This window comes from Nocardia sp. NPDC004718, from assembly GCF_053601535.1.
On the sequence record NZ_JBSGCA010000002.1, the window covers coordinates 225,701 to 282,636 of the forward strand.

Annotated in this window: 51 protein-coding genes (2 of these 51 running past the window's edge); 16 read left to right on the forward strand and 35 right to left on the reverse strand. The window is 68.6% G+C overall.

Annotated elements, in window-relative coordinates; translation table 11 throughout:
• From ACWEH3_RS03175 to ACWEH3_RS03205, 7 genes are all read right to left on the reverse strand, one after another.
• A protein-coding gene (locus ACWEH3_RS03175; RefSeq protein ID WP_450015028.1) for a non-ribosomal peptide synthetase crosses the window boundary here: on the reverse strand, positions 1-887 show its 5' portion. Its footprint begins 2,614 nt before the window's first position; the window shows 887 of its 3,501 coding nt (coding positions 1-887); its start codon is at positions 885-887; the stop codon falls past the left edge of the window.
• 82 nt (positions 888-969) lie between these two features.
• Positions 970-2,046, reverse strand: coding sequence for an MAB_1171c family putative transporter (locus ACWEH3_RS03180; RefSeq protein ID WP_450015027.1), 1,077 nt, complete (start codon positions 2,044-2,046; stop codon positions 970-972).
• 93 nt (positions 2,047-2,139) lie between these two features.
• Positions 2,140-7,149, reverse strand: a complete 5,010-nt coding sequence (locus ACWEH3_RS03185; protein ID WP_450015026.1) for an amino acid adenylation domain-containing protein — start codon at positions 7,147-7,149, stop codon at positions 2,140-2,142.
• Between the two features lie 51 nt (positions 7,150-7,200).
• Positions 7,201-11,727, reverse strand: coding sequence for an amino acid adenylation domain-containing protein (locus ACWEH3_RS03190; protein WP_450015025.1), 4,527 nt, complete (start codon positions 11,725-11,727; stop codon positions 7,201-7,203).
• A 35-nt stretch (positions 11,728-11,762) separates the two neighbouring features.
• Entirely contained in the window at positions 11,763-14,786 is a 3,024-nt protein-coding gene (gene nbtC, locus ACWEH3_RS03195; protein ID WP_450015024.1) for a nocobactin polyketide synthase NbtC, read from the reverse strand.
• Positions 14,779-16,107: a beta-ketoacyl [acyl carrier protein] synthase domain-containing protein gene (locus ACWEH3_RS03200; RefSeq protein ID WP_450015023.1), complete on the reverse strand. Its 1,329-nt coding sequence runs from the start codon at positions 16,105-16,107 to the stop codon at positions 14,779-14,781. Before ACWEH3_RS03200 ends, nbtC begins: the two co-directional genes overlap by 8 nt.
• Before the next feature lie 7 nt (positions 16,108-16,114).
• On the reverse strand, positions 16,115-16,888 hold the full coding sequence (locus tag ACWEH3_RS03205; RefSeq protein WP_450015122.1) for a thioesterase II family protein: 774 nt from the start codon (positions 16,886-16,888) through the stop codon (positions 16,115-16,117).
• A gap of 185 nt (positions 16,889-17,073) precedes the next feature.
• Here ACWEH3_RS03205 and ACWEH3_RS03210 point away from each other — a divergent pair, with 185 nt between their 5' ends.
• Complete coding sequence (locus ACWEH3_RS03210) at positions 17,074-17,739, forward strand: GNAT family N-acetyltransferase (RefSeq protein ID WP_450015022.1); 666 nt, start codon at positions 17,074-17,076, stop codon at positions 17,737-17,739.
• A 38-nt stretch (positions 17,740-17,777) separates the two neighbouring features.
• On the opposite strand, the gene ACWEH3_RS03215 is transcribed toward ACWEH3_RS03210, so the two are convergent.
• Complete coding sequence (locus ACWEH3_RS03215; RefSeq protein ID WP_450015021.1) at positions 17,778-19,064, reverse strand: SidA/IucD/PvdA family monooxygenase; 1,287 nt, start codon at positions 19,062-19,064, stop codon at positions 17,778-17,780.
• Between the two features lie 172 nt (positions 19,065-19,236).
• On the opposite strand from ACWEH3_RS03215, the gene ACWEH3_RS03220 reads away from it, so the two are divergent.
• Both ACWEH3_RS03220 and ACWEH3_RS03225 read left to right on the forward strand, forming a co-directional pair.
• Entirely contained in the window at positions 19,237-19,707 is a 471-nt protein-coding gene (locus ACWEH3_RS03220; RefSeq protein WP_450015020.1) for a hypothetical protein, read from the forward strand.
• A gap of 108 nt (positions 19,708-19,815) precedes the next feature.
• Positions 19,816-20,523 (forward strand): siderophore-interacting protein, encoded by a 708-nt coding sequence (locus tag ACWEH3_RS03225; RefSeq protein ID WP_450015019.1) that lies wholly within the window; start codon positions 19,816-19,818, stop codon positions 20,521-20,523.
• Between the two features lie 220 nt (positions 20,524-20,743).
• Here the strand turns inward: ACWEH3_RS03225 and ACWEH3_RS03230 are convergent, their stop codons facing one another.
• The gene (locus ACWEH3_RS03230) at positions 20,744-22,480 is read right to left on the reverse strand and encodes an ABC transporter ATP-binding protein (protein WP_450015018.1); all 1,737 of its coding nucleotides are present in this window, start codon (positions 22,478-22,480) and stop codon (positions 20,744-20,746) included.
• A complete protein-coding gene (locus ACWEH3_RS03235; RefSeq protein WP_450015017.1) occupies positions 22,477-24,336 on the reverse strand; it encodes an ABC transporter ATP-binding protein in 1,860 nt (619 codons plus the stop codon). Before ACWEH3_RS03235 ends, ACWEH3_RS03230 begins: the two co-directional genes overlap by 4 nt.
• A gap of 395 nt (positions 24,337-24,731) precedes the next feature.
• Here ACWEH3_RS03235 and ACWEH3_RS03240 point away from each other — a divergent pair, with 395 nt between their 5' ends.
• From ACWEH3_RS03240 to ACWEH3_RS03260, 5 genes are all read left to right on the forward strand, one after another.
• Positions 24,732-24,911: a hypothetical protein gene (locus ACWEH3_RS03240; RefSeq protein WP_450015016.1), complete on the forward strand. Its 180-nt coding sequence runs from the start codon at positions 24,732-24,734 to the stop codon at positions 24,909-24,911.
• Positions 24,912-25,017: 106 nt separating this feature from the next.
• Positions 25,018-25,470 carry a TIGR03667 family PPOX class F420-dependent oxidoreductase gene (locus tag ACWEH3_RS03245; RefSeq protein WP_450015015.1) on the forward strand — a complete coding sequence of 151 codons (453 nt, stop codon included), beginning with the start codon at positions 25,018-25,020 and terminating at the stop codon, positions 25,468-25,470.
• 5 nt (positions 25,471-25,475) lie between these two features.
• Positions 25,476-26,057 (forward strand): putative glycolipid-binding domain-containing protein, encoded by a 582-nt coding sequence (locus ACWEH3_RS03250; protein WP_450015014.1) that lies wholly within the window; start codon positions 25,476-25,478, stop codon positions 26,055-26,057.
• A gap of 182 nt (positions 26,058-26,239) precedes the next feature.
• Positions 26,240-27,169: an RluA family pseudouridine synthase gene (locus tag ACWEH3_RS03255; protein ID WP_450015013.1), complete on the forward strand. Its 930-nt coding sequence runs from the start codon at positions 26,240-26,242 to the stop codon at positions 27,167-27,169.
• 217 nt (positions 27,170-27,386) lie between these two features.
• Positions 27,387-28,130, forward strand: a complete 744-nt coding sequence (locus ACWEH3_RS03260) for a CPBP family intramembrane glutamic endopeptidase (protein ID WP_450015012.1) — start codon at positions 27,387-27,389, stop codon at positions 28,128-28,130.
• Between the two features lie 46 nt (positions 28,131-28,176).
• Here the strand turns inward: ACWEH3_RS03260 and ACWEH3_RS03265 are convergent, their stop codons facing one another.
• The gene (locus ACWEH3_RS03265; protein WP_450015121.1) at positions 28,177-28,350 is read right to left on the reverse strand and encodes an FAD-dependent oxidoreductase; all 174 of its coding nucleotides are present in this window, start codon (positions 28,348-28,350) and stop codon (positions 28,177-28,179) included.
• A 238-nt stretch (positions 28,351-28,588) separates the two neighbouring features.
• On the opposite strand from ACWEH3_RS03265, the gene ACWEH3_RS03270 reads away from it, so the two are divergent.
• A complete protein-coding gene (locus ACWEH3_RS03270; RefSeq protein WP_450015011.1) occupies positions 28,589-31,297 on the forward strand; it encodes a hypothetical protein in 2,709 nt (902 codons plus the stop codon).
• A gap of 128 nt (positions 31,298-31,425) precedes the next feature.
• Here the strand turns inward: ACWEH3_RS03270 and ACWEH3_RS03275 are convergent, their stop codons facing one another.
• Positions 31,426-32,106: a TetR/AcrR family transcriptional regulator gene (locus tag ACWEH3_RS03275; protein WP_450015010.1), complete on the reverse strand. Its 681-nt coding sequence runs from the start codon at positions 32,104-32,106 to the stop codon at positions 31,426-31,428.
• Between the two features lie 66 nt (positions 32,107-32,172).
• Between ACWEH3_RS03275 and ACWEH3_RS03280 the strand changes: the two genes are divergently transcribed.
• Entirely contained in the window at positions 32,173-33,282 is a 1,110-nt protein-coding gene (locus ACWEH3_RS03280; protein ID WP_450015009.1) for an FAD-dependent oxidoreductase, read from the forward strand.
• Between the two features lie 19 nt (positions 33,283-33,301).
• On the opposite strand, the gene ACWEH3_RS03285 is transcribed toward ACWEH3_RS03280, so the two are convergent.
• Complete coding sequence (locus ACWEH3_RS03285; RefSeq protein ID WP_450015008.1) at positions 33,302-33,493, reverse strand: hypothetical protein; 192 nt, start codon at positions 33,491-33,493, stop codon at positions 33,302-33,304.
• Complete coding sequence (locus tag ACWEH3_RS03290; protein WP_379251940.1) at positions 33,490-33,654, reverse strand: hypothetical protein; 165 nt, start codon at positions 33,652-33,654, stop codon at positions 33,490-33,492. Before ACWEH3_RS03290 ends, ACWEH3_RS03285 begins: the two co-directional genes overlap by 4 nt.
• A 142-nt stretch (positions 33,655-33,796) precedes the next feature.
• Here ACWEH3_RS03290 and ACWEH3_RS03295 point away from each other — a divergent pair, with 142 nt between their 5' ends.
• The gene (locus tag ACWEH3_RS03295) at positions 33,797-34,984 is read left to right on the forward strand and encodes a helix-turn-helix domain-containing protein (RefSeq protein ID WP_450015007.1); all 1,188 of its coding nucleotides are present in this window, start codon (positions 33,797-33,799) and stop codon (positions 34,982-34,984) included.
• 387 nt (positions 34,985-35,371) lie between these two features.
• On the opposite strand, the gene ACWEH3_RS03300 is transcribed toward ACWEH3_RS03295, so the two are convergent.
• Together ACWEH3_RS03300 and ACWEH3_RS03305 are read right to left on the reverse strand one after the other, a co-directional pair.
• Positions 35,372-37,522 (reverse strand): MMPL family transporter, encoded by a 2,151-nt coding sequence (locus tag ACWEH3_RS03300; protein WP_450015006.1) that lies wholly within the window; start codon positions 37,520-37,522, stop codon positions 35,372-35,374.
• A 42-nt stretch (positions 37,523-37,564) separates the two neighbouring features.
• Positions 37,565-38,044 (reverse strand): EXLDI protein, encoded by a 480-nt coding sequence (locus tag ACWEH3_RS03305; protein WP_450015005.1) that lies wholly within the window; start codon positions 38,042-38,044, stop codon positions 37,565-37,567.
• 282 nt (positions 38,045-38,326) lie between these two features.
• Here ACWEH3_RS03305 and ACWEH3_RS03310 point away from each other — a divergent pair, with 282 nt between their 5' ends.
• The gene (locus ACWEH3_RS03310; protein WP_450015004.1) at positions 38,327-39,232 is read left to right on the forward strand and encodes an NAD-dependent epimerase/dehydratase family protein; all 906 of its coding nucleotides are present in this window, start codon (positions 38,327-38,329) and stop codon (positions 39,230-39,232) included.
• Here ACWEH3_RS03310 and ACWEH3_RS03315 read toward each other — a convergent pair.
• The 12 genes from ACWEH3_RS03315 to rpsJ form a co-directional block, all read right to left on the reverse strand.
• Positions 39,222-40,034: a phosphatase gene (locus ACWEH3_RS03315; RefSeq protein WP_450015003.1), complete on the reverse strand. Its 813-nt coding sequence runs from the start codon at positions 40,032-40,034 to the stop codon at positions 39,222-39,224. The two genes, ACWEH3_RS03310 and ACWEH3_RS03315, sit on opposite strands and share 11 nt — an antisense overlap.
• Positions 40,035-40,253: 219 nt before the next feature.
• Positions 40,254-40,526, reverse strand: a complete 273-nt coding sequence (gene rpsQ, locus ACWEH3_RS03320; RefSeq protein ID WP_355076029.1) for a 30S ribosomal protein S17 — start codon at positions 40,524-40,526, stop codon at positions 40,254-40,256.
• On the reverse strand, positions 40,523-40,762 hold the full coding sequence (gene rpmC, locus ACWEH3_RS03325; RefSeq protein ID WP_040864843.1) for a 50S ribosomal protein L29: 240 nt from the start codon (positions 40,760-40,762) through the stop codon (positions 40,523-40,525). The genes rpsQ and rpmC overlap by 4 nt, the downstream gene beginning before the upstream one ends.
• Positions 40,762-41,178, reverse strand: coding sequence for a 50S ribosomal protein L16 (gene rplP, locus ACWEH3_RS03330; RefSeq protein ID WP_040864842.1), 417 nt, complete (start codon positions 41,176-41,178; stop codon positions 40,762-40,764). The genes rpmC and rplP overlap by 1 nt, the downstream gene beginning before the upstream one ends.
• A 3-nt stretch (positions 41,179-41,181) precedes the next feature.
• Positions 41,182-41,976, reverse strand: coding sequence for a 30S ribosomal protein S3 (gene rpsC / locus ACWEH3_RS03335; RefSeq protein WP_039795445.1), 795 nt, complete (start codon positions 41,974-41,976; stop codon positions 41,182-41,184).
• Complete coding sequence (gene rplV / locus ACWEH3_RS03340) at positions 41,977-42,381, reverse strand: 50S ribosomal protein L22 (RefSeq protein WP_039795443.1); 405 nt, start codon at positions 42,379-42,381, stop codon at positions 41,977-41,979.
• The gene (gene rpsS, locus ACWEH3_RS03345) at positions 42,378-42,659 is read right to left on the reverse strand and encodes a 30S ribosomal protein S19 (RefSeq protein ID WP_014981659.1); all 282 of its coding nucleotides are present in this window, start codon (positions 42,657-42,659) and stop codon (positions 42,378-42,380) included. Before rpsS ends, rplV begins: the two co-directional genes overlap by 4 nt.
• Before the next feature lie 15 nt (positions 42,660-42,674).
• Positions 42,675-43,511: a 50S ribosomal protein L2 gene (gene rplB, locus ACWEH3_RS03350; protein ID WP_039795441.1), complete on the reverse strand. Its 837-nt coding sequence runs from the start codon at positions 43,509-43,511 to the stop codon at positions 42,675-42,677.
• Positions 43,512-43,544: 33 nt separating this feature from the next.
• The gene (gene rplW, locus ACWEH3_RS03355) at positions 43,545-43,850 is read right to left on the reverse strand and encodes a 50S ribosomal protein L23 (RefSeq protein WP_011207266.1); all 306 of its coding nucleotides are present in this window, start codon (positions 43,848-43,850) and stop codon (positions 43,545-43,547) included.
• On the reverse strand, positions 43,847-44,521 hold the full coding sequence (gene rplD / locus ACWEH3_RS03360) for a 50S ribosomal protein L4 (RefSeq protein ID WP_039795438.1): 675 nt from the start codon (positions 44,519-44,521) through the stop codon (positions 43,847-43,849). The genes rplW and rplD overlap by 4 nt, the downstream gene beginning before the upstream one ends.
• Positions 44,518-45,183, reverse strand: coding sequence for a 50S ribosomal protein L3 (gene rplC, locus ACWEH3_RS03365; protein WP_355076024.1), 666 nt, complete (start codon positions 45,181-45,183; stop codon positions 44,518-44,520). Before rplC ends, rplD begins: the two co-directional genes overlap by 4 nt.
• A 14-nt stretch (positions 45,184-45,197) precedes the next feature.
• Positions 45,198-45,503, reverse strand: coding sequence for a 30S ribosomal protein S10 (gene rpsJ, locus ACWEH3_RS03370; protein ID WP_003938093.1), 306 nt, complete (start codon positions 45,501-45,503; stop codon positions 45,198-45,200).
• Between the two features lie 433 nt (positions 45,504-45,936).
• Here rpsJ and ACWEH3_RS03375 point away from each other — a divergent pair, with 433 nt between their 5' ends.
• Positions 45,937-46,413: a hotdog fold domain-containing protein gene (locus ACWEH3_RS03375; protein ID WP_450015002.1), complete on the forward strand. Its 477-nt coding sequence runs from the start codon at positions 45,937-45,939 to the stop codon at positions 46,411-46,413.
• Here ACWEH3_RS03375 and ACWEH3_RS03380 read toward each other — a convergent pair.
• Genes ACWEH3_RS03380 through ACWEH3_RS03390 form a run of 3 tightly spaced genes read right to left on the reverse strand, consistent with a single transcriptional unit; the run spans position 46,400 to position 49,139 of the window.
• Positions 46,400-47,137, reverse strand: a complete 738-nt coding sequence (locus ACWEH3_RS03380) for an ATP-binding cassette domain-containing protein (RefSeq protein ID WP_450015001.1) — start codon at positions 47,135-47,137, stop codon at positions 46,400-46,402. The genes ACWEH3_RS03375 and ACWEH3_RS03380 overlap by 14 nt on opposite strands.
• 42 nt (positions 47,138-47,179) lie before the next feature.
• The gene (locus ACWEH3_RS03385; protein WP_450015000.1) at positions 47,180-48,115 is read right to left on the reverse strand and encodes a lipase family alpha/beta hydrolase; all 936 of its coding nucleotides are present in this window, start codon (positions 48,113-48,115) and stop codon (positions 47,180-47,182) included.
• A gap of 16 nt (positions 48,116-48,131) precedes the next feature.
• Positions 48,132-49,139, reverse strand: a complete 1,008-nt coding sequence (locus ACWEH3_RS03390; RefSeq protein ID WP_450014999.1) for an alpha/beta hydrolase — start codon at positions 49,137-49,139, stop codon at positions 48,132-48,134.
• Positions 49,140-49,373: 234 nt separating this feature from the next.
• Between ACWEH3_RS03390 and ACWEH3_RS03395 the strand changes: the two genes are divergently transcribed.
• Positions 49,374-50,570, forward strand: a complete 1,197-nt coding sequence (locus tag ACWEH3_RS03395) for a lycopene cyclase family protein (protein ID WP_450014998.1) — start codon at positions 49,374-49,376, stop codon at positions 50,568-50,570.
• Between the two features lie 31 nt (positions 50,571-50,601).
• On the opposite strand, the gene ACWEH3_RS03400 is transcribed toward ACWEH3_RS03395, so the two are convergent.
• Genes ACWEH3_RS03400 through ACWEH3_RS03410 form a run of 3 tightly spaced genes read right to left on the reverse strand, consistent with a single transcriptional unit; the run spans position 50,602 to position 53,281 of the window.
• Entirely contained in the window at positions 50,602-51,480 is an 879-nt protein-coding gene (locus tag ACWEH3_RS03400; RefSeq protein WP_450014997.1) for an ABC transporter permease, read from the reverse strand.
• Positions 51,477-52,262, reverse strand: a complete 786-nt coding sequence (locus ACWEH3_RS03405; RefSeq protein ID WP_355076316.1) for an ABC transporter permease — start codon at positions 52,260-52,262, stop codon at positions 51,477-51,479. Before ACWEH3_RS03405 ends, ACWEH3_RS03400 begins: the two co-directional genes overlap by 4 nt.
• 35 nt (positions 52,263-52,297) lie before the next feature.
• Complete coding sequence (locus tag ACWEH3_RS03410; protein WP_355076010.1) at positions 52,298-53,281, reverse strand: ATP-binding cassette domain-containing protein; 984 nt, start codon at positions 53,279-53,281, stop codon at positions 52,298-52,300.
• A gap of 365 nt (positions 53,282-53,646) precedes the next feature.
• On the opposite strand from ACWEH3_RS03410, the gene ACWEH3_RS03415 reads away from it, so the two are divergent.
• Positions 53,647-55,173 (forward strand): aldehyde dehydrogenase family protein, encoded by a 1,527-nt coding sequence (locus ACWEH3_RS03415; RefSeq protein ID WP_450014996.1) that lies wholly within the window; start codon positions 53,647-53,649, stop codon positions 55,171-55,173.
• A gap of 226 nt (positions 55,174-55,399) precedes the next feature.
• Here ACWEH3_RS03415 and ACWEH3_RS03420 read toward each other — a convergent pair whose 3' ends face one another.
• Positions 55,400-56,668 carry a TetR/AcrR family transcriptional regulator gene (locus tag ACWEH3_RS03420; protein ID WP_450014995.1) on the reverse strand — a complete coding sequence of 423 codons (1,269 nt, stop codon included), beginning with the start codon at positions 56,666-56,668 and terminating at the stop codon, positions 55,400-55,402.
• Between the two features lie 127 nt (positions 56,669-56,795).
• Here ACWEH3_RS03420 and ACWEH3_RS03425 point away from each other — a divergent pair, with 127 nt between their 5' ends.
• On the forward strand, positions 56,796-56,936 hold the 5' end (the start) of the coding sequence (locus ACWEH3_RS03425) for an enoyl-CoA hydratase-related protein (RefSeq protein ID WP_452358259.1). It continues 675 nt past the right edge of the window; only the first 141 of its 816 coding nucleotides appear in the window; it begins with the start codon at positions 56,796-56,798; its stop codon lies off the right edge, out of view.

A 56,936-nucleotide genomic window follows, 5' to 3' on the forward strand; every position in this document is an offset into this window, starting at 1 on the left:
CGCTCCTGCCACCACTGCCGGTCGCGCTCGCGAGCCGTGCTGTCCCCCTGGGGCTCGGTGCGGTGCCGGCGATAGGTGTAGCCGGGGACCGGCACGGCCCTCCCGTGGTACAGATCGGCCAGATCGGCGATCAGGACCCGGTAGCTCATGGCGTCGCCCGCGAGCATGTCGACATCCAGGTGCAGTCGACTGCGGTCCGCGTCGCGCAAGGTGAGCGTGATATCGATGACCTGACCGTATTCGATGGCCAGACGCTGGTGGGTCTTGCGGTCACGCAGCTCGGCGAGCGCGGCCTCGGCCGCCTCGGGCGACCGATCACGCAGGTCGACGACCTCGAACACCGGCCTCCCGGGTGCGGTCATGGTCTGCTGGGTGCCATCCGGCAGAAACCTGGTGCGCAGCATGGGATGGGTGGCGACCAGATCGGCCACCGCGCGCTCCAGCCGCTCCGGATCGATACGACCGCCGTCGAATTCGATGTACAGGTGCGCCGCGACGCCGCCGAGCTCTTGTTCGTCGGAGCGGCCGATCCAGTACGCGTGCTGCATGGTGGCCAACGGGAAGGGCGCCGCCTCGTCGTGCGCGGTCGCCACCGGCACGACAGTCACCGGATCTGCCGCCCGCCCGGCCTCACTCGCGCCGAGCAGGCCGTGCCAGGAAGCCACCGTGGGGCTGGCCGCCAGCTGAGCGAAGTTGATGTCGGCGCCGCGTTTGCGCCAGCCGCCCGCGAGCTTCATAGTGCGAATCGAGTCCAGCCCCAGTTGGATGAGGTCGTCGTGATCGGCGATCTCCGTGGCGGCCAGCCCCAGTTGGCCGGCCACCGCGGACCGGATCTCCTCCCGGCCGATGTCCACCGTTCCTTCTGCCCGACGCTGTGTCGACTCCATCGCGCTGCCACTCCTTGTCTGCCGCCGAAACCGGCGGTCTGGACTGCCGGGGCACAGCTTAGCCGACCCTAAATAGGTTTGCCTAACCTACATCAGCACGCGCTTTCGGCCATTCCCGCGCCAATTCGAGCAATTGCCGCAAGCCGTTGGCGCGATCGCGACCACCGGTCGCCACGGCGGCGAACGGGCCGGTCGGTGTGACCGGACGCAACCCGGCGGCTCGGGACCGCACGGCGTGGGCGATCTGCCGGGCGTAATCGCCGACGCCATGAACCGCGTCGGCGGCCTCCCGCCCCCGCGCGGGCGACGGCATATACGGCTTCAAATGCAAAAGCGCGTCTTGGATTTCCACCGTCATCCGATAGAGCCGGGACGCCACGCCGCCATCTCCGTCGTCGGACCGACTCAACACGACTTCCGGGACGGCGGCGGTCAGGTCACACCACAGCGGACGCAGACGGCGGCAGCGCCGACCGGTCTTATCCAGCCCCGCGCGCGTCAGCACAGCGGTGAAAAGCGGTATCGCCGTGAGCGTCGCGATGATCAATACACAGAAGAAGGACGAGTTCGCCAGCACGTTCCCCGGATGGCTCGGCGGGACGCCGAAGAGCGCGCGGACCACGGTGACCACTGCCGCTGCGGCCCAGTAGACCGCGAGGAACAGCAGGGCCGAATACGTCAGCTTCTCCTTCGTCATCCGCGCGGCGGTGCGCAACTCTCGGAGACTGGCCTGGGCGACCAGATATCCGCTGGCCACCATGGGCAACTCCGACAACGTCCACACGATCTCGTCCAAACCGACGTGCAGCACGTTCCCTGCGACGGGCGAAAAGATCAGTGTCGAAATCGCACTCACGGCGGCGACGGCGGCGTAGATCTTCTGCCGTCGCAGCATGACCTCGGGATCAGCACCCGACGCCAGTTGCGCGAGCACCAGGACGACGGCGGTGGTCATCAGTCCGCAGCACAGGAACAGTCGCTGCCCGAGTTGCGCGGACCCCGCCGCCGCGGCGGCGACATAGAGCGCCAGACCGCACAGATTCCACGCCCACGCATGGTTGATCATGCGATCGGTGACACTGTCCGCGACCAGGAACCACCGGCCGACCGTGATCGCCGCGATAGTCAGAATGACCGGGAACATGATCCAAACAGACACCGAATCCATCGAGGCGCAACCCTAATCGTCGCTGCCCTCAGGTCCAATGGCAGTGCGCCGGCGCGGTGTGCGACCGCGCCCGGCGCACCCGAATCAGCGTTGCGCGGACCAGGATTCGCGCAGCATGGCCAACGCGTCACCGGACAGGCCCGAGGCCGACATCGGCTCGTACCGGTGCTCCTCCGGCGCAGGCGTGCCCGCCGCCTGATCGGCGGCCGCGTCGACGGCCGCCGCCAGTTCGTGCAGCGTGAAGTGCTCGAAGATCAGCTGCGGGGTGAGCGCCAGGCCCGCCGCGCCCGCTCGCGCGGCCCACTGGATCGCGATGACGCTGTCTCCGCCGAGCGCGAAGAATCCGTCCGTGCGGTCCACGTCGGTGATCTCCAGCAATTCCTCCAACAGCGCCGCAAGAGCGCGCTCGGTCTCGGTCTGCGGCGGGCCCGCCTCGGTCTCGCGGGCCGTGGCCTCGGACGCCGCGTGGCGCACAACGGTACGCGCGGTGTCCCAGCCCTGCGGCGCGAGGTTCGATTCCCGCACCGCGGTATCGGGTTTCGTGGCGAACGCGGTCAAGATCCGCACCAGCGTGTCGGCGAATTCCTCGCCGGAGGACGGGTCGTAGAGTTCCGAGTTGACCACCACCCGTACCAGCAACTCGCCAGCGGGCTCCACCAGGAAGTCCAGGTGGAAGTCCATGAACGCGGCGTCGTACTGCGGCGTGAGGGGGGTGAGGGTGGTCTCGGCGGTGAAGCCGACGGTCGGCGCGGTGTGGCCGAACTGCATGATCACCTGGAACAGCGGATTGCGGCCGAGTACCCGGGGCGGGTTGAGCGTTTCCACGATCCGCTCGAACGGCACGTCCTGGTGCCCGAGAGCGCCGAGCGCCGATTCGCGCACCCGCTGGAGCACGGTTCGCGGCGACGGGTCGCCCGAAAGATCGTTGCGCAGCACCATCATGTCGGCGAACAGGCCGATCAGCCGGTCCACCGACGGCCAGGGCCGATTGGCGACCGTCGCGCCGATCGGCACGTCGTCACCGCCGCCGAGGGTGTGCACCAGCACCGCTGCCGCTGCCTGGCACAGCATGAACTCGGTCGCGCCGGTCGTCTCCGCCAGCGATCGCAGTGCCTGCCATGTTTCGGCCGCGACGATGCGGGTCGCGCTGACACCGGCATAGCCCAGCCGCGCGGGACGCGGGCGGTCGTGGCCGACCGCGATCTCCACCGGCAGGCCCGCCAAGGTCGCGCGCCAGTAGTCGAGTTGCGCTTTGCCGTATTCGCTCAGGTCGTCGCGGCCGGGGGCGTGGTCGAAGGTATCGCGTTGCCACACCGCGAAGTCGGCGAAGTGCAGCGCCGGTTCCGGCCAGGACGGAGCCGTGCCGCTCACCCGCGCGCGGTAGGCGACGGTGAGGTCCTCGAGGAAGACCCGGCACGATTCCCGGTCGGTGACCATGTGATGGGTCAGCACCGACAGCACGTGGGTCCGCTCGTCCAGTACGAACAGGCGCAAGCGGAGCAGCGACTCCCCGGCCAGGTCGAACACATGGTTCGCCTCGGCCGCCAGCGCCTCGTCCAGGCGCGCGCCGTCGAGCGCGGTGCGCGGCAACTCGACCGGTCCCGCCGGGGCCACCCGCTGGTACGGCGTGCCCTCGTGCTCCGGGAAGCTGGTGCGCAACGCCTCGTGGCGGGCGATGACGTCGCCGAGCGCCGCGGTGAGCGAGGCGATGTCGAGCTCGCCGTCGAAGCGGATGGCGAACCGGAAGTTCTCCCACCCGAACGGGCCTTCCAGCTTGCGCCGCAGCCACAGCGCCCGCTGCGAGTACGACAGCGGAATACGTTCGGGGCGTGGTCGTTTCATCGGCATCGCGGCGTTGTCACCGGAGGGCAGGCCGGTGGGAACGACCTCGTCGAGATTCTCGCCGAACCGATCGTGGTACCGGGCGACCAGATGCGCGGCGAGCCCGGCGACCGTCGGGGTGTCGAACGCCGCGCGCACGTCGATGTCGATCCCGAAGGTGTCGCGCACCAGGGCGACCAGCCGGGCCGCGAGCAGGGAGTGGCCGCCGAGTTCGAAGAACGAGTCGTCGGCGCCCACTCGCTCGGTGTCGAACAGCTCGCCGTACAGCGCGGCGAGCCGGATCTCGGTGGGCGATTCGGGCGCCCGATACGTGCGTGTCCGCGTCAGCTCCGGCTCCGGCAGCGCGCGGCGATCGAGCTTGCCGTGGGCGCTCAACGGCACTTCATCGATCACGGCGAAGGCCGCGGGGACCATGTGCTCGGGCAGCGTCGCCGCGGCCGTCGCGCGCACCTGCTGGAGGTCGATCTCGCTTCCCGGCGCGGGCACCAGGTACGCGGCCAGGATCGGGCCGAGGCGCTCGTGCTCGGTGACGATCGCGACGCACTGCGCGACGCCGGGGTGATCCGCCACCGCGGCCTCCACCTCACCGAGTTCGATGCGGAACCCGCGCACCTTCACCTGTTCGTCGGCGCGGCCGACGAATTCGATCTCGCCGTCGGCGGTGCGCCGGGCGAGATCGCCGGTGCGGTACAGCCTTCCGCCGGGTAGGAAGGGGTCGGCGACGAACCGCTCCGCGGTCAGGGCGGGCCGATCCAGGTAGCCGCGCGCGAGCTGGCGTCCGCCCAGGTAGATCTCGCCGATCACGCCCGGCGGGACCAGCCGCAGCGAGTCGTCGAGCAGGTAGACGTAGACGTTGCGGTTCGGGAATCCGATCGGCACGATCCTGGTGCCCTGCGGCCCGTCGACCGGCATGGACGTCGAGCACACCACCGCTTCCGTCGGCCCGTAGTGGTTGCGCAGGTCGGCGTCGAATTGCGCGGCGAACCGGTCGGCGATCTCGCCGGGCAGCGCCTCGCCGCCGACCGGCACGTGCCGCAACGCCCGCCAGTCGTTCGCCTCGGGAAGCATGAGGAAAGTGGCCAGCAGCGAGGGCACCATGTGCAGCACGGTGATCCCGTGGCGGGCGATCAGCTCGGCGACGTACGGAAGATCGCGGTAGGCGTTCGGTTTCGGGACGACGATGCTCGCGCCCGCGATCAGCGGCAGGAAGATGTCGGCCAGCGACGCGTCGAAGCTCACCGAGGTGGCCTGCAACACCCGCTCCGGGACGCTGGCGTCCCAGTCGGCGGCGAAGTTCACCAGGTGATCGGCGATCGCGTCGTGCGGCACGGGCACGCCCTTGGGCTGTCCGGTGGAGCCCGAGGTGTAGATCAAGTAGGCGATATTCGACGGGCGCAGCGGCGACTGGCGTTCGGCGTCGGTGGGATTCGTGTCCGGCCCGTCGACCGCCTCGGTCATCGCCGCCGCGATCGCTTCGGCGTCGAACGACAGCGCCGGACGCGCGTCCGACAGCAGATAGTCGATGCGGTCCGGTGGATAGGCCGGATCGATCGGCAGGTACGCGCCACCCGACTTGAGCACCGCGAGGCTCGCGATGATGAATTCGATGGAGTTCGCCATGCGCAGCGCGACGAGCTGCTCGGCGCCGACGCCGCGCCGGATCAGCCAGTGCGCCAGGCGATTGGCCCGCCGATTCAACTCGCCGTAGGTGAGTTCGGCTTCGTCGGATACCACCGCGACGCGATCGGGGGTCGCCGCGGCCTGCCGCTGAACCAGCTCGACCAGCGTTGTCGCGGGCGCGTCGACGAGCGGACCGTGCGATGCCGCGACGATGTCCGCGCGGTCGGCGGCGCCGAGCATATCGATCGCGCGGACCGGCTGCCGTGGATCGCGCACCGCGTCGGTGAGCAATGCCAGGTAATGGCGCAGCATTTGCGCCACTACCGACCGGTCCAGCTCGTCGACGAGGTAGGTGGCCTCCACGCGCGCGCCCGCGTCGTCCAGGACGACCATCAGTCCCAGCGGCTCCTGCGCGACCGTGCTCCCCCACGGCAGCTCGGTGGAGCGGACCCCGGCGAGATCGAACCCGTTCGCCCCGCCGCGCACGCTGAAGCTCAACTGCACGAGCTGGGCCAGGCCGTCGCTGCCCGCGATCCGGTCCGAACTCACCTCGCGGACGACCCGCTCGACGCCGATCCCTTGATGCGCGAACGCGTCGCGGGCGGCGTCCCTCGTCACGTCGACCAGCTCGGCGAAGCCGATCCCAGGATGGATGCGGGCGCGCAACAGCAGCGTGTTGCCGAAATAGCCGATCAGCGCCTCGGCGTCGCTACCGCGGCGGTCGGTCACCGGCACCGCGACGAGGAAGTCCGTCGCCGCGGTGTACCGCTGGACCAGCGCCTGGAAGGCGGCAAGCAACACCATGAACGGGGTGGCCGAACGGTCGCGCGCGACCTCGGTGACCCGGTCCAGCAGTTCCTTGGGCAAGGGCAGCACGCACTTGTCGGCGTTGCGGGTAGCCGCGCCACCGGCGAGCGTTCCGGGCAACTCGAGTCGCTCCGGAAGCGGAGTCAACCGCTCGCGCCAGTAGGCCAGGTCGGCGTCGTCTTCGGCGGGCCGCCCGGCGAGCGACACATCCACGTACTGCGCACGGATCTCCGCCCGCGAGTCACCGCGGTAGGCGGCATTGAGCTCGGCGAAGAAGACCGACCAGGAGTCGTCGTCCCAGGCGATGTGGTGGATCGTCAGCACGAGCACGTGTTCGGCCGGACCGGTGCGCGCCAACGTCACCCGCAGCGGCGAGTCGGAGGTCAGGTCGAACGGACGCGCGAACTCCCGTCTCGCCAGAACCTCGAGCCGCCTGCCGCGGCCTTCCTCGGAGAGATCCGTGAGATCGTGCTGCTGCCACACCGGCCCCAGCTCGGCGTGTGCCGTTTGATACGGCTCGCCGTCCGCGCCGACGTGATAGGTGGTGCGCAGGACCTCGTGCCGCGCCACGACGGTGTCGAAGGCGGCGCGCAATCGTGCGCTGTCCAACGGACCGTCGAGTCGGTAGCCGACGCAGACGTTGAGCGTGGTGTCCTCCGGCGCGACCGTCTGCACGAACCACATCCGCTGCTGCGCGGACGAGAGCGGAGCCGGTTCGCCGAGGCGCCTGCCGCGCGCGGGTCGCGCGGGCGCGGGCGCGAGTTGCTGTTCGCGCAGTCGCTGCTGCAGCAGGCGCTTGCGCCGCTCGAGAATCTCGTCTGACATGGGGGTCCTTCGGGCTGGGTTCGGATGGACTGAGTGGCTCGGCGATCGCGGTCAGTCGGCGCCGACGGTCACCACGGAGATCGCGCGCGCGAGGGCCACGACGGCGTCGTGCCACAGCTCGGCGAGCCGGTCGGCGTCCGCGCCGGTGAACACCGCTTCGCTCCAGCGGAGCATGGTGACCAGCTGGGGCCCCTCGGTGGTGGCCCGCACCGCCGAGACGAAGTCGAGCGCGTAGCGCAGCGGGAACTCGGGCTCCGCCACGAGCGGAAGGCACTCGTGCAACGCCAGATCCGGGATCGGCGCCCACGGCCGTCCCGCACCGGCCAGGTCGAACCGGCCCAGGTAGTCGAAGAGCACCTGCGGCTGCGGTGCATCGACCAGTGCGGGGATTCGCGCGAGGTAGCGCAGCACGCCGAAGTCCACGCCGCCGTTCGGCTGTTCGGCCAGGTGTGCCGCGACGTGTTCGAGCAGTGCGGCGGCGCGTACCGGATCGGTCTGCGCGGTGGCCACATCCACGCTCTCGGCGCCCGCTCCGAGCCGGGCGGGCACGATGCTGGTGAACCAGCCCACCGTGTGCGCGCTGTCGACGTCGGAGCCGAGCACCGCGTCCTCTCTGCCGTGTCCTTCCAGCGCGAGATACGCGCCCGCCGTGGGGTCCTGACCGCGTTCCAGACGCCAGCTCGCCAGCGTCATCGTCAACGCGGCGAGCAGGAATTCGCGGACTCCCGCCGCGCCGCCGAGGCTGTCCAGGATGGTGGCGCTCGTCTCGGCCGGGGTGGGCACGGGATGGACCCGGTAGGAAGCCCAGGTGTCGGTCCTGGGATCGGGCAGCCGCGCGCCCAGCACCGGGTCCGGGGCGGTGACCTGGCGCGTCCAGTAGTCGCGCTGGGCCGTGACCGCTTCGGCGCCCGCGCGTTCGCGCAACAGCCGGGCCCACTGCCGGTAGCCGGTGTGCTCGACCGCCGGGACAGGTGTCCGTCCCGCGGCCACCTCGGCCCAGGACGCGGCGAGGTCGGCGGAGATGATGTACCAGGAGACCGGGTCGACGGCCAGGTGGTGGATGATGAGCAGCAGCACGTCCGGGGCGTCGGACCTGGTGAACCACACCGCGCGCACCAGATCTCCGCTGGACGGGTCGATCTCGTCGGTGGCCGCACGGCCGTGTGCCGCCAGCGTCGCGTGGAAGTCGTGGCCTTCCTCGACCCGGGACAGGATGTCCTGCGCTCGGACGCTGCCCGGGGCGCGCGTGTGCAGGTCGTATCCCTCGGGTGTGGTGACGAAACGGGCCCGCAGCATGTCGTGTCCGTCGAGCAACGCCTGCAGCACCGCCGTCAGGCCGCCCTGGTCGACGCCGTCGGGCAACTCGAGCAGATTGCTGAGCGTGAGTCTGCGGTAGCCCCCGTACTCGTGCATCCACGACACGATCGGGGTCGGGCCGACCGGCCCGTAGCCCTCCGGACTCGTCGCGCGCTCGCGACCGGCTTCCGCGTCGATCCGCGCGGCGAGTTCCCGGATCGTGGCGGCGCCGAGGACCGCCTTCGGGCTGATCGAGAGGCCGTCCCGCCGCAGCCGGTTCACCAGAGAGATCGCCACGATGCTGTCCATGCCGAGGCCGATCAGATCGTCATCGATGCTCGGGACGGGACCGCCGGACAGTTCGGCGATCGCGGCGCACAGACGGTGCTCGGTGCCGGTGCGCGCCGTCTCCGCTCCCGGCCCGGCGGCCCGGTCCTCGGCGAGCATCGCGAGCCGTTTCGCATCGAGTTTTCCGTTGCTGGTCACCGGCAGCCGATCGACCACCACGATCCGGTTCGGCACCATGTAACCGGGCAGCCGATCGGCCAGCGCGGCGCGCAGCCGCACCGCGTCGAGACCGTCGCCCACCGCGAACGCCGCCAGGCTCGGACCACCCGTACGGCGCACCACGACGACCGCCGCGGCCCGCACCCCGGGCAAGGCGAGCAGAGCTGTCTCGATATCGCCGATCTCGATCCGGTAGCCGCGAATCTTCACCTGATCGTCCGCCCGGCCGACGTAGGCGAGATCGCCCGAGGGCGAGCGGCGCACGAGATCGCCCGTGCGATACATCCTTTCACCGGCACGGTGCGGATCGGCGACGAATCGGCCCACGGTGGTACCCGGCATGCCGACGTAACCACGCGCGACCTGAGCGCCCGAGAGGTACAACTCGCCCACGACGCCGATCGGCACCTGACGCAGCCGCGAATCCAGCACGTAGCCGGTCATTCCGGTGACCGGCGCCCCGATAGCCGGTTCGGCATCGTCATCGCGCACCGCCGCGACCACCGCCTCCACCGTCGTCTCGGTGGGGCCGTAGCAGTTGTGCACGGCGGTGCCGGGCAGGGCGCACAACTGTTTCCACAGCGGCGCACCGATGGCCTCGCCGCCGAGCGCCAGCACGGACAGCGGCGTGACGCCCGCCTCGACCAGTCCGGCCGCCGCCAGCTGAGCGAACATCGACGGGGTCGTGTCGATCATGTCCAGTCCGTGCCGGACGATGCCGTCGACCAGGCGTCGCGCGTCGCGCATCTCCTCGGCGTCGAACAGGTGGACGGCATGTCCGTCGAACAGTCCGATCAGCGGCTGCCAGGAGGCGTCGAAGCCGAGCGACCAGGCGTGCGCGATCCGCAACGGCCGCCCGAGCCGCGCCACCGCGGGCCGATACACCCGGTCGCGGTGGTCGGCGAAGTACGCGGCCAGCGCGGCATGGGTGCCGATGACGCCTTTCGGCTCGCCGGTGGAGCCGGAGGTGAAGATCAGATAGGCGGCCTGGTCGGGGTGGCCGGGCGCGGGCGCGAGCACCGGACGCCCATCGGAGAGTCCGTTCACTACCAGCACTTCCGGACGCTCGGCGATTTCGTCGAGCGCGGACAGTCCCGAGCTGTCGACCAGGATCGAGCGCGGACGGGACCGGCGCACGATCGATTCGATACGGGCCGCGGGCAGCGTGACATCCACGGGCACATACGCCGCACCGGTCGCCAGCACGGCGAGAATCGCCACGATCGACTGCGCCGAACGCGGCAGCGCCAAGGCGACGACCTCTTCCGGACCGGCCCCGTGTGCGACCAGCGCGCTCGCCAATCGCCCTGCGGCATCGAAGAGTTCGCGGTAGGTGTAGCGATCGTTTTCGGTGCTGAGGGCGAGCGCGTCCGGCGTGGCGGCGACTTGGCGCGCGAACAGCTCCCACATGGTCACACCGCGCACGTCGGCGGCGATCGGCGCCGGTGGCGGCGCGGTCTCGCCCGGCAGCAAAACATCGAGCGCGTCGGGCCCCCGCTCGCCGATCGCGGGCAGTTGCCGCAGCACCGAGAGCAACCGCGCCCCGATGCCGGGTCCGGACAGGCCGCGCAGCGCCGCCTGCACCGCCTCGACCGTCACCACCAGTTGCTTCTCGTACAGGAACGAGGTCACCGCGAGCGGATAGTGCGTCAAACTCTCCGAGGTCATCGGCCGCACCCGAACGCCGTCCGCGATGTCGATGGGGCGCAGGATGTCGGACATCGGCGCGTTCTCGAACACGAACAGGGTGTCGAACAGCGTGCCGGAGCCCACCGACCGCTGGATCGCCGACAGGCTGACGTAGGCGAGATCACGCATCGGAGCCGACTCGCGTTGCATTCGCCTGCAATCCCCCACCACGTTCTCGGCCCCGACCGCCACCCGGACGGGGACGGTGTTGATGAACAGCCCGATCATGGTCTCGACCCCGGACAGTTCGTCGGGCCGCCCCGAGACGGTGCTGCCGAAGACCACGTCGCGCCGGTCGGTCAAGCTGCCGAGGACAACGGCCCAGGCGTACTGCACGGCGGTGTTCATCGTCAGGCCGTTCGACCGTGCCCACGCCGTCAACCGGCTGGTGTCGGCCGCGTCCAGGGTGACCGTGTCGATGCTGGGCACGATCGTGTCGACCGCCGAATCGCCACGGTCGGCGAGGATCAGCGGATCGAGGTCGCCGAGGTATTCGCGCCAGGAGCGCAACGCGGCGTCGCTGTCGCGGGCCGACAGCCAGCCGATGTAGTCCCGGTAGGGACGGGGCTCGGGCAGCGCCTCCGCCGCACCGCCTGCCTGGTACAGGGCGAACAGTTCCCGGAAGAACACGCCGAGCGACCAGCCGTCCAGCAGGATGTGGTGCGCGGTCAGCACCAGGCGCCGAGTGCCGTCCGGCAATTTCAGCAGCAGCACGCGCAGCAGCGGGCCGCGGGTCAGGTCGAACGGCGCGCGCGTCTCGGCCGTGATGACGGCGTCGAGGTCGCCCGGGTCCACTTCGCGTTCGGCCCAGAGCAACTCGGCAGCGGCGGGCACGATCTGCACCGGCCGCGGCAGGTCGCGGTCCCAGAACGACGCGCGCAGATTCGGGTGCCGCCGCAGGATGGCCGCGACGCTGCGGCGCAGCAAGGCCACATCGACGGGACCGGCGATCTCGTACACGAACTGAAGCGCGTACAGATCGCCCTCCCCGGCCAGCCTGGCCAGCGAGAACAACCCCTCCTGCAACGGGCTCAACGCCAGTACGTCCTCGATCTCCGGCATGGGCGCCTGCGTGTTCTCCGGCATCGAGCGGCCTCCTGAGCCTGTGTTCTCGGGCATCATCAGCCTCGGTTCTCGGACATGAGCAGGACGACGTCATCCAGGGACGCGCCGCCGAGGATCGCCGCGACCGGCAACTCGCGGCGCAACATCGTCTTCAGCCGCGCGCGCAGATCCACCGCCTGCAACGAATCGAAGCCGAGCGCGACCAGCGGGACGGAGCCGTCGATCTGGTCGGGGCCGTCGAGAAGCATCACCTGCCCGAGTTCGCGCCGGAGGATCTCCGCGACGCTCCGCGTGGCATCGGCTTCCGGCTCGACGGCGGCCGACTTCGGTGCGGACGGCTCGGCCGCGGGCTCCGGGACCGCCGATCCGGGCGCGAAAACCCTCGCCAAGCCGACGATCTCGGCCGTATCCCGCAAGCGCCCCCAGTCCGCCGACAGCACCGCGCTGTTCCCGGTACGGTCGGCGAAACCCGCCGCGATGGCGGGCGCGGCGGGCATGGGCCGCAGACCAGCGCCGAGGATCCTGGCTTCCACGTCGGCGTGCTCCGCGCCGGGCAGACCCCACAGCCCCCATTGCACCGACACGCAATCCCTGCCCTGCGCCCGCAGCCGCACGGCGAGGCTGTCGAGCATGCGATTCGTGCCCGCGTACAGTGCCTGACCACGCCCGCCGAGGGTGGCCACGAACGACGAGCACAACAGCACGGCGCAGTCGACGGTCTGCGGCACCGTGCGCAGCACCTCGCCGAGCCCGAGCACCTTCGCGGCGGCCGCCTCGGTTACCGCCTCCGGTTCGAACCGCGCCCATGCGTACTGGACCGCGGCGTGCACGACCACGCTCACGGGGCGCTCGGCGAAGCGCCCCGCCAGCCCGGCGACCGAGTCGGCGTCGGTGATGTCACAGGCCACCACGTCGATTTCGGTGGCACCCGATGCGCGGATAGCGCGCAGCCGCTCGGCGAGCACGCTCGTCTCCCCGGTGCGATTCACCAGGGTGACGCGCCGGGCGCCGTCGCGGACGAGCTGCGCGCAGAATTCCAGGCCGACGTACCCCGTGCCACCGAGAATGAGAACCTCGCGCAGATCCGGAGACGCCGAAGTGCCCGGCAGCTCGGCGCGAACGAGACGCTTGGCGTGCAATTTGCCGCCCCGCAACGCGAGTTCCGGCTCGCCCGGCACGTGAACGGCCTCGAGGATCTTGTCCGCCAGCGCCGTCGGATCCTGCTCAGCGGCATCCGGTGGCAGGTCCAGGTGCCGGAACGCGATGCCGAGATGTTCGAGGCCGAGACTGCGGTACGCGGCGCTGACCGCCGAATGCCCCAGGGACGGCGCATCGTCCGGGGACACCGCCTCAGCACCGGTTGTCACCAGCCAGCATTCCGTGACGCCAGCGGCTATCGTGGTCAACCCTTCCGCGGCTCGGGCGAACTCGACGAGTTCGGCCACCGCGCCTTGCTCGTCCGTGGCCGTATTCGACGGAAGCAGCAGCACCATGGTGTCGGCCTCGGTCGCGGTGTCGGCGATCGCGGCACCGTGGCGCGCGGCCCGCGCGCACAGCGCCGCTGCGAGGTCGTCCGCGCCGTCGTGCTCGGCGAGCAGCACGGTGCGCGGCGCGGCCAGCTCGAACCGGGACAACCTGGTCCACTCCTCGCGCAACCGCGCGGGGGGCGCGGCGACCGGGATCGGCGCCTCGGCACCCGATTGATACGGCGCCCACAGCCTCTTGGAGTTCATCACCGTGGCGGGAAAGTCACGCAGCGGCAGCGCCGGAGTGCGGTCGCCGGAGTACGTGCGGAGCGCCCGCCAGTTGTAATGCGAATCGTGCACCGCGACTTCGGCCAGATTGCGGGTGAATTCACCCAACCCGTTCGCGGTGCGCAGCGACGTCCCCACGACCCGGAAGTCGCGGGCATCCCGCGCGACCGGGGACAGATTCTCCCGCAGCGCGGGCTGCAACGTCGGGTGCTCGGCGATCTCGATGAAGGTGTCCACGTCTGCGGCCGCCGCCGCCACCGCGCGATCGAAGCGCACCCGGTTGCGCAGGTTCCAGTACCAGTAGTCGTGGTGGGTCAACTCGGGAGTGATCGCCGCGCCGAGCGTCCCGCCGTAACAGGTGACGTCGCCGAGCGTGAAAGCCTTGCTGCTCAATTCGCCGAGCGACGATTGGAATTCGTCGCGCAATCGCGTCATCGCCGAGGTGTGCGACGGGAACGACATCTGGATCTGCTTGGCGAACAGACCTTTCGCGGTGGCGGTCGCCACCAGCTCGGCGATCGCGGCCTCGTCCCCGGAGACACCGGTCAACTCGGGTGAGTTGACCAAAGAGACCTCCGCCCAGCCCGAATTGCGGGCCAAGAGCGCCTCGCATTCGTCGCGCCCCGCGCCGAGCACGGCCACCGCGTAGCCGTCCGAAAGGTCGCGCTCCAGAAGCTGGGCCCGTTGCGTGACGATCGACACGGCATCGCGCAGCGTCAGCACACCGGCGACCACGCAGGCCGCGAGTTCACCCTGGCTGTGACCGATGGTCGCGGTGGGGCGCACGCCCGCCGCCTGCCACATGGCGGCCAAGCCGATCAGGTGGAACATCCTGGCCGGTTGCACTTCCCACAGTGTCTCGCCGAACTCGGCGCCGGCGCCGAGCAGGTAGTGCATCGGCCGTGCATGGCCGTACCGCTCCTCGTGCACCGCCGCGCACTCGTCGACGGCGGCCCGGTAGGCCGGGGAGAAGTCGTAGTACGGCTTGCCCATACCCGCGTGCTGGCTGCCTTGTCCGGGAAAGACGAAGCCGACACGACGCGCCGCGACGGCGCCGCCGGACGTCACCACCGCCGGGTGCGCGGAACCCGCCGCGATCGACCGCAACGCGTCCGTCAACTCCTCAAGGGTGACGACCATGGCCAGGGCGCGATACCTTCGGGCGATCCTGGTGCGAAAGAGATGGCTCGCCAGTCGATCCGGGTCCACCCGAGGGTGGTCCTGCACGTAGGTCAGAATCGCCGCGGCCTCCGCACGCAAGCCTTCGGCGCTGTCCGAGGAGAGCAGGACGGGGACGGTGCCGTCCGGCAGGAGATATTCAGACATCGCTGTCCTCCTCCAGGACGGGCATCCCGACGACCGCGTGCGCGTTGGTCCCCGCGACTCCGAATGCCGATACCGCTCCGTAGCGAATGCCGTCGATCGGCTCCCACGGAACGAACTTCGTCGCCAGCCGCAGACTGGTGGCTTCCCAGTCGACCGCCGCGGTCGGGTGTTCTGCCCAGAGACTCGGCGCGACGTGCCCGTGCGCGCCGCACAGCAGCATCTTGATCAGGCCGAGCATGCCCGCCGCCGCCTGCGTGTGACCGATATTCGACTTGACCGATCCCAGCAGCGCGCCCTGGACACGCTCCGGCGCGCCGTACGTCCGGATGAGAGCGGACAGTTCGATGGGATCGCCCACCGCCGTGCCGGTGCCGTGTCCCTCGACCAGCCCGATCTGTTCCGGGTCGACGCGGGCCGCGGTGAGCGCGGCGCGAATCAGCCGCTCCTGCGCGTCGGCGCTGGGCACGGCCAACGGGCCGCTCTTGCCGTTGTGGTTGACCCGGGAGCCGAGCAGCCGAGCGTAGATCCGATGACCGAGCCGGCGCGCTCGCGACTCGCGCTCCAGCACCACCACTCCCGCGCCCTCGCCCCACAGGGTCCCGGTGGTGCCCGCGGAATACGCGCGGCAGTGGCCGTCGGTCGAGAGCGCGTTGTTCTTCGCGAACTCCACGAACATGCCGGGTGAGCCCATCACGCACACACCACCTGCCAGGGCCCAGTCGCACTCGCCCGCGCGGACGGCCGCCGCGGCTTGGTGGAGGGCGGTCAAACCCGCCGCACAGGACGTGTCCACACTGATCGAAGGCCCGATCAGCCCGAGACTGTGCGAGATACGGCCGGATACCGCGCCGAGGGTGGTGCCGGTCATTCGATAACCGCTGTGCTCGCTGACGCTCGCCATGCGCGGGCCGTACTCCAGCGGCGTGACGCCCATCCAGCACCCCGCTTCGGCGCCGTCGACGGCGCCGGGATTGAGCCCGGCATCCTCGACCGCCCGCCATGCGACGCGCATCGCCACCCGCTGCTGCGGATCCATCGCGACGGCTTCGCGCGGCGTTATCCCGAAAAAGGCCGCATCGAATTCCGTTGCTTCGGAAAGGAATCCGCCCGCGTCGCGTACGTCGCTCCAGCCCTCGTTGCGACCGAGGGTGAGCAACTGTTCGATCGGCCACTCCCGATCTCGTGGCAATGGGCCGATGAGTTCCCTGGATTCGGCCAGCGCCGTCCAGAATTCTCGTGGACTGTTTATTCCGCCGGGGGCCTCGACCCCGATTCCGACGACGACGATATGGTCTTCGTCCCCCGAAGCCGATCCTGACATGGTGAACCTAACTGGAAAGAGCGGACTGTCCGGCGTCAGCGGCGGCGGAGGCAAGCAATTCCGCGACGCCGTCGATGTGGTCGTACAAATAGAAGTGCCCGCCGTCGAAGAGCGTGACCGAGCCGCCCCGAGTGCTGTGCGCGATCCAGGGACGCAGTTCGGCGACGGTGACGAAGTCGTCGTCGGCGCCGCCGATCACCTCGATCCGCGCGCCGATCCGCACGTCCGGGTCGCACGTGTAGTCGTCGAAGGCGCGATAGTCGGCCTCGAGGACGGGCAGCGTCATTCGCATGATGTCGCGATCGGCCAAAACGTCCGCGCCCGTTCCGTTCAGCGCGACGAGCCGGTCGAGCAGCGCCTCCTCCTCGGTCGGCAGCGGCTCGCTGTCGGCCACCAATGCAGGCGCCACCGCGCTGGAGGCGCCGAGCAGCGCTACCGGCACACCGGCGGCCTCGGCCTGACGGACGAATTCGAATGCCACCATCGCGCCGACGCTGTGGCCGAACACCGTGATGGGAATGCCTCGGTGATAAGGCGATTCGAGGAATTCCGCAAGGGCACCCGCCGCGAGTTCGACGAGACTGTCCGGCATCGGTTCGGCGGCTCGGTCCTGGCGTCCCGGATATTGCACGAGCACGACATCGAAATCCGCACTGAGCCGCTTGGACATGGCGCGATAGGTGGAGGCGCCACTGCCGGCATGGGGAAACAGCACCAGGGGCGGCAGCGCTTCCGTGACGGGCTTGTGGAATTTCCGAATCCACCCGGGTTTTCTCGACATCCAACAGCTCCTACACATAACGCGGTGTGGGCGAAAGCCACCGCGGGCGAACAGATCAGGCCGCGGTGCGCGCGCCCGCGCGCCGTCCTTCCCGAACGGCCGGGCCTCGCCGACCACGCGAGGTTAGCATAGGGTAACCTTACATTCATCCAGCGGAGTCACTACCGAACGGAGCTCGACGACCGATGAACCCCACCCAGACGCCTCATGTCATCGCGCGCGAGCTGACCGATATCCCCGACGAACTGCGGGCCGTGCCCGCTCCGCCACAACCGGCTCTGCCCGCCCCGTTCGACATCCGGACGGCCGACGCGGACGGCGCGGACGCGGAGCTGCTCACCGAATGGATGAACCGGCCGCATCTGATCGAGACGTGGGAACAGCCGTGGCCCGTCGAATTGCGCAGGCAGAATCTGCGCGCGCAGCTGGATGGAACCTATTCCCGCCCATACATCGTCGGGTACGACTTCACCGGCACCGACCGGCCGGAACTGGGCCGTCGCGACATCGCCTACCTGGAGTTGTATCGCCCCGCCAAGGACGAGATCGCCCGGATCTACCACGCCGACCCCTATGACGTGGCCTTCCACCTCGCCACCGCCGACCCGGAGGTGATCGGGCGCGGCATCATGTTCGCCTTCGTCAGCGGCCTGCTGCCCGGAATCTTCGCGGCGGAACCGAACTGCCGTCGCCTCCTGGTCGAACCGGATCACCGCAATGTCGCGGTGCGGCGCATGGCCGACCGGTTCGGCGTGCCCAGTCTCGGCGAATTCGACATCCGGCCGGACCGCCGGATCACGCTCTACTACCTGCCGCGCACGCCCGCGGACGTCCCGACGGTGCGGCACTGAGGCGCGGTCCGCGCCCCCGACTGCGAGGGCGGGGGCGCTCACCCGAAGGCCCGCGCGACGGCGCCCGTCGGCGGCACACCGGACCGTCGCGTGGCCGGTTGCAGCACGCGATCGGAAAGCTCGCCGAGACAGCTGAGATTCGGAAAACCAGGCCCCTGTGCGACCGCGGCGAGATTGGGCAGATACAGCTTGGTTTCCATCCCCGAGACCGCGAGGTCGTAGCCGATCGACACCTCGATCCGCTCCTGGGTCGGCCTGCCGCCGACCGCCAGTTCCAGCAGGTCGGCCGCGTCCTGATCGAAGAGGTCCAGGAACCACAGCGGCTGTCCGCCGGTGGCATCGATGACCAGGTCGAAAGTATGCGATTGGTCCGCGCGCCGCTCGTTGCGCAAAGTCAGCGCCACGCCGTCGCCTTGATCGGCCACCCGGACGGCACGGCCCTGCAGGTGATGCACCCGGCTGTCGCCGAGCAGGCTCTCCTGCACCCGCACCGAGAAGACGCCGCGGTCGGTTCTGCGGATGACGTCACGCCGCTCCTGGACGGTGAGTCCCGCCCACTTGACCGGGTCGCTGAACAACGAGTTCTCGAAATAACTTTCGCCGCGGGTGTAGATCGTGGCCATCGGCGAGATCACCGAAATGGACAACATGCCGTGGCGCACCAGCTCGTCCAAGGCCGAGCCCGCGGTCTCACCGCCGCCGATCACCGCGACCCGGGAGGAGACCGGCAGACTGCGCCGCCCGGCCAGATCCCAGAATTGAGCGATACTCAGCACGCGCGGATGGTCGGCGAGTGCCTTGGTGCTCGCACCGGGACCGGTGATCATCAGCCCGGCCGCGTCCAACCGGATCGCACCACCGTCGGGATCGGTCGCGGTGACGCGCCAGCCGTCGGCGGTCGCGCCGATGGAACGCACTGTGCCGGAAACCAGTTCGAGATCGATCCGGCGAGCCACCCACTGCAGATACTTGGCCCAGACGTGATGGGCCGGGTTCGGGCGGCCCCGATCGATCCACTCCGCATAGGTGCCCTGCTCGATCAGGAAGGACGTCCAACTGTAGGCCATCATGGCCGCGTTGATTTCGTGATTGCGCCCGCGCGCCCAAGTCGAGTGGTACGGGAAGCCCACGTCCTTCTCCGGGCTGGTGCCCAACCGGTGCCTGCCGTCGGTCCAGCCGCCACTCGGCAGCCAGTTGCCGCCGACCGCGTGCGCCTCGACGACGACCACCCGGGGCGCGGGAAGGCCGAGCGTGCGCAGCACATGCGCTTTCGTCGCCACCGCAAGAGCTTTCGGACCAGCTCCGATGACCAGAAGCGTTTCCACCGGTTCTCCACTCTCTCCGACATCCCGCGGCTTCCCGCCGGGTGCGCGGGCCTGCCGCCGCGCCGACAACCAGAACCCGTGCGCATCATGTTTGCATAGGCTTACCTTATATTGCACACTCGTACCCGACTAGAGCGGTGACACTCACACCCTCGAAAGATTGGATGAACGAATGACCAAGACCCCGAACAAGACACTCGCCCGACTCGCCGCTACGGCGGTCGTGGTCAGCGCCGCATTCGCCGGCGTGGTCGGGACCGTCACGCCCGCCGTCGCGGCGCCCTTGGTCGCACCTTTGCACGCCCAGGCCCCCGGCGCCGGTGAGCTGACCGCCAAACTTCGCGTGGCGATCAACACCGGCGCCGCGCGCAGCACGCGAGCGGCCGAACTGGAGTCGGGTGACACGGGCGTCGCGACGATGGACAAGATCGCGGGCCTGCTCGCGGCCGCCCCGCCGAGCCTGCGCTACAACGTGATCAACCCCTCCAACTCCGGCGACCGGATCGATGCGCAGTTGCTGGTCACCACCGAGGGCTACCCGGACTTCACCTACGACGTCTCCTGGAAGCAGATCGACGGCACCTGGAAGCTGACGCGCCAGGCGGAGTGCAGCCTCGCTTCGGCGCTCGGCCTGTCCTGCTGACCCGAAACCCCTTCGCGCCCAAGCCCTCTCGGGCACGGTCGCCGTCGAATGTCGCGTGGTGCGTCCCTACCGCGCGACATTCGACTTTCGTTAGGCTAACCTTAGTTCATGGGCAAAGGTTTGAACGGTCTGATGGTCAAGGCGTGGGGCGGCAACGACTACCGGCTGACCGTCACCTCGACCGAATACGTCACGGACAAATACGTGCGACTCGGCTTCTCCGCGGGCGGTCTGCTCGCCGATCATCCGGTACACCCCACGCAGTGGATCCGCGGCTGGTTCCCGGACGGTGACAGCGGCAAGCTGCAACAGCGCGGCTACACTCTGGTCGACCCCGACCCGGACGGCGACCGCTTCTCGATCGAGTTCGCGCTCCACGACGGGCCCGCCGCCCGATGGGCGCAGAACGCCTCGGTCGGTGACGAACTCGACGCGTCGGTGCTCGGCTCGAACTTCCAGCTGCCGGAATCCGCGCCCGGCGAATACCTCATCTTCGGCGACACCGCCTCACTGCCCGCGATCAACTCGCTGTTCGACGCCATCGGCGACATCCCGGCCCGGGTCTGGCTGGAATGGCAGTACGAATCCGACACCACGATTCCGCTGCGCAACAAGCCGCACCACCAAGTGACCTGGGTGCAACGGATCGATGACGGCAGATTGCTGCGGGAAGCGGCCCAAGAACTCTCCTGCCCGGCCGACGCATTCGCCTGGGTCGCTTGCGATGGGCATACCACCCGCTCGATCGTGAAGAGCTTCAGAGCGATTCACAATTTGCCCAAGACCGCGATCAAATCCCAGGCCTACTGGAAGTAGGTCTTTCACTGCTCCCACGCCGCATCCGTATTCGCGCGGTGCGGCGTTTCCGGTATCGACAACGTCCCGAGCGAAAACGGCGACTACAGCCGATTCGTCGGCTCCCGCCCGGCGGGACCGAGGTCATCGCCCGCGCCTGGCCGCACCACTCGCGCGAACGGATCACCGTGGGCGCCGGCTGTTCTCGGCGTCCACGGTGACCGGCTCGGCGTGCGAGGTGCTAGGTGGCGACCGGCTCCAGATGCCAGCCCGACGCGCGAGATCGCTCGTTCCAGAACGCGGCGTATCGGCCGTCCAGCGCGAGCAGTTCCGCGTGCGTGCCGCGCTCCACGATCCGCCCGCCGTCCACGAACAGGATCTGATCGGCGTGGGCGATGGTGGCCAGCCGGTGCGCGACCACGATCACCGTCTTGTCCTTGGTGATCTCGTGCATGCCGCGCACAACGACCGCTTCGCTGTGCGGATCGAGCGCGCTGGTCACCTCGTCGAGCAGCACGATCGGCGCGTCCTTCAGCAACGCCCTGGCGATCGAGACCCGCTGCCGCTCACCGCCGGACAACGCCGCACCGCCCTCACCGACCCGAGTGTCGAAACCGTCCGGGAGCCGGTCGACGATCTCGTCGACGCGCGCCGCGGCCGCCGCGCGACGCACCTCGTCGTCACCGGCATCCGGCCTGCCGATCCGGATGTTGTCCGCGACCGACTGGTCGAACAGGTAGACGTTCTGGAAGACCAGCGACAACTGACTCAGCAGCGTCGCCGAAGGCTGATCGCGCACGTCGTGCCCGCCCACCGTAACCCGGCCCGAATCCACGTCGTAGAACCGGGCGGCCAGCCGCAGCAACGTCGTCTTACCCGCACCGCTCGGCCCGACGATGGCCGTCGTGGTGCCCGCGGGCACGCTGAACGTCACGCCCGACAGCACCGGTTCACCGGGACGGTATCCGAAACTCACGTCGTCGAAGACCACCGACGGCGCTTGCGGGGTGACCGCCGTTTCCGCCTCCGGGAGCACCGGTTCGGCGAGCAGCTGGGTGATCCGGTCCGCGGCCGCACCCGCCGAACGCAGCGCGGTGCCCAACTGCGCGGCTTGGTTGAGCGGTTCGATGAACCGCGAGCTCACCGCGATCAGCGCGATCGCAGCGGCTGCCGAGATGGCGCCGTCGGTCACCCGCGCCACCGCGACGTACACCAGAACCAGGAACACGGCCTGCACGAACAGCGCGAACAGGATCAGGCCCGGCACGCTGGCGAACACCATGCGCGATCCGGCCGAGCGCTGCCCGGCCAACGCCGCGTCGAGCGCGCGGTTGCCCGATCCCACCGCGCCGAACGCCCGCAGCACCGGCTGCGCCTGGGCGAATTCGATGACGCGCGAATCGGCTTCGGCCGCCGCCGCGTGCATCCGCTGGTCCGCGCTGGTGTATGCGCGATCGGCCAGCCGGTTCACCAGGTAGAGCACTGGCGCGGCGAGCAGCATCGCCAGCGCGATACGCCAGTCGACCGCCAGCATGCCGACCGCGACCGCGAGCGGCACGATGACGCCGCTGAAGATCCTGGCCAGCAGATAGGCGACCAAGCCTTGCAGCTCGCGCACGTTGTCGACCATGAGCCGCCCGAGCGGCCCGGCGTCATGGGTCTCGAACCAGCCGAGCGGCAGTGCGTTCAGGTGGTCGCCGAGCCGGGTCTGCAATCCGCGCTGCATGCCGATGCCGACGCGCAGGCCGATCGCCGCCTGCAGGTAGCCGAAAACCACCACGCCCGCGACGGCGGCGAACATGCCGAGCGCCCAGAGCCACGCACGGCCGAGGTCGTCGTCGAAAAGCGCGGTCAGCACCGGCACCAGCAGCAGGTATGCCACGGCCTGGCTAACGGCCTGCGCGACTATGACGGCGAACAGTTTCGGTGTCAGATGGGCGAATTCGCCCGGAACCAGGTCCAGCACCTTGCGAATCATCGGACTCCCTCCGCACTGTGGACGAGCGTCATATCGCCCAGCGCCGCTTCGTTGATCTCCCATAGCCGCTGGTAGGCGCCGCCCGCGGTGACGAGACTCGCGTGATCACCCTGCTCGACCAGTCGTCCCCGCTCGAGCACCAGGATCCGATCCACCGAGGTGATGGTGTGCAACCGGTGTGCGATGACCAGGACCGTGCGCCCCGCGACCAGTACGGCCAGCGCGTCCTGCACGGCCGCTTCGGATTCCGGGTCCGCGAAGGCGGTCGCTTCATCGAGCACGAGGACCGGGGTGTCCGCGAGCAGGGCGCGCGCTATCGAAAGCCGTTGCGCCTCGCCGCCGGAGAGCGTCGCGTCGATACCGAGTTCCGAGTCGTAACCACGCGGCAGCGCCACGATGCGATCGTGGATCTGCGCGGCGCGGGCGGCCCGCTCCACCGCGGCGTCGTCGGCGTCGGGACGGGCCAGGCGCAGGTTCTCCTTGATACTGCCGCGGATCAGCCGCACATCCTGGAAGACGAACCCGACGGTGCGGTAGAGCTCGTCGCTCGGAAAGTCACGGATGTCGCGGCCGCCGATGGTGATCCGGCCCGAACCCACGTCGTAGAACCGCGGCAGCAATTTGGCCAGTGTCGATTTGCCCGATCCGCTCGGGCCGACCAGAGCCGTGATCGTGCCGGGGGCGAGCTCGAGATCGATACCTCGCAGCACGTCGTGGCCGGAACGATAGCCGAAGTCGACACCTTCGAACCGGACCAGACCGGCGGGCGCGGATTCGGCTTCCGGCGCGGCGGAGGTCGGCGCACCGTTACTCAATTCGGGAGTCCGTTGCAGGTCGTGCAGGCGTTGCGCCGCCACCGCGGCGGCCCGCAGCGCCTGCGCGCCATAGCCGAGACCGATCAATGAACTGCCCAGGCCGAGGCCGACCAGCAGAAACGGCAGCACGTCCAGCGGCTCCACCCAGTCCAGGCCCACCGCGGCCAGTCCCGCGACGACTACGACCAGCATCACGAACACCGGGGTGACGACGATGTCGGAGGCCGCCTGCACCTTGATGATCGGCGTCTTCAGCCGGTCCACGCTGTGGGCTTGGTGCTCGACGGCGTCCTGGAAGACGCTGTGCGCCTTGCCCGCCTGACCGAACGCGCGCACCACCTGAATGCCGTCGACGAACTCGATGGCGGCTTGCTTGGTGGCCTGCTCGGAGCGGGTGTAGACCACGAAGCGGTCCCGCCCGTCCCGGTCCATCATCCGGCCGTAGAGCACGGCGTACGCCAGCACCGGCACCAGCAGCACCAAAGCCAGCCGCCATTCGACGGTGAGCAGATAGCCGAACGTGATCAGCGGAACGGTGACGGCGCCGACGAACTCCAGGCGAGCGTGCGCCACCAGGTAGTGCAATGCCTCCACATCGTCCTGGAGATACTTCTTCACCTCGCCGGAGGTCCGCTCGCCGAACCAGCCCAGCGGCACCCGGGTCAGCTTGGCCGCCAGCGCCCGGCGCACGGCGAGTTGATATCCGGCGTCGACCAGGTGCGTCCAGGTCAACGCCGCGGCCTGGAGCAGCGCGCGGACCACCAGGACCAGCACCGCGATCGTCAGCTGACGCCACACCCGGTCGGTGTCCACCTGATCCTGGAGCAGTTCGCGGCAGGCCGCCACGATCAGCACGAAGGGCACGACCGCGCACGCCGACGCGACGGCCATGACGATGCTCGCGACGGTCAACGGGCCGCGCACGGGCGCGAGGATCTCCCTGCGCGCCTGGGCCTCCTGCTGCTTGCGTTCTTTCAGCACCGCCCTCGGCGGCCGGTTCCCCGTCTGCGCCGCAGGCAGCGGCGCGACCTCTACCGTCATCTGACCTCGTCTCTCGCGGCATCCGTCACCGGAACCGCCTCATCCTCACACAGAAGCGCCCAGCAAGAAAGGTTAGCCTAAGTTATCTTTGCCCTCCGGCTTCGCGGGCGGTCCATCGACCAGCGAGTACGGAGGCGGTCGTCCGGCACGGCACGGGTCGCCCGCTTCGCCGCCGGGACCACGGGCGGCCCCCGCCTACCTGCCGTTGTCTTTCGTGACTTATTTCGTCAATGTGCGAAAACTGCTGCGAACTCACTGTTTTCGAACTGTCGACGCGCTCGGGAAACCTCCGTGAACGAACCCGCATCCTGGTCCGATAGCCCGCGTGCATCGCTAACTTCGAATGCGAGCGAAACCACGGATCCGCAGGAGGATCGAATATGTATGGCACGGAGATGTTTTCGTTTCTGTCGAATTGCGGCAGAGATCCCGGCGAACTCACCGCGGGCCAAGCGCACCATGCCATGCAAGTGCACCTGGATTGCAGCGTCGAGATGTGCCGGGTCCGGCGGCGCGCCCGCGGGACGTTGGTCGAAGCCCGGCTGATGGTGCTGGACGAACGGGCCACGCCGTGACAGGAGCACCTTGCTCGTGACTCCCGCCGCGACGAGCTCCCCTGTATCGGAGTGGCATCAGCCCGTCGAGCGGAATCGTCACGGCGGCCGGGGTGTTGTCCTTGCCATGACCGCAACGGCATCCGATCGTTCCGCCACCCCTGTCGTCGACACCGAGACCGAATTCGGCGCCAAAGTCGCCGAACGCCTGAACCGCGAGTCCATCCTGTGGCTGACTACCGTCGGCCCCACTGGAACACCGCAGCCCAACCCCGTCTGGTTCCAGTGGCGCGATGGTGAATTCCTGATCTTCAGCAAGCCCGGGCAGCCGAAGGTCCGCAACATCCAGCGCAATCCCCGGGTCGCGCTGAACCTCAACAGCACCACGTCCGGCGGCGACGTGGTGGTACTCACCGGCACGGCGCGCGTGGTCGAGCAACGGCCCGGTTCGGCGGAGATCGACGCCTTCACCACGAAGTACGCCGAGGGCCTTCGCTCGATCGGCCTGACCGACGAGCAGTTCTACGCCGAGTACTCCGTCGTGCTGCGCATCACCCCCGACCGGCTGCGCGGATTCTGAATCCGATGCAGTTCGCGCCGCCGCCGCCCACCGCCGCGTGGCGTCATCGCACCGCCCGCGAGGGGTTCGAGGTGGCGTATTTCCGGGTCACCGAGCAAGGCGTGCTGATCGACGGCTGCACGACAGCGGTGGAGGACGGCGCGGCCTGGGTGGTGGACTACCGGATCGCGCTGGACACCGAATGGCGCACGCGCCGGGCCCAAGTGGCCGTGCGCAAGCCAGGCGGCTGGAACACGCTGGTGCTGGAGTCCGACGGCACGGGGTCCTGGCTGCTGGACGGCATGCCCGCGCCCCTGCTCGACGGCTGTCTGGACGTGGACCTGGAGTCCTCCGCGCTGACCAACGCGCTCCCCGTGCACCGGTCCGCGCGGGAGATCGGCGACGGCGCGGACGCGCCCGCGGCCTACGTGTACGCCTCCGGCGCCGCGGTGGGCCGGTTGGAGCAGCGCTACGTCCGCGTCGCCGACGGCGCGCACGGACCGCGGTTCCAGTACTCCGCCCCGGAGTTCGACTTCGCCTGCACGCTGGACTACGACAAGTCGGGCTTGGTGCTCGATTACCCGGGCATCGCGATCCGCGCACACTGAGCCCGCGACCTCGGACGTCACCGGCCTGCGGTCAGGCGTACCTCCGCCTTCGCTCCGGCCATGCGCGGGCTGAGGACGGACTACATCCGACTGCGCCCATCGTGCGTACCTCCGCCTTCGCTCCGGCCATGCGCGGACCGAGGACGGACTACGTCCGACTGCACCTATTAGGGTCGGTATCGATGAGAAGGCGGCAACAACCGCCGTTGCCGAAACGGCACGGCTTGGACCCGGCCCGGTTGCGACTACCGGAGCAGGGCCATTGGGCGACCATCCGGGACCATTTGGTGGAGCGCCTGCCCCGGGTCTCCCCGACGCGCATCGATGAACTGCTGCACACGGGCGGCATCGTCGACCTGGACGGGCCGATCGCTCCGGACGCACCGTTCGTGCCCGGCGGCGCGGTCTGGTTCCATCGCGATCTGCCCGAGGAGACGGTGGTGCCGTTCGACATCCCCGTCGTGCATCGCGACGACGACCTGCTGGTGGTGGACAAACCGCACTTCCTGGCCACGATCCCGCGCGGTCAGCACATCCTGCAGACCGCGCTGGTGCGGCTGCGCCGAGAGCTGGGCCTCCCCGACCTGGTCCCGGCGCATCGACTCGACCGCGTCACGGCGGGCCTGGTGCTTTTCGTGATCAACCCGGCTCGCCGCGGCGCGTACCAGACCATGTTCCACAAGCGCACCGTGCGCAAAGAGTACGAGGCGATCGCCCCGTTCGATCCCGGCCTCACGCTGCCCCGCGTGGTTCGCAGCCGGATCATCAAAGAGAAGCAGGTGCTCGCGGCCCAAGAGGTCCCGGGCGAACCCAACGCGGAAACCGAGATCGAACTGCTCGAGCACCGCGACGGCCTCGGCCGCTACCGGCTGCGCCCGCACACCGGCCGGACCCATCAATTGCGCCTGCATATGAACAGCCTCGGCGTCCCCATCCTCGGCGACGACTTCTACCCGGTGCTCACCGACAAGCCGGTCGACGACTTCACCAGGCCGCTGCAACTGCTGGCCGCCTCGCTCGAGTTCACTGATCCGGTCACCCGCGAGCCGCGCCGTTTCGAGACCAGCCGCACGCTGCAGGCCTGGACCGACCCGCACGGGTGGGCCGGCTGACACCGCGGTCGGCGCCCGCATCGAGCAGCGGCGCCACGACACGATCACCCGGCCGAGCGCCGCGCCATGCCTCCGCACACGTTCCGCGGCACCCGCCTCGCCTTCCGCGCATACGGCGCGGACCCCGGTCGACCGCAACGGCGGCGAAAAGTGATCGATCCAGCAATAAGGCCCGGGTCCGCGGTGAACGTGTTCTCGTTCCGTAGACTCGGTCGAGATGTCTGAGCCGGACCTTGCAGCACCGCCCCGCCCACGCCACAAAGTGCGCGCCTACGTCGACGTCGCCGTGGTGGTGATCGTCTTGGCGGGCACCAATCTCATCGCACATTTCACCACCGCGTGGGCGAGCATCGTGACGGTGCCGGTCTCGGCGCTCGTGCTGCTCGCGCTGGTCCGCAGGCGCGGTCTCGGCTGGTCGGAACTCGGCCTTTCGCCCCGGCACTGGCGGCGCGGTTCGCTTTACGCGCTCGGCGCGGTGGCGTTGGTCCTCGCGGTCGTCGGGATCGGGGCGGCACTACCGCTCACGCGGCCGTTCTTCCTGGCCGATCGCTATGCGACCATCTCCGGCGCGTTGATCGCCTCCATGATCGTCATCCCGTTGCAGACCGCGATCCCAGAGGAGCTGGCCTTCCGTGGCGTGCTGTACGGCACGCTCGACCGCGCATACGGTGCGCGCGGCGTCTTCGCGGCGGGCTCCCTGCTGTTCGGCCTCTGGCATATCGCGTCGTCCCTCGGTCTCACCTCCGGCAATCGCGGCCTCAGCGCATTCGTCGGCGGCGGCGTGACCGGACAGATCGTCGGCATCCTGCTCGCCGTTCTCGCGACGGCCGCGGCGGGCGTGGTGTTCACCTGGCTGCGCCACCGCAGCGGCAGCCTGCTCGCCCCGATAGCCCTGCACTGGTCGGTCAACGGCGCGGGAGCCCTGGCCGCCGCCATCGTCTGGCACACCACGCTCAGTTGACACCTGCCGGAGAAACTGGACCGAGAGTCCGGCCAGGAATCCTTCTTCAGGAACCCAGGCAGCCGAGAACTTCGGCCGCAGCGCGATAGCCGGATCGGACAGCACCGTCCATGTAGCCGTTCCACACATCGGATGTCTCCGCGCCTGCCCAGTGGATACGGCCGACCGGTTCGGATCGCGGAGCGCAAACCGGGCAACCTGGGCGGAAAATACGGTGCACTGGATACGTGCGCATTCGAACGGAGTTTCGACACGCGGAGAGCGCCGTTGAATGCGCCGCTCATCCGGATATTCGAGGGAGGTCATGAATTTCCCGCGCTCGGCGTGTCGCCTTCTGCGCGGAGAGCGCCACATTGACCACGGGCGGAGGTCGGTTTAATCTCACTTCGATCACACATATGTTCGAGCGATCATGTCTCCACCACTCGACATGAGACCTGCTCTTGGGAAGGCTCGCGATGCCCGACGAATTCTCGAACGATAGTTCCGAGATTGCCGCGCTGGCACAGCAAGTCGAGACCGCGCGCGGCAAACTGCCCCTGCAGCTCGATCCGGCGCTGCTGGAGGTGCTGTCCGAACGCGAGATCGCCGCGGAGCGCGAGCTGGCGGAATGGATTCGCGCGCGCCGCCGCGAGCAGCGGCGACGGGCCATCGAGGCGGAACTGGCCACCGAACGGCGCGACCGGAAGTCGTCCGCGGCGTTGCGTCGCTCGGAGGAGGCCGACGCCCGCTGGCATCGGCGCGCGCTGGCGGCGCGGCGTCGGGCGTCGAGCCAGGACGCGCGCCTGGCGCAGCTCTACCGACGGGCGGAGTGGTCGTCGCGCGCCTTGATCGCCGTCGTCGTGCTCGGCATGGTGTGGGCCGGTGTCAACGTGCAGCACAATCTGGTGCCCAGCGGCGACATGGCCGATCCGCTGTACTGGTTGAGCTACGGCATCGAGGCGATGATCTCGATCCCGATCATCACCATCATGGTGGCGGCGACGACCGCGGCGCGATGGGGCCGGGAGCTGGCGCGCGGCAAGGTGATCTTCTTCGAGGCGGCGCTGCTCGGCACGACCGTCGCACTGAACACGGGACCGCATCTCGCCGCGGGCGACCTCGGCCGCGCCGCCGAATACGCGATCGCTCCGGTGATGGTCGGCGTCGTGATCTGGTTGCACGCCTGGGTTTCCGCGCGGTACGCGGTGCTGATCGACGGCGCGCCGGTGATCGATCCCGACCCGCGAACGATCCATCTCGATGCGCAACTCGCCACGGGCATGCAGGCGGAAGCGAGTGGTCGCCCCTCCCTCGACGCAGCGGCGAACAGCGGCCGATCTCCCTGGGAGACCTATGCGGGCGTGACCGATGGCCGCGAGCCGCACCACGACGCGAATTACGGAGCGCGAGCCGGTCATCGGGGCGGTGCCGACCTCCATCACGCCGGGAGCGAAGCCTCGACCCACCACGCCGTCCCAGCCGAGACGACAGGCACTCGTCCCGGCGCACGGCCCGACGAGTCCGACTCGGCCGCAGCGACCATGCCTGTCCCGGCACGCGTCGATCCCGGAAAGTCGGCGACCAATGGTCACGCGGTCGGATCGCCGATCAACGGGCACCCCATCACTGTCGACCGCGTCGCGTCCACCGCGGCGGCCCCTGACAACGGCGAAGTGCGCGAGGGCTTCAGCGCTTCGGGCCTCGCCGATACTCGCACGGCCAACGGCCACGCGGTCGATACGCAGATCAACGGCCACCCCGTCGACGGTGCCCAGCCCGCGGGTGCGAATCCTGTGCACAGCGAAGTGGGCGAGAACTTCACCTCGGGTTCCGCCGACGAGCGCCCGGCCAACGGTCACGCGATCGATACCGGCACGAACGGTGTCGCACTCCCCCACACGACGAACGGCCACCCCGTCGAACCCACCGTCAATGGCCACACCCGCGGCGACCTGTCCGTGAACGGCCACGTCCTGCCGATCGACGGCAAGGCCGGCCGGACACCTGTCAACGGGAACGGGCACCCGCGCATCAACGGACATACCTTGCGCCCGCCCACCAACGGTCACACGGTGCCGACCCCCGCCGACGGCACCGAGCGGCACCCACGGGTCAACGGAAACGCCTTCCGCCCTGGCACCAACGATGACATCACCGAGTTCCCGGCGACCGGAGACGCTCGAGTCAACGGGCACGACACTGATCGAACCACCAATGGTCACGCCGCCGGGACGCCTACAGGCATCAACACGCACGCGCTTCCGGTCGACCGGCACACCGCCCCGGCCACTGAAGACCACACGGACACCCTCGCTCCCCATGGCAGCCCGGTTCCGTCTGCCACCAACGGCCGCGAGTTGACGACTTCCCCCACCCATCCGGATTCATCTGCCGCCCAGCATGTCTCGCAAGTCCAGTCGGACGGAGATTCGGCCCTGTCGACCGATCCCGAAGCAGCGCAGCCTTCACCGGCCGACTTCGAGCACGGAACGCCGAGCCGAGTGCGAAAGCAGGTGTCCGATATCCGGGAACCGCGTCCAGAACCCGCGCAACCTGCGGCACAGCAGATTTCGCTGGACGGACTCGAGTTCGACGACCGTCCCTTCACTCAGACGAACAGCGCGACGCCGCCACTTCCGCCCGCCGTTCGAGGCGAACGCTCGGCCGATCGCGTGCATCGAGGAGACGACGCCGCCCGGCGTCCCGGCTCCACCGAACCGATGCACACACAGTCCCCCGCAATCGCCGACACCGCCGCACAGGTGCACCCCAACGCCACCGCCCCGCGCGCGGCGAAACGCGGAAAGTCGATGTCCGCAGAGCAGAACGACCGCTCCGCCGACGCGGAGAGCGAACAACTGGCCCTCGAGGAAACCCCCGAGCTTTCGCCCCTCCCCATCGCACCGATGCCGGTCCTCGAGGACGACGACGAGGACGACGAATTCCCCACCGAGCCGGAGGAAGCCGACACCGACGACGACGAAATCTCCGCCATCGCACGAGCCATCACCGCCCGTCACCTGTCCGACCTCCCGATCGAAGAGGTCAGGGAGATCCTGACCCTCGCCGATCAGGGCGGCTCGACCCCCGCCATCGCGAACGAACTCGGCGTCCCCCGCTCCGCGGTCACCCGCGTCCTGGACTCCGCTGTCAAAGTCCACCGCCCCTACGCGACCATCAGCTGAGCACCGCCGCTCCGAGCGGCTAACGATGGCGCAAAAGCTGGAAGGCAGGCGCGCCACCATCGAGACGCGGACACGTCGGCGTGTTCGGCCAACGGGTGCAGCGATGACATCGGCCCGGGCGTCTTCGGTCAACTCGAGATGCGGGCTTCGATGCCGTCGAGCAGGAAGTCGAGGCCCATGCGGAAGGTTTGGTCGGCGTCGAGGTGGGCGGCGTCGCGTACGACCGTCTCCAGCGCGGGGAATCGGCCGGTCGCGAAGGCTCGCTCCAGATAAGGTCCGAAGGCAACCTGCCACTGGTGCTCGTCCATCCCGGTGGATCGCTCGGCGCGCCGGTCGGCGATCTCGCGGCGCACCGCGCCGATCACGTACGCGTTGACCGCGGCGACCACCGGCATGGCCATGTCCACGTCGACGCCGCCCAGTGCCGCCAGCACGGCCTCCCCTCTGGCCATCGCGTGCGGCCCGAGCTGTGGCCGCCCACCGAGCAGGTCGGCGAACCATTCGTGCTGGTGAGCTGCTTGCCGGGTGGTTTCGGCAAGGGAGCGCAGCACCTCCCGCCAACCGTCTCCGGCCGGCTGGATCTCGGCGTATACCGCGTCGACCATCAAGTCGAGCAACTCGTCCTTGGTGGCGATGTAGCCGTACAGCCGCATCGGCCCGACATCCAGCGCGGCGGCGACCTTGCGCAGCGACACCGCCGCCAAGCCGTCCGCGTCGGCCAGCCGGATCGCCGCTCGCACGATCCGCTCCCGGCTCAACGGCGCCGGCACCGGTCGATCTGGTGGCTCCGGTCGCTCCCACACCAACATGCCGCTGACACTACATCGCATGGCCAGATACAGTGTATTGAAAAATACGGTGTATCGGAGGTAATCATGACCATCACGATCGTCGGAGCCGGACTCGGCGGCCTGGCGCTTGCCCGGGTGCTGCACGTGAACGGCATCGCGGCCGTCGTGTACGAACGCGAAGCCTCGCGCGAGGCTCGCGGCCAGGGCGGCATGCTCGACATCCATTCCGGCCAGCGGGCGCTGCGCGAGGCCGGACTGATCGACCAGTTCCACTCGATCGCCCGTGGTGAAGGCCAAGACATGCGCCTGCTCGAGCCGGACGGCACCCTGCTGCTCCAGGAGGACACCCCCGACGACGCCCCGCTCGATCGCCCCGAGGTCGACCGCGCCGATCTGCGCAACCTGCTGTTGGACTCCCTCCCCGAGGACGTGGTGCGCTGGGGGCACGCGTTCGAATCCGCCGACAACGGCCTACTGCACTTCGCCGACGGCAGCACTGCGACATATGACCTGCTGGTCGGAGCGGACGGCGCGCAGTCCCGGGTCCGCCCGCTGCTCACCGACGCCCGCCCGGCGCATATCGGCCAGAACGTCGTCGAGCTCGGCATTCCCGACATCGACCGCACCCACCCCGACCTCGCGGCGATGATCGGCCGCGGCAACTACTGGGTGCTCGGCAACGGACTGTCCCTGGCGGCGCAGCGCAACGGCGACGGCCGCGTTCGCATCGGCCTCAGCTTCTACAACACCGGCGAGGACTGGTTCGCTACCGCCGGGATCCCGTTCGACGACCCGGCCGCCGCCCGGGCGCGGCTGATCGACCTGCTCCCCGGCTGGGACGCACGATTCACCGCGCTGATCGCGGCCTGCGACGACACGGTCGTGCCGCGGTCGATCACCAGTCTCCCGATCGGCCTGACCTGGCCGTCGAGGCCGGACGTCACGCTGCTCGGCGACGCCGCGCACCTGATGCCGCCGGTGGGCGAGGGCGCCAACATGGCGCTGCTCGACGGCGCCGTGCTCGGCCTCGCACTGGCCGCGCACCCGGACGACTTTCCCTCCGCCGTAGAAGAATACGAACGGGAGATGTTCGAACGCACCAGCGCCGCCGCCCGGATGTCCGCACAGATACAGGAACTCCTGACATCACCGGACGCCAGCCGGAGAATGCTCGAGTTCTTCCAACCGGGCTGAAGGTATCCGAATACGGCGCTCATGGTTTCCGCCATTCGTCCGGCGCGCGGCGCACGCCGCGCTCGCTCAGATAGCGCTCAGCGGACGCTCTACGCGGGCATGGCGGTTCACAGTTCTGGTGGATCTTCATCAGGCCGCGCGCGTGTTTCTCGTCCGCAGGCAGGTTGCCGTCCTCACAGTAGTCCTGCACCCAGGAACGCCGAGTCGTCATCGCCGCTCGTCCTCCAGCCGCGCGAAGATCTCTCGTGCCGGTACGGATTCGTCCGGTTCGTCGCCGAGCTCGAGTAGCCAGGGCAGCACCCAGAACACGAGAATCAGCAGTCCGCCGACAGCGGCTACGACGATCAGGACAGTTGCGAGCTCTGCGGTCATTCGGTGACCTTTCGGCACGTCGTGGGTGGTTGGTTGGCACCCGGCGCCGGGGATTCAGGACTCGACCCGACGCCGGGGCCTGCGGATACCTTGTCCTCGATGAACGCATGCGAAGCGGCACATCGTGTGTCACCGTGGAGGCATGGACGATGCCGGGATCGGGGAACGCACCGCTAGGGCGCGCAAGCTCACCCGGCTCACACAGCAACAGCTCGCGCAGAAGGCGAACGTGTCGTTGTCGCTGTTGCGCAAGGTCGAGCGAGGCGCCCGGCCAGCCTCGCCCGCGTTCATCGCGGCCGTGGCCGGGGCACTCGGGGTCGACATCGAGGATCTGACCGGGCAGCCCTACATCCCGGCGCGCGACGATGCCGGAACGCACGCCACGATCCGCGAGTTGCGCCGAAAAATTTTGGCGTTCAATGACGAACCACTGAATGCGCCGACCACCCTGGAAGAGCTGACCACGGCGCTGCATCGGGTACAGGAGAGCAGACGGCGTGGCCGGTACGGCGACCACACCGCCGAACTGCCGGACGTAATCCATGGTTTGCATGCGCTCGCCGCCGACGAGCCATCCGGGCGGCGTTTGGAGAGGATCTATTCGACGCTCGCCTACGCATACAACAGTGCGTCATCGATCGCCTACCGGTACGGCTACCTCGACCTCGCCGGACTGGCCGCCGAACGATGCGTGTGGGCCGCCGAACGTAGCGGTGACCTCGCGTGGCCAATCGCGGCGGAATACCATCGCGCGCTGATCCTGCTGTACTCCGGCGCGTATGCCGGTGGACTGCGGATCATCGAGCGCGCACACGCAGCCAGTGAGCAACTACCTGCGACGCCGGAAGTACTCGCGGTGCGGGGCGCGCTACACCTGCGGGCGTCGATACTTTCCGCCCGTGCGCTCGACGCCGACACCGCCGACACTCATCTTCGAGAAGCGCGCCGGATCGGCGAGAGGATCAGCTCCGACCGATACCAGGAGTATGGAACCGGTTTCCATCTGCCGAACGTCGCTATTCACTCCGTCGCCGTGCCCGTCGAGTTGTCCGATGGCACAACCGCTGTCGCACGCGCCGAGCAGATTCGGCTACCGGCATCGGTGACGCCATCCCGCGCTGGACATCACTGGATCGACGTGTCCCGCGCCTGGTTGCTTCACGGCGACAAGCAGCGTGCCCTCGCCAGCCTCGACCAGGCGCGCCGGATCGCACCGGCGCTGACACGCAACCACCCCCAAGTCCACGAGACCGTCCGCGTGCTCGCCAATACCCGGCGCGGAACCGACTCCCTGGCCCGGTTCGCGAAGTGGGCCAACGTCAAGATTTGAGTCTCGTAGGAAACCACAGCCACGGCCGACCACGCGATGTAGTGCGGTTGGTCAGCGGCTGAGGCGCGGCGGCGGCCGAGCAGGAACGTGAGGCGCGGCGTTCAGAGAGAGCTGGACGAGAAGGGCGTCTGTCGGAGGTGGCGAGACTCCTGCGGCTGGGGCGGCGGCATCACCCGTGAGCGGCGGTTATATGGCCGCGTGGGCATGAGTATCGAGCGTGGCGGCACCGGACAAGGTCTGGACCGCACGCACGGAGTTTCCCGCGCCCGGTGACCGTCCGGTCACGACGTGCGTTCTTCGTGCGGAAAAGGCTGTGCGCCCGATGAATCGGGCGCACAGCTCTATTCCGGTTCACTCATCCGCGGTGTCCGCGAGTTCCGGTCCCGCTCAGCTCTCGCCGACCGAAGTCCCGACGACCTCGCGAGACTCCGGTCCAGAGCCATCGGGCTTCTCGTCCCCGTGCCCCGGCCACCACGCCTTGTGCCCGATGAGCGCCGTGAGCGCGGGCGTGAAGAACATCGCCATGACGAAGGCCGCGATCGCGATGCCCACCGAGATGGCGAAGCCCATCTGTGCGAGAACGTTGTTGCCCGCCAGCATCATCGATGCGAAGGTGCCTGCCAGGATCACCCCGGCCGCCGCGATGGTGGGACCGGTGTGCCGCACGGCCAGCGCCGCGGCCTGTTTCGGTTCGTTGCCCTCGCGCGCTTCTTCCCGCAACCGGGCGACCATGAGGATGTTGTAGTCGGTGCCCAGCGCGACCACGAACAGGTACATGATCACCGGCAGCGTGAAGATCAGGCCGGTCTCGCCCCGGAAGTGCTGGAACACCAGCACCGCGGCACCCAGCGTGGCGGCGAAGCCGAGGAACACCGAGGCCATCAGGTACCACGGCGCGACCAGGCTACGCAGCAGCAACCCCAGCACGATCATGATCAGGATCGCCGCCACCGGGAACACGATCGCGTAGTCACGCGCCATCGCCTCCTGGAAGTCGACGAAGACCGAGGTCAGACCACCGACGGCGGCGGTAGCACCGGCGGGCGCCGCGGAATGCGCGACATCGCGCAACGGTCCCTTGACGGTGTCCAGCGCGGCGTCCGACTCCGGCGCGGCGGAGAGCGTCACCGCGAAGTCGGCGATCGACTTGTCCGCGGACAACTTCGGCTCCCCCACCTGTCCCACTCCCGGCACCGCGGCCAGCGCGGCGCGGTAGGCGGCGAGTTGATCGACGGCCAATTCGCCACCGCCGGACTGCAACAGGACGTCCGAAGGCTGGGTCGTCCCCGCGGGCAGGCCCTTGACCAATTCCTTGCTGTAGACAACGGATTCGGCGGCCTCCGAAGTTTGGCCCGAGCTGAGGTCGAACGTGGGGTGGAAACCCAAGGCGAAGATCCCGAGCACGACCAGCAAACCGCCGGAGACCGCGGCGAACACAGCGGGCCGCCGGCCGAGCGCATTGCCGATCGCGGTGAATCGCGCGCCCTTCGGTTCGATGCGCCACGCCTTGGACGGCCAGAACACCTTGGTGCCCAGCAGCGAGACCACCGCCGGCACCAGCGTCAGCCCCGCCGCCAGCGCGACCGCCACCGCGATCGCCAGCGCCGGGCCCATGGCGCGGAACATGCCGAGCGTGGACAGCACCAGCGCCATGAACGCGATGATCACCGCGCCCGCCGCGGACGTGATCGCCTCACCCACCCGGGTGACGGCGTTGACCATGGCGGTCTTCGAATCCTCGCCCGCGCGCAACCGCTCGCGATAGCGGAACATCAGGAACAGGATGTAGTCGGTGCCGACACCGAACAGCACCACCACCAGAATGGCATTGATCGATGCGTCGATCTGCAAGTCGAAGGCTCTGGCCACCACGGCGATCAACCCACTCACCATGCTGGAGATCGCGCCGATCACGACGATCGGCAGCAACGCGATCACCGGGCTGCGGAAGATGACCAGCAACAGCACCAGGATCAGCACGACGGTGGCGATACCGACGATGGCCAGCCCCTTGTCGCCCGATTCCCGCTGATCCAGCATCTGCGCCGCCTGGCCGGTGATGCCCGCCTTCAGCTCGGTGTTCGCGACGCGCTCGGTCAGCTCCTTGCGCAGCGCCTTGACCGCGTCGCCTTGAGTGGTGTCGTTCGGATTCGTCACCTTCGTCATCTGCACCGCGATGATCTGGACCAGGCGGTTCTCCGACGGCGGCGTCGGTTGCATCCCGATGACGTCCTTGACCTGCGCGTCGCGCAGCTCATTGCCGATCGAGACGACCGAAGCGGCGTCCGCACCGGTCAACGGCGTGCCGTCCTTCCGGGCGAACACGATGATGGCCGCGGGAGCGGAGCTGTCCGGGAAAGCCTTCTGCTGCAATTCCAACGCCCGAATGGACTCGTAATGCGAAGGCAGAAAAGCTGATTGGTCTGTGGTGGATTTCAGTTCCGGCGCCGCGGCCACCACCGCGATGGCGAGCAGCACCCACAGGCCGATCACCTTCCACGGATTGTGGACGACCACGGCCCCCAGTCGTGCGAACATCTGCGAATAGATCCTTTCCGGATGTGGAAAAGCGGCGGTATCTCAGATCTGCAGGTCCTGCGAGTTCGGGTGCTCGGCCACGTCGACGACAGTCCGGTAGATGTGCTCCGGAATCCGGCCCCGCAACTCGGCGGGCGAGTCCACGATCTCCACCGTGTAGTCGCCCCACTCGCGCTCGCCGCTGCCGGGCCGCAGCAGCTCGCGCCAATTCTTCCATTCGGTCCAGTCGATCGCGACGGACATTTCGCGCCAGTCCGATTCCCGGCGGTGCACCACGAATTTGCCTTTCCGGCTCACGTAGACCCGCACCACGTTCATCCCGACCTTGCCGTATTCGCGGGATTCGCCGAGCAGTCTGCCGAAGAACCGCTGCTGACGCCCGCCGCCCGGACCCACGCGCAACACGATTTGGCGCAGGTCGTCCACGTCGCCCGGCTCGGCCGATTCCTTCACAATGGTGACGCCGCAGGCCTGCTTTTCGACAGTGTCCACGCCGCTCAGGTTGTTCGGATCAGTGGTCATGATTTCCCCGTTTCATAGATCAGTGCGCATGCGGGCATGCGTCTACCGTCGACCGGCCCACCCCGAATCCGCCTCTACCGGTACGGATTCGATGCTCCCAGAAAGTCCGGGCCGTCGTCTCACTATAAGTAGATGTATACGTATAGCGCAAGACCTGACCGCCTGCCCGGCCGACCTGGCGCGGCGAGCCTTCGCTCAGCTAATCGATCTGTTCCGCTTGCGCACCGCGCATCGCCTCTCCGCCCTCCGGCGATCGCATGGTTCAAGCCATACCATCACGGTGTGCGCGTTCTCGTCACCGGAGCGAACGGCTATCTGGGCCAGGCGGTCGTAAGACTGCTGGCTGGAGCCGGGCACGAGCCGATCGCGATGGTTCGCGACAGCGGTTCGCCTCCGCGGGTGACGACTCGCGTCGCCGACCTGCTGGATGAGGACGGGCTTCGGAAAGCTGTGGACGGCGTGGAGGCGGTGTGCCATCTCGGTGGGCTTACTCGGGCGCGCGAGTCGGCGGCCGATCCGCTCCGGTACTTCCGCGTCAATACCGGCGGGACCGTCGCATTGCTGGACGCCATGGCCGCTGCCGGAATATCGCGGCTCGTCTTCGCTTCGACCGGCTCGATATACGGAACTCCCGAACAACAGCCGATGACAGAGCGTCTACCCGACGCGCCCCCGCACCCGTACGCGGCGAGCAAGCTGGCCGCCGAGTGGGCGATCAGCGCGCAGGCGGGCACCGGTCGCTTGTCCGCTACCGTGCTGCGCTTGATGAACGTGGCCGGCGGCGCGGATCCCGATCCGACGCGCTTGATTCCCCGAGCATTCGCCGCCGCGAGGAATGGCTCGGCTCTGGAAGTCAACGGCGACGGCAGCGCTGTCCGCGACTATCTGCATATCGACGACGCCGCAGCGGCTTTCGTCGCGTGTATCGAGAACATGCCGCCGAAAGGCGAATTCAGGCGCTTTCTCATCGGCAGCGGCCGCGGCAGCAGCATTCTCGACGTCGTGGCCGCGGTCGAACGGCGGACCGGACGTCGAATTCAGCTGATCCATCGGCCACCGGCGCCGGAACCGGCCGCCCTGATCAGCGACCCGGCCAAGGCTATGGCCGAATTACTCTGGCGCCCAACGCAATCCGATCTGGAAACCATCGTGTGCGACACACGGCACCGGGGTGACCTCAGCCGGTAAGTCCGGCCTGGCCGAGCAGATAAGCGGTCAGCGGACCGTAGTAGTCGGGATGGACTCCGTCATCGAGGGGCACCGTGACCGCGATCTTCCCCTCCGCTTGCCCGGCGAACAGTGCGGGGTCGTTGCTGTCGGCGAATCCCACGGTCTCGATGCCCGCCTCCCCTGCCGCCCCGGCCCAGCCGTGGTCGGCGACGACCAGGTCGGGCCATTGGCCGGTTTCGGCCTCGCGCAACTCCCGCAGGGCCGCCCGCATCGGATGCGGATCATGAGTGTGCCGCAGCGTGCCGTCGGAGCCCAGCGCGGCAACTCCGGAGTTGTAGACGATCTCGCGATGCTGCGGGCCCCATGGCGTGGTGACCCGATAGGACCACCCGGCAGCCGGCACGAGCACCGCGCATCCTGCCGCACGTAACGCGTCCTCGACAGCGCGATAGACGCCCATGAGTGTGTCCGGATGCCCGGTCGCCAGGATCACCGTCTCCCGACGGCGAGCGGCGAGCCCGATCCGCGCTCCCATCGCGTCGAGCGCGTCGAGCGTCAGGTCGACGTCGATGGTGTCGGGACCCCGCACATGCCGCGGGTCGGGGCTGACCCCGCACAGACGCGCCATCATCTCCAGCGTCTCGGCGAAGGTCCAATCCTTCAGCGTCAGCCCGAACTGATAACCAGGGTCCTTCGACACCATCTTGCGATAGTTCGCGAGATTCCCCTCCCGAGGCGTCGCGACATCACCCGCTATCCGCGTTTTCAGCAGATGTTCCCGCAGCAGCGCTCGATCGTAGGTCTGGTCAGGTCGACTCACATTCCCCACCGCTCATCCTCCGCATCGGCCGTCGGCGCCACCTATCGCAGTTCCGGCCAGGCCAGGAGTCCGCCGGTTTGCTCGATCGCCACCCGCAACACGACAGTACCCATGCAGGATGGACGGCAAGGGAATTCCTCGGACGCGCCCGGATACGCCGAAGGCCCGCCTCCGAGAACGGAAAGCGAGCCTTCGGGTTTCACGCCGTGCCGGAGAGGCTTACTTGGCCTTCTCCAGGACCTCGACCAGACGCCAGCGCTTGGTGGCCGACAGCGGACGGGTCTCCATCAGCTGAACGCGGTCGCCGATACCTGCGACCTCGTTCTCGTCGTGCGCCTTCACCTTCGAGGTGGTGCGAATGATCTTGCCGTAGAGCGGGTGCCGGTTGCGGTCTTCCAGCTCGACGACGATCGTCTTGTTCATCTTGTCCGAGACAACGTAGCCGACCCGCACCTTGCGGGTGCCGCGCTGCCCTTCTGCTTTGTCGCTCATGCGGCATCTCCCTTGCCAGCGGGTCCGGTGGCCAGACCGAGCTCGCGCTCACGCATGACCGTGTAGATGCGCGCGATCTCGTGACGGACGACGCGCAGACGACGGTTGTTGTCCAGCTGACCCGTCGCCATCTGGAAGCGCAGGTTGAACAGCTCTTCCTTGGAGTCGCGCAGCTTGGCCACCAACTCCTCTTCGGTGAGCTCACGGAGCTCTGCGGCCGGTGTTCCGGTAGCCATCAGAACTGCTCCTCCCTGGTCACGATCCTGCACTTCATCGGGAGCTTGTGCATCGCGCGGCGCAGGGCCTCACGAGCGGTCTCCTCGTTCGGGTAGCTCATCTCGAACATCACGCGACCGGGCTTGACGTTCGCGACCCACCACTCCGGCGAACCCTTACCGGAACCCATGCGGGTCTCGGCGGGCTTCTTGGTCAGCGGGCGATCCGGGTAGATGTTGATCCAGATCTTGCCGCCACGGCGGATATGGCGAGTCATCGCGATACGCGCCGACTCGATCTGCCGGTTGGTGACGTACGCCGGCTCCAGCGCCTGGATGCCGAACTCGCCGAACGCCACCGAGGTGCCGCCCTTGGCCATACCGGAACGGCCCGGGTGGTGCTGCTTGCGGTGCTTCACCTTGCGAGGCATCAGCATGCGTCAGCCCTCCTGTGTCTCTGCCGGGGCGTCGGCCACCGCGGTGGCGGCGCGCCCGGCCTCGGTGCTGGTCGCGGTGGTGCCGGTGGAACCGGACCGACGCGGGCGGCTCGGCCGCTCCCGGCGCGGACGCTCGGGCGCGGCGGCAGCGGCGGCCAGCTCACGCTTGCCACCGACGATGTCGCCCTTGTAGATCCAGACCTTCACGCCGATGCGACCGAAGGTGGTCCTGGCCTCGTAGAGGCCGTAGTCGACGTCGGCGCGCAGCGTGTGCAGCGGCACCCGACCCTCGCGGTAGAACTCCGAGCGCGACATTTCGGCGCCGCCGAGGCGGCCCGAGCACTGCACACGGATGCCCTTGACGTTCGGCGAACGCATGGCCGACTGGATGGCCTTGCGCATCGCGCGACGGAACGCCACACGGTTGGACAGCTGCTCGGCGACGGCCTGAGCGACCAGCTGCGCATCCGACTCGGGGTTCTTCACCTCGAGGATGTTCAGCTGCACCTGCTTGCCGGTCAGCTTCTCCAGCTCGGCGCGGATGCGGTCGGCCTCGGCGCCGCGGCGGCCGATCACGATGCCCGGACGCGCGGTGTGGATGTCCACCCGCACGCGGTCACGGGTGCGCTCGATCTCGACCTTGGAGATGCCCGCCCGCTCCATGCCGGTGGCCAGCAGCTTGCGGATCGCGACGTCTTCCTTCACGTAGTCCGCGTACTGCTTGTCCGCGTACCAACGTGACTTCCAGTCGGTGGTGATACCGAGGCGGAAGCCGTGGGGGTTGATCTTCTGTCCCATTTACTTTGCCCCTCCCTTCCGGCGGTTACGAGTGGCTCCACCGGCGGTGGGGATGCTCTCGACCTCGATGGTGATGTGGCTGGTGCGCTTGCGGATGCGGAACGCACGGCCCTGGGCACGCGGCTGGAACCGCTTCAGGGTGGCACCCTCGTCGACGTAGGCCGTCGAGATGACCAGCGTGGCCGGGTTCAGGCCGAGGTTGTTCTCGGCGTTGGCCGCGGCGCTCGCGACGACCTTGGCGACCGGCTCGCTCGCGGCCTGGGGCGCGAACTTCAGCAGGGCGAGGGCGTCCTCGACGCGCTTGCCGCGGACCAGGTCCACGACACGGCGTGCCTTCATCGGGGTCACGCGAACGTGCTTGGCGGTCGCGCGCGCAGTCGGGTTCTGAGTCTCAGTCGTCGTCATCGCCGCTTGCTCTTCCGGTCTTCCTTGACGTGGCTCTTGAACGTCCTGGTCGGCGCGAACTCACCGAGCTTGTGCCCGACCATGTTGTCCGAGATGAACACCGGCACGTGCTTGCGGCCGTCGTGCACCGCGAACGTGTGACCGATGAAATCGGGGATGATGGTCGAACGACGCGACCAGGTCTTGATGACCTGCTTGGTGCCCTTCTCGTTCTGCACGTCCACCTTCGCGAGGAGGTGGTCGTCGACGAACGGGCCTTTCTTGAGGCTGCGTGGCATTTCTTACCTCCTCCTTCAGCGCTTCTTGCCGGTCTTGCGACGGCGGACGATGAGCTTGTCGCTCGGACGGTTGGGCTTGCGGGTGCGGCCTTCCGGCTGACCCCAGGGCGAGACCGGGTGGCGACCACCGGAGGTCTTGCCCTCACCACCACCATGCGGGTGGTCGACCGGGTTCATGACGACACCACGGACCGTGGGGCGGCGGCCCTTCCAGCGCATGCGGCCTGCCTTGCCCCAGTTGATGTTCGACTGCTCGGCGTTGCCGACCTCGCCGACGGTGGCGCGGCAGCGCACGTCGACGCGACGGATCTCACCGGAGGGCATACGCAGCGTGGCGTAGGGGCCTTCCTTACCCAGCAGCTGGATGCTCATGCCTGCCGAGCGGGCCAGCTTGGCGCCGCCGCCCGGACGCAGCTCCACCGCGTGGATGGTGGTACCGGTCGGGATGTTGCGCAGCGGCAGGTTGTTACCCGGCTTGATGTCGGCCGTCGGGCCGGACTCGATGCGGGTGCCCTGCGTCACGCCCTTGGGGGCGATGATGTAGCGCTTCTCGCCGTCCACGAAGTGCAGCAGCGCGATGTTCGCGGTGCGGTTCGGGTCGTACTCGATGTGCGCGACCTTGGCCGGGATCCCGTCCTTGTCCAGACGACGGAAGTCGATCAGACGGTAGGCGCGCTTGTGCCCGCCACCGCGGTGCCGGGTGGTGATCCGGCCGTGGGCGTTGCGGCCACCGGACTTGGTCAGCGGGCGCAGCAGCGACTTCTCCGGGGTCGACCGGGTGATCTCGGCGAAGTCCGAGACGCTGGAGCCGCGGCGGCCCGGCGTAGTCGGCTTGTACTTACGGATTGCCATGAGTTCTTCTCTGCTTTCTGGATTCCCGGGCGCTTACGCGACCGGGCCTCCGAAGATCTCGATGGGCTTGCTGTCGGCCGAGATGGTCACGAGCGCGCGCTTGGTGTTCTTGCGCTTGCCGTAACCGAAGCGGGTCCGCTTGCGCTTGCCCTGACGGTTGGCGGTGTTGACGCTGGTCACCTTCACACCGAAGACCTTCTCCACGGCGATCTTGATCTGCGTCTTGTTCGAGTCCGGGTGCACCAGGAAGGTGTAGGTGCCTTCCTCGATCAGTCCGTAGGACTTCTCGGAGATGACCGGCGCCAGCAGAATGTCGCGGGGGTCGGCGATGGTGGTCACTTGCTCTCCTCCTGTGCAGCCTCGGCCGGGCCGTGCACGAACGCGTTGAGCGCCTCGACGCTGAACACCACGTCGTCGCTGTTGAGCACGTCGTAGGTGTTGAGCTGGTCCGGGGCGATCGGGTGCACGTTCTGCAGGTTCGCCACGCTCTTCCACGCGGCGACGTCCTCGCGGCCGACCACGACCAGGAGCTTCTTGCGGTCCGACAGCTCGGCCAGGAAGCTCTTGGCGGTCTTGGTGGACGGGGTCTGGCCCGCCACCAGTTCGGTGATCACGTGGATGCGCTCGTTGCGCGCCCGGTCGGACAGGGCGCCACGCAGGGCGGCGACCTTCATCTTCTTGGGCAGGCGCTGGGTGTAGTCGCGCGGCTGCGGGCCGTGCACGGTGCCACCGCCGGTGAACTGCGGCGCGCGGGTCGAACCCTGGCGGGCGCGACCGGTGCCCTTCTGCCGGTACGGCTTCTTGCCGCCGCCGGAGACCTGGCCACGGGTCTTGGTCGCGTGCGTGCCCTGGCGGGCCGCGGCCTGCTGGGCCACGACGACCTGGTGCATCAGCGCGATGTTGGCGGTCACGTCGAAGATCTCCGCGGGGAGGTCGACGGTGCCGTTGGTCTTGCCGCCGATCTCCTTGACCGGCAGCGTCAGGTTGGCCTTCTTCTCGAGGCTCGTCATGCGTGCGCACCACCCTTCACGGCGCTCTTGACGATCACGACGCCGCCCTTGCGACCCGGGATCGCTCCCTTGATCAGCAGCAGGCCGTTCTCGGCGTCGACCTTGTGCACCGACAGGTTCTGCGTGGTGACGCGGTCGTTACCCATCCGGCCCGACATGCGCATGCCCTTGAACACGCGGCCGGGGGTGGCGCAGCCACCGATCGAACCCGGACGGCGGTGCACGGCCTGCGCACCGTGCGAGGCGCCCTGGCCACGGAAGCCGTGGCGCTTCATGGTGCCCGCGAAGCCCTTGCCCTTGCTGGTGCCGGTGACGTCGACGTAGCTGCCCTCTTCGAACACCTCGGCGCTGATCTCCTGGCCGACCTCGAAGGTGGAGGCGTCCGCGACGCGGATCTCGGCGACGTGGCGGCGCGGCGTGACACCGGCCTTGGTGAACTGGCCGGAGACCGGCTTGGTCACCTTGCGCGGATCGATGGCGCCGAAGGCGACCTGAACGGCGCTGTAGCCGTCGCGCTCCACGGTGCGGATCTGGGTGACGACGTTCGGCCCGGCCTTGATGACGGTCACGGGAACGACGCGGTTGTTGTCGTCGAAGACCTGGGTCATGCCGAGCTTGGTGCCCAGGATGCCGGCGGCCGGCCTGTTCTTGTTGTCAGTCATGTCTCGAGTCCCCGTCACTGAATGTTGACGTCGACGCTGGCCGGCAGGTCGATGCGCATGAGCGCGTCCACCGTCTTCGGCGTCGGGTCGAGGATGTCGATAAGGCGCTTGTGCGTGCGCATCTCGAAGTGCTCGCGCGAGTCCTTGTACTTGTGCGGCGAACGGATGACGCAGTACACGTTCTTCTCGGTCGGCAACGGCACCGGGCCGACGACGCGTGCCCCGGTGCGGGTCACCGTCTCCACGATCTTGCGCGCCGATGCGTCGATCGCCTCGTGGTCATAGGCCTTGAGCCTGATGCGGATCTTTTGTCCCGCCACGCTAAGTGTCCTTTTCTCCGCTTTCCTCGTGGTCCGGAAGCCCGGCTATACCAGTCCTCTGGACCACCCTCATTTGCACAGCCCGAACACACGAAGACGTCTCAGTGGAGACCCTGACCGGGCACGCCCGATCCTCGCCGCTGTTCATCTGTCATGGTTCTCCGGTACACGCGGTCGGGCGTGTCGCCCGCCCGCTCATTCCTCGGCCTCGGATCGCAATGCATCTCAGGCCTGGAACACTGTCCCGGACGTACCCACGCCAGAAACCCGGCGAGGTACTCGATGGGGTACTGCTCGCCCCGCCCGACCAGCTGTTTCACCTGGAAACAGACACGGCCCGGTGCAGGGCAACCCGAACAGTATGCACGACCCCCGCGAGTCACTTCAAATCGGTGGGGCTGGCCACGAACTTACTTTTGAGTAAGATACGCCCATGGCAAAAGAGACCGTGACCTATCGCGGCTGGAAAAAGCTGCCGGACAACCGGCTGGGGCATGCCCTGTTCTCGCTCGGGATGGTGGCGCGGGTGCCCTACTTCGGCACCGTGTTGCCGAACGTGGTCCGGCTCGAACCGGGGTTGTGCGAGGTCACGTCGCCGAAGTGGTTCGGCATCCACAACCACCTGGGCACCTTCCACGCGATCGCGGCGTGCAATCTGGCCGAGGTCGCGATGGGCATGCTCAGCGAGGCGACCGTGCCCGCGACGCACCGATGGATCCCCAAGGCGATGAACGTGCGATATCTGGCGAAAGCCGAGACCGGGCTGCGGGCCGTCGCGAAGCTGGCCGAGATCCCCGACTTCGCGAGCATCACCGAGGGGCGCGAGGTGGTGGTGCCGGTGTCGATCTACGACAAGCACGGCCTGGAAGTGGTGCACGCGGACATCACCACCTGGGTCACACCGAAGTAGTCGGGTTCCGCGAGCCGCGCGCGTCCGGTCCCGCGAAAGCCGTCCGAGGTTCGACCGGGGCCGGGACCGATGCGTCGCCCGCGACGAGTCGCCCCTGATCGAGGTGCAGGATGTTCTCCGCGCATCCGGCGAGATCGTCTGCGCGACAAGCCGAGACGACGATCGTCATGTCCTGGCGCGCGAGAGCTCGCAGCATTCCGGCCAGATAGCGACGCCCGTCGTGGTCCAAGTCGGCCATGGGGTTGTCCAGTACGAGTGCCGTCGTACCCGCGGCCAGCGCTCTGGCCAGGCCGAGCCACTTCTTATCACTCCGGGACAGACGGAGAACGGGCGTGCAAGCGGAGTCCGCCAAACGCGCGAGATGTATTGCCCGATCGACCAGTTCATCGGCCGCGTCCGCGCTGTGGCCCGCGATCTTCGCGGAGAACCGCACGATCTCCGCGACCGACCAGGTCTCGCTGCTCTCGTACACGTCGGGGACCCAGCCGACCCGGGAGCGGACCACCCATGGCTCTGCGCTCGGATCCGCGTCCTCCACGCGGAGCCACCCCCGGTGTGGCCGCAACCGACCGGCGAGCATCGACAACAGCGTCGTCTTGCCCGCGCCGTTCGGTCCGACGACCGCGGTGACCCGGCCCGCGGGGGCGCGGAAGGTCACGTCGTCGATCACCGCGACTCCGGCGAATTCGCGGCGCAGCCCGCTACAAGTAATGCCGAGACTCACCGAGGTTCTCCATCTTCGTGATCCGCTCCGGCCAGGATGCGCTCAGCAGGGCAACGTTCGCCGATCCCCGGCGAGCGCGGAGAGAACGGCGGCGGTGGCGCGTGCGTCTTCCAGCATGCCGCTGTGATCGGCCGCGTCGGTAGGGCATCCGTCCTGCAGCCACACGTTGCGGTGGGCTGGGTCGGGCGCGGCGAGCAGAGCGGTGTCCTGCGGCGTGATCACCTGGTCGGCGCGGGAGGCGATGGCCGTGTACCGGAGACCGGGCACGGTCTCGCCTCCCGCGTTCAGCCGGTTCAGCAGCGGTGACCCGACCACCTGCTGCCGGCCCGGAGTCCCGAAGACCTGGGCCGCGATCTGCGCGTCGCCCAGGCCGAGCGCGGCCAGGTCCGGATAGCTGCCGCGCAACCCGGCCCAGGTCGAGCCGCGATACGGCGTGCCGAGAGTCACCACTTGGGACACCGCCTCCGCGCCGCGGGCGCGCAGATACTGCCGGATCACGGTGCCGCCGGTGGAGTGGCCGACCAGCGCCACCCGGCTCGCGCCCGTCGTCTCCCGCACCGACCGCACGACTTCGGCGAGCTCGCCCGCCATTCGATCGATGTCGGCCACGCCGTATACGACACGCCCGAGCAGTGCGGCGCCGATCGGCCCGATGCCGGTGGAGCTGGAGCCGGTCTGCCCGCTCACCGCGTCGACGACACCCGGCGCGGCGCCGAGATTCGCGGCGAACACGCAGTGTCCCTCGGCCCGGATGGCCGGCGCGAGCAGGGGGAAGCTGCGGCCGATATCGGTGCCCGAGCCGTGCACGAGCACCACCGGCTCCGGTCGCGCCGGTGTGGGCAGGCAAGACCAGTCATTGGCGCCGTCCAGCGCCGGTGTCTCCGGGACGGCGGCCGCGGTCGGCGCATGGCACACCGCCACACAGGCAGCGGCCATCATGAGGCCGACGACGCGCGCGGCCCGAGTGCGAACAGTCATTTCGAATTCCCGCGGATCAGATTCCCAATGGAGCGGCCAGCGTCGGCCACGAATCCTTCAGCGCGTCCTCCCAATAGCCCCAGGAATGGGTGCCTTCCGGGCGGAAGTTGTATCGCGCGGGGATTCCGAGGCTGTCCAGCCGGTCTTTCATGTTGTGCGAGCAGTAATTGGTGGCCGCTTCGATCACACCGCCGACGACGAGCTGATTCGCGAAACCCCACGGACCGTTCAGCGAATATTTCCCGCCGTATCGGTCGTAGACGCCGGGCATGCCATTTCCACTGGCGATGTAGATGGATTTTCCACGCAATCCCTCCGCCTGCACGTAAGGATCATTGGCCACCCATTGCGGGTCGCCCGCGGGACCCCACATGTTGTCCAGTTCCGCGAGACCCCATTCCTCGACGGTCAGCCGGACGAACTCGCGGCCGACCGGATCGCTGGTCTGCGCGCAACCGCTGTAGGCGGCGACGCCGGAGTACAGGTCACCCGTGGTGGCGGCGAGCGCGAGCGTCGTGGTCCCCGACATCGAGAACCCCGCGAGGGCATTGCGCCCGCTGGTCCCGAGATACGAGTCGATCAGCGGAGGCAGTTCGCGGCTCAGGAAGGTCCGCCACTTCTGGCGCCCCAACCTGGCGTCGTCCTTCTCCCAGTCCGCGTAGTAGCTGAACATGCCGCCGATCGGCGTGACCACGTGCACGTTCTTGTCCGCGAGGAATTGCAGCGCATCGGTCTTCGTGGCCCAGGTGGAGCCGTCGATGCCACCCGCAGCGCCGAGCAGCAGATACAGCACCGGCCGCGGAACGCTGGTGTCCGCGGCGCGCTGCACTTCCACCGGAATATCGAGATCCATGGCGGCGGAATGCACCGTCAATGTCAGGTTCCGCGCACTGTGCTCCTGCACGGAAACAATAGAAGACTCCGCGGGCGCGGCCTTGGCCTGCACCGAAACCATTGCCGATGCGGCCGCAGCGCCTGCGACGACCGCCGACAGCAGCAACCGGCGGAGGTGGCTCCCTCTCATCACTCCCCTTATCCCGAATCCCGGAACGCCTCGCGTTCCGAGCTCAGGCTATGGTCTGTCCCGGGCCGATTCACGACTGAAGTTGCTGGGCCACCGATTCTGGGGGCATGCCCGTGCACCGGAATTCGCACCGTTTCGAACCGATCCGATTCCGAAATAGCGAGACCCGAATTCCTTGGGCTCGCGGGCGTGGAATAGTTGCGCTTCCGTCGGCCCACCGGATTGAATGCCCCTATGGGTGTCAGCGCGGACCGGGAAGTCGATGTGTGCGTGGTCGGGCTCGGTCCCACCGGACGGGCGCTCGCGCACCGCGCCATGATCGCGGGGCTGTCGGTGACCGCGATCGACCCCCGCCCCGAACGGCTGTGGCCGCCCACCTTCGCCTGCTGGGTGGACGAGCTGCCGCAATGGCTGCCGTCCACGGCTGTCGCGACGACCATCCCGGCGCCCAGAGTGTGGACGAAGACCGAGCATCGCATCGACCGTCCCTACTGCGTACTGTCCAAACCCGGCCTGCGCGCGGCGCTACCGCTCGATGACGCCACCGTCCTCGCGGGCCGCGCCACGCGGGTGGACGCGCACGAGGTCGAACTCGCCGACGGCACGACGCACCGGGCGGCGGCGGTGTTCGACACCCGTGGGCTGCCCCCACTGGGACGCCGCCGCGGGGCGAGCGCGCACGGCATCTTCGTCGACGCCGAGACGGCCGCGCCGATGATCGCCGAAGGCGAGGGCCTGCTGCTGGACTGGCGGCCGGAGAACGGCGCGGGCCCGGACGAGCCGCCGTCGTTCCTCTACGCGGTGCCGCTCGGCGACGGCACGGTGATCTTCGAGGAGACCAGTCTCGGCCTCCGGGGCGGCATGCCGCAGCACGAACTGCGCAAGCGCACACTCGCGCGCCTCGCGGCGCACGGCATCCGGCTCACCGGTGACGAACCGAGCGAGGCGGCGCACTATCCACTCGACCAGCCGCCGCCACGCACCGGCAAGGCGCGCGCGATTCCGTTCGGCTCGCGCGGCGGCATGATGCACCCGTGCACCGGGTACAGCGTCGCCGGCTCACTCGCGCTGGTCGACACCGCGATCACCGCGCTGCGGGAAGGCCGCGACCCCATCGCCGCGCTGTGGCCGCCGCGCGCACGGCTGGTGTATCGGATGCGGATGCGCGGCCTCTACGGCCTCGGCAGACTCACCACCGAGCAGTCCATCGCCATGTTCGACGCGTTCTTCAGCGCTACCCCGCGTGGTCAGCGCGCCCTGCTGTCCGCGCACGACGACTACACGGCGCTGGGCGCGGTGCTGTTCGGCACGGTCGCGCACACCTGGCCGTTCCGCTGGCGCTACGACCTGGTCGGCTGGGCCCATCGGAACCGCTGGCTGGACTACGGGTTCGCCGAACCGCGCGAAGACGCCGAACGCCGGGTCCGATGATCGGAACCCGGCGCACGGCGACGGCTGGTGGCTAGGGCCCCGTTTCCGCGGCCCGCCGGTATCCCCTGATCGCCGGGTAGGCGAAGACGACGATCATCCCGAGCGTCCAGGCGAGCGTCTCGAGCAGCGGGGCGGCGACCGCACCGCCGTAGGACAACCCGCGCATCGCATCGATCGCGCAACTCATCGGCTGATGCGCCACCACGTCCTGCAACCAGATCGGGTAGGCGAAAACCGGAACGAAACCCGAGTTGAAGAACATCAGCAAGGTGCTGATCATGCCGACGATATTCACCAGCATCACGCCCTCGGACACAGTGGCCAGCGCGGTGACCAGGACGGCGAACGCCACCCCGAACAGCACCGGGATGCCGATCAACGCCAGCGCCGCGACCGGTCCCTGCTCGAATCGGAAGCCGAGCAGCAGGCCGACCGCGACGACGAACACCGTCGTCACCAGGACACGGATCGCCTCGGCGAGCAGCCGCCCGGTGAATCCGGCCGCACGGTGCACCGGCATCGTCCAGAACCGGCCGAGCAGTCCGGTCATCTTCTCGGTCTTGAAGCCGAGGGCGCTGACCACCGCGCCGGACATCGCCGCGACCAACGTCAACAATGGGACCGTGCCGTACACGGCGGACATGCCGGTGGCCCCGGAGACGGGCTTGTTCAGCACGATGTAGAACATCACCAAGGTGAGCGCGGGGTACACCAGCGTCTGGATGGTCGTCGCCGGATCACGCGCCCAGACCAGCAGCAGCCGCTTGCACTGGATCAGGCTCTGCACCACCCAGGTGACCAGCGAGCCTTCCGGCCGCGTCCGGACGACGGGCAGGGGTTCGGCCGGGCGTCCCTCGAACACCTCGGTCTGCGGCGCGGTGCGCTCCACGGTCGATTCCACCGAACTCATGACCGCCTCACACTCGCCCAGATCGCCAACGGGGTGAACACCGCCGCCAGCCCGATCAACCACACCAGCGGAACCCACAGCACGTGCCAGGTCACGCCGTCGGCCGCCATGTCGCGCAGCGCGAAGGAGAACTGGGAGATCGGCTGATTGCGCACGAACGGGCGAATCCATTCCGGGAAGTTGCGTTCCGGCACGAACCCGCAGGAGAGCATGCCGAAGATCAGCGTCGGCAGCGTCAGCGCCTGACTCAGCGACTCCGGGCTCTTGGTCAGACTGCCGAGCCCGTCGGCGCCGACCGCGAGCACCGTGCCGACCGCGAGGGAGAACGCGCAGAACAGCACGGCCTGCCCGACGCCGGCGACGAAACGGAAACCGATCAGGTACCCGAACAGCACCGCGGCGGTGAGCGAGGTCACCGACCGGACCAGCCCGGCGCAGATGCGCGAGGTGAACGGCACCAGTGTGCCGATCGGCATGGTCTGCAGTCGGGTACTCAGGCCGGTCATCGCCTCGAAGGCGGCCAGCTGCGCGTTCGACATCATGGTGAAGGCCATGGTCTGCAACACGATGATCGGCATGACGTACTGGGCGTAGTCGACGCCCTGGATCTTCATCACGTAGCGCAACGGCAGATAGAAACCGAGGGTGAAGATCAGTGGCGTGACCGCGGCGACGATCAGCTCGCCCTTGGTCGCCATGGTGCGGACGATGCGGCCGGTCAGCGCGCGCCACTGCGCGAACGACGACAGCCGCGCCGCGGGCAACTCGGCGAACAGCGTCACCTCGGCCTCGGTGTGCTCCGGGGCGGTCGCAGCGGTCACGCTCGCCCGCCCGAGTGGCCGGTGATGGACAGGAACACGTCGTCGAGCGAGGGGCGGCGCAGCGCGATGTCGGCCAGCTCGACACCGGCGCTGTCGAGCCTGCGCAGCGCCTCGGTCAGCGTGGCGGCGCCTTCCGGCGCCGGGATGGACAGCCGGTCGCCGCCGTCGATGTCGGCCAGCACCGCGGGCGGCACCAGGTCGCCCAGGGCGTACGCGGCGGTGCGCAGTTTCTTCTGATCCAGCGGGACGACCTCGCAGTAGCTGCCGCCGGTCTTCTCCTTGAGTTCGTCGGCGGTGCCCTCGGCGATCACCGTGCCCTTGTCGATCACGATGATGTTGTCGCTGAGCACGTCGGCTTCCTCCAGGTACTGCGTGGTCAGCAGCACCGTGATGCCCTGCGTCTTCAGCGCGGTCACCAGGTCCCAGACGCCCTGCCTGCTGCGCGGGTCCAGGCCCGTGGTCGGCTCGTCCAGGAACACCACCTCGGGACGCACGACCAGCCCGCAGGCGATGTCCACGCGGCGGCGCATGCCGCCCGAGTAGTGGCGTACGGCCCGGCGGCCCGCGCTCACCAGATCGAATTCCTCGAGCAGGGTGTCGGCGCGCTTGCGGGCCGTGGACTTGCCCAGGCCCATCAGTCTGCCGAACAGCTCGAGGTTCTCCCGGCCGGAGAGGTTCTCGTCCAGCGCCGCGTACTGGCCGGTCATCATGATCGAGCGGCGCACGCCCGCCGGGTCCTTCGACACGTCGTACCCGGCCACGACGGCGGTGCCGGAGTCGGCACGCAGCAGCGTGGAGAGGACCTTCACCATCGTCGTCTTGCCCGCGCCGTTCGGCCCGAGGATGCCGAGGACGGAAGCGCGTTCGGCGACGAAGCTGACGCCCTGCAGTGCGTGCACATCGCCGAACGACTTGCGAACGTCCGTTACCCGGACCGCAGGCTCACTCGCATGCGAATCCGCTTGGTTGGAACTCGGCATCAACTCTCCACTATCGGCCGGTACGGCGACCAGGTCGCCCGAGCGCAGGCGCACGCTCGGATTGGTGATCCGTCGCGCTCGGCGTGATGTTACCGGCCCGATCGCCCGGGCTGCCGCGTCGCGTGAGGTACCCGCACCAGCGTGCGCCCATTGTGTCCTTACTCACATTTTCCGCTGCCCGTTCGCCGTGTGAAGAATCGGCGCTGGTGAGCGCGATCCGATCCGGACACCGAGGCCGCGGCCGAGCCTTGTCGGCCCGCTGCGCGAGACCATAGTCTGCTTTTCGGGGGAAAACACTCACTCGTCCGCGGATGTGGCCCCGATGAGCGGTCCGCACGCCGGTTTCGACACTGCGAGAGGTGATCATGGCCGAGTCCGCGCAGTCACGGTTGGCGGCGCGTCCGGGAGGAACGGGCCGAACGAACGTCCTCACGTCCTATGACCCGCGCACCGGCGAGGTCGTCGGCAACTACGCCATGATGAGCGCGGGCGAACTGAATCGCGCCGTGCGCGCGGCTCGCTCCGCCGAAAAATGGTGGACCGAACTCGGATTCAGCAGCCGGAAGCGGTGGCTGCTGGACTGGAAACGCGAGATCGCCCGGCGCTCGGGCGAATTGGTCGCCCTGCTGTGCGAGGAAACCGGGAAGCCGGTAGCCGACGCCGCGATCGAGGTGATGCTCGCGGTGGAGAACCTGGACTGGGCCGCGCGCAACGCGGGCCGCACGCTGGACCGGCGGCGCATCGGTTCCAACTGGCTCACCCGCAATCAGCGGGCCTCCGTCGGGTATCTGCCGCTGGGCGTCGTCGGTGTGCTCGGCCCGTGGAACAACCCGGTGTTCACCCCGATGGGTTCGATCGCCTACGCGATGGCGGCGGGCAACGCCGTGGTGTTCAAGCCGCACGAGCTGACCACCGGCGTCGGCGTGTGGCTGGCCGACAGCTGGTCCCGGCTCGCACCGAACCAGCCGGTGCTGCAAGTGGTTACGGGAGACAAGGCCACCGGCACCGCGCTGTGCCGCGCGAAGGTCGACAAGATCGCCTACGCGGGCTCCGAAGCCGGTGCGCGGGAGGTGATCTCGGTGTGCGCGCAGACCATGACGCCGGTCGTCGTGGAACGCAGCGGCAAGGGCAGCATGGTCGTGCACGTCGACGCGAAACTCGACGACGCCGCCGAGGCCGCCGTGTTCGGCGCGATGGCCAACGCCGGGCAGAACGCCACCGGCATCCAACGGGCCTACGTCGCCCAATCCGTCTACGACCGCTTCCTGGAGTTGGTCGTGGATCAGGCCCGCAAGCTGCGGCCGGGCGCGGACCGGAAGGCGTCCTACGGCCCGATGATCATGGAGTCACAGATCGACGTGGTGCGCAGGCAGGTGCGCGACGCGGTGGCCCGCGGCGGCCGCGCGGTCGTCGGCGGGCTGGACTCCATCCGCGATCCCTACATCGAGCCGATCGTGCTGGCCGAGGTGCCGGAGGAGAGCATCGCCATCACGGGCGAGGGCATCGGCCCGGTGCTCATCGTGAACAAGGTGGCGAGCATGGACGAGGCCGCCGAGCGGATCAACGCGGTGGGCACCGACGTCGCGGTGTCGGTGTTCACCAGGGACGTGCACGAGATCGAGGCGTTCGCCGAGCAACTGCGCGTCGGGGTGGTGACCATCAACTCATCGACCGCGTACGCGGGCATTCCCGCGCTGCCTTTCGGCGGTGTGGGCGAATACGGCCAGGGCCACAGCCACGGCGACCAGGGACTACGAGAGTTCAGCCGGACCCTGGCCATCACCCGCAAGCGGTATCAGGCGCCGGTGAATCTGTCCACGTTCGATCGGTCCCCGCGCCATCTCCGCCTGGCCAGAACGATCTTCCGGATCCGGCACGGCCGCCGCCCCTGAGCGGCGCGCCCACGCGTACCTCCGCCTTCGCTGCGGCCATGCGCAGGCTGATGACGGACGTTGTCCGGCTGCGCCTCCTGTGCGTACCTCCGCCTTCGCTGCGGCCATGCGCAGGCTGATGACGGACGTTGTCCGGCTGCGCCTCCGGTGCGTACCTCCGCCTTCGCTGCGGCCATGCGCAGGCTGATGCGGACGTTGTCCGGCTGCGCTGTGGCCATGCCCGGGGTTAATGGCGGGCATCGTCCGGCTGCGCGTCATCGGCGAGCAGCACCGCGTCCATCAGCGCGGTGACCCGGGCCAATTGCGCGGGCCGGGAATCGAATCGGATCAGCCTGCCCACATCGATCACCTGACTGATGGCGGCGTGCACCCGGAAACGCGCTTCCACCGGGTCGCCGTCCAGCAGGTTGGCCCATTCCAGCACGTTCTGCCGCTGGATGGCGCGCAGCTTGTGCTGCTCGGCCTGCGGCAGGTTGCCGAACTCGGCGTAGTACACCGCCATGATCTCGGGCATGGCGAAACTCAGTTTGGCGTAGCGGTCGGCCACGTTGCGCGCGGCGTCCGCCCGGCTCGTCGCATCGGCCAGCGCCTCGGTGATCGCGATGGCCAGCCGGTCGCCGGTGCGGTGGAACGCCGCGGCGAGCAGATCGGCCTTGCTCGCGAAGTACCGGTACACGCTGGAGGCGTTGATGCCGACGGCGGCGCCGATCTCCTCGATGCTCGCCTCGTGATATCCCTGCCTGCCGAAGATCCGGATGGCCTCGGTGAGCAACTGTTCGCGCTTGGAGGTCACCGGGATGCCCCGCACGGGCGGGCCGGGATCAGGTTCGGCGGGCCCGGGAGGCAGTTCGGTGCGCAGGATGGCCCAGGACATCTGATGCAACAGCGGAAGCAGCCGAGCGCTCGACAGTGCGGTGCGGTGCGCGGCGATGCTGGCGATCGCGCTGAGCACGCCCGCGGCCAGCATGGCCACGTCCGCGGGCGGCGCCTCGGGTCGCAGCAGTGCGATCGGCGCCGCGAGGGTGTTGTTCAGGTCGTCGTAGATCTTCTTGATCCGGACGCGGTCGTCCCGCTCGAGATAGCGCCGCTCCCAGCGGTAGAGCCCGGCCTCGCGGCGGATGTCGACGGTGTGCTCGCTGATCGCTCGGATCAGCGCGTCGGCGCGCCGCACCGGGTCCAGCCGAGCGTCGTCGGCCCCCTGGGCCACGTTCAGCAGGTGTTGCGCGCCCTCCTCCGCGGCGGCGACCAGTAACGCGTACTTGTTCGTGAAATGCCGGTAGAGGGCGGGACCGGAGATGCCGACCTCGGCGGCGATCTCGTCCACGCCGACCGGGTAGTACCCACGTTCGCTGAACGCGCGGGCGGCCGCCCGGATGATCTGCACCTTGCGGTCCTTCGGACGGCGGCGCACCGACGGCGCGCCCTCGGCGCCCGCCCGCCTGCCCGGTTCGGGGCGCGCGGGAGCGAGATCGACCTCGCTGCGATCCGCGACCATGCACCTCTCCGTTCTCCGGCGGCGCTGGTTGACAGCGCCCGACAATGGAACCTAAGTTAACCACAATTCGCAAAGTTAACCATTATTCACAGCCTGGCGTCCGGCGAATTGCAGCTTAGGAGCAAACGTGAGCAACAACGATTCCGCGGCCCCGGCCGCCCCCTCCGCCGCGAAGTTCACCGCGGTCCAGGACGGCAAGGTGCTCCGGATCACGATCACCAACCCGAAGCGGAAGAACGCCATCGACTACGACACCATGGTCGCGCTC

What these genes read in the sequence shown, in the direction of transcription:
- ACWEH3_RS03270 (WP_450015011.1), top strand. Translation starts at nt 28,589, where the DNA reads ATGCCCGACGAATTCTCGAACGATAGTTCCGAGATTGCCGCGCTGGCA.
- ACWEH3_RS03305 (WP_450015005.1), bottom strand. Translation starts at nt 38,044, where the DNA reads ATGACCACTGATCCGAACAACCTGAGCGGCGTGGACACTGTCGAAAAG.
- ACWEH3_RS03190 (WP_450015025.1), bottom strand. Translation starts at nt 11,727, where the DNA reads ATGCCGGAGAACACGCAGGCGCCCATGCCGGAGATCGAGGACGTACTG.
- rpsC (WP_039795445.1), bottom strand. Translation starts at nt 41,976, where the DNA reads ATGGGACAGAAGATCAACCCCCACGGCTTCCGCCTCGGTATCACCACC.
- ACWEH3_RS03250 (WP_450015014.1), top strand. Translation starts at nt 25,476, where the DNA reads ATGCAGTTCGCGCCGCCGCCGCCCACCGCCGCGTGGCGTCATCGCACC.
- ACWEH3_RS03205 (WP_450015122.1), bottom strand. Translation starts at nt 16,888, where the DNA reads ATGTCGAGAAAACCCGGGTGGATTCGGAAATTCCACAAGCCCGTCACG.
- ACWEH3_RS03230 (WP_450015018.1), bottom strand. Translation starts at nt 22,480, where the DNA reads ATGATTCGCAAGGTGCTGGACCTGGTTCCGGGCGAATTCGCCCATCTG.
- rpmC (WP_040864843.1), bottom strand. Translation starts at nt 40,762, where the DNA reads ATGGCTACCGGAACACCGGCCGCAGAGCTCCGTGAGCTCACCGAAGAG.
- ACWEH3_RS03240 (WP_450015016.1), top strand. Translation starts at nt 24,732, where the DNA reads ATGTTTTCGTTTCTGTCGAATTGCGGCAGAGATCCCGGCGAACTCACC.
- rplD (WP_039795438.1), bottom strand. Translation starts at nt 44,521, where the DNA reads ATGACGAGCCTCGAGAAGAAGGCCAACCTGACGCTGCCGGTCAAGGAG.
- ACWEH3_RS03280 (WP_450015009.1), top strand. Translation starts at nt 32,173, where the DNA reads ATGACCATCACGATCGTCGGAGCCGGACTCGGCGGCCTGGCGCTTGCC.
- ACWEH3_RS03415 (WP_450014996.1), top strand. Translation starts at nt 53,647, where the DNA reads ATGGCCGAGTCCGCGCAGTCACGGTTGGCGGCGCGTCCGGGAGGAACG.
- ACWEH3_RS03375 (WP_450015002.1), top strand. Translation starts at nt 45,937, where the DNA reads ATGGCAAAAGAGACCGTGACCTATCGCGGCTGGAAAAAGCTGCCGGAC.
- rpsS (WP_014981659.1), bottom strand. Translation starts at nt 42,659, where the DNA reads ATGCCACGCAGCCTCAAGAAAGGCCCGTTCGTCGACGACCACCTCCTC.
- ACWEH3_RS03285 (WP_450015008.1), bottom strand. Translation starts at nt 33,493, where the DNA reads ATGACGACTCGGCGTTCCTGGGTGCAGGACTACTGTGAGGACGGCAAC.
- ACWEH3_RS03400 (WP_450014997.1), bottom strand. Translation starts at nt 51,480, where the DNA reads ATGAGTTCGGTGGAATCGACCGTGGAGCGCACCGCGCCGCAGACCGAG.
- ACWEH3_RS03225 (WP_450015019.1), top strand. Translation starts at nt 19,816, where the DNA reads ATGGGCAAAGGTTTGAACGGTCTGATGGTCAAGGCGTGGGGCGGCAAC.
- ACWEH3_RS03420 (WP_450014995.1), bottom strand. Translation starts at nt 56,668, where the DNA reads ATGGTCGCGGATCGCAGCGAGGTCGATCTCGCTCCCGCGCGCCCCGAA.
- rplP (WP_040864842.1), bottom strand. Translation starts at nt 41,178, where the DNA reads ATGCTGATGCCTCGCAAGGTGAAGCACCGCAAGCAGCACCACCCGGGC.
- ACWEH3_RS03200 (WP_450015023.1), bottom strand. Translation starts at nt 16,107, where the DNA reads ATGTCAGGATCGGCTTCGGGGGACGAAGACCATATCGTCGTCGTCGGA.
- rplB (WP_039795441.1), bottom strand. Translation starts at nt 43,511, where the DNA reads ATGGCAATCCGTAAGTACAAGCCGACTACGCCGGGCCGCCGCGGCTCC.
- ACWEH3_RS03385 (WP_450015000.1), bottom strand. Translation starts at nt 48,115, where the DNA reads ATGACTGTTCGCACTCGGGCCGCGCGCGTCGTCGGCCTCATGATGGCC.
- ACWEH3_RS03275 (WP_450015010.1), bottom strand. Translation starts at nt 32,106, where the DNA reads ATGTTGGTGTGGGAGCGACCGGAGCCACCAGATCGACCGGTGCCGGCG.
- ACWEH3_RS03290 (WP_379251940.1), bottom strand. Translation starts at nt 33,654, where the DNA reads ATGACCGCAGAGCTCGCAACTGTCCTGATCGTCGTAGCCGCTGTCGGC.
- ACWEH3_RS03185 (WP_450015026.1), bottom strand. Translation starts at nt 7,149, where the DNA reads ATGTCAGACGAGATTCTCGAGCGGCGCAAGCGCCTGCTGCAGCAGCGA.
- nbtC (WP_450015024.1), bottom strand. Translation starts at nt 14,786, where the DNA reads ATGTCTGAATATCTCCTGCCGGACGGCACCGTCCCCGTCCTGCTCTCC.
- rplC (WP_355076024.1), bottom strand. Translation starts at nt 45,183, where the DNA reads ATGACTGACAACAAGAACAGGCCGGCCGCCGGCATCCTGGGCACCAAG.
- ACWEH3_RS03300 (WP_450015006.1), bottom strand. Translation starts at nt 37,522, where the DNA reads ATGTTCGCACGACTGGGGGCCGTGGTCGTCCACAATCCGTGGAAGGTG.
- ACWEH3_RS03410 (WP_355076010.1), bottom strand. Translation starts at nt 53,281, where the DNA reads ATGCCGAGTTCCAACCAAGCGGATTCGCATGCGAGTGAGCCTGCGGTC.
- ACWEH3_RS03260 (WP_450015012.1), top strand. Translation starts at nt 27,387, where the DNA reads ATGTCTGAGCCGGACCTTGCAGCACCGCCCCGCCCACGCCACAAAGTG.
- ACWEH3_RS03245 (WP_450015015.1), top strand. Translation starts at nt 25,018, where the DNA reads ATGACCGCAACGGCATCCGATCGTTCCGCCACCCCTGTCGTCGACACC.
- rplV (WP_039795443.1), bottom strand. Translation starts at nt 42,381, where the DNA reads ATGACGACGACTGAGACTCAGAACCCGACTGCGCGCGCGACCGCCAAG.
- ACWEH3_RS03255 (WP_450015013.1), top strand. Translation starts at nt 26,240, where the DNA reads ATGAGAAGGCGGCAACAACCGCCGTTGCCGAAACGGCACGGCTTGGAC.
- ACWEH3_RS03210 (WP_450015022.1), top strand. Translation starts at nt 17,074, where the DNA reads ATGAACCCCACCCAGACGCCTCATGTCATCGCGCGCGAGCTGACCGAT.
- ACWEH3_RS03395 (WP_450014998.1), top strand. Translation starts at nt 49,374, where the DNA reads ATGGGTGTCAGCGCGGACCGGGAAGTCGATGTGTGCGTGGTCGGGCTC.
- rpsQ (WP_355076029.1), bottom strand. Translation starts at nt 40,526, where the DNA reads ATGAGCGACAAAGCAGAAGGGCAGCGCGGCACCCGCAAGGTGCGGGTC.
- ACWEH3_RS03220 (WP_450015020.1), top strand. Translation starts at nt 19,237, where the DNA reads ATGACCAAGACCCCGAACAAGACACTCGCCCGACTCGCCGCTACGGCG.
- ACWEH3_RS03295 (WP_450015007.1), top strand. Translation starts at nt 33,797, where the DNA reads ATGGACGATGCCGGGATCGGGGAACGCACCGCTAGGGCGCGCAAGCTC.
- ACWEH3_RS03390 (WP_450014999.1), bottom strand. Translation starts at nt 49,139, where the DNA reads ATGAGAGGGAGCCACCTCCGCCGGTTGCTGCTGTCGGCGGTCGTCGCA.
- ACWEH3_RS03235 (WP_450015017.1), bottom strand. Translation starts at nt 24,336, where the DNA reads ATGACGGTAGAGGTCGCGCCGCTGCCTGCGGCGCAGACGGGGAACCGG.